Genomic DNA, 57,671 nt, shown 5'->3' with positions numbered 1-57,671 from the left:
ATGGTTGCGGCCATGATCAGAGAATACGGACAGCGCGCCCCTTCGTTTCATCGTACGACCGATGCCGATTGCCCGGTTGAAGGCCTCTGCACCGGTTGGCAACAACATGGTCCGCTACCTACCCGTGAGGCCGCATCGAGCGGTACCTTCCAAGTGTCCAGGGGGGACTTGATCGGGGGGTCGGGTTGAGCAGTGGGCGCATACGCGTGGCCGGGCCCGGGGAACTCGGCGAAGGGGAGAGGGAGCGCTGGCGTGCGCTGCGCGCGGCCTCCGAGGCACCGCGCAACCCCTTCATGGAACCGGAGTTCACCGAAGCCGTCGGCCAGGTCAGGCCGGGTGCCCGGGTGGCCGTGGTGTACGAGGGGCCGGAACCGGCCGGGTTCCTGCCCTACGAGCGTGGCCCGTTGGGGCAGGGCCGGGCGATCGGGCTCGGTGTCTCGGACGCGCAGGGCGCGATCCTGCGGCCGGGCCTGGAGCTGGAGACCGGCAGGCTGCTGAGGGCCTGCTCGGTGTCGAGCTTCGCCTTCGACAATCTGGAGGCCGAGCAGCGGCTGTTCGTCCGGTACGCCGCGGAGGAGCACGCCACCTACGTCGTCGACGTGGAGAAGGGCTACGAGACGTACGAGTCGGTACTGCGTTCGCAGTCGCCGAAGTTCCTGAAGACCACCCTGGCCAAGGAGCGCAGGCTCGGCCGGCAGGGCGGCGAGCTGCGGTTCGTCTTCGACGAGCGCGAACCGGCCGCGCTGCGCACGCTCATGGAGTGGAAGTCCGCGCAGTACCGCAGGACGGGCCGCCGGGACCGATTCGCCCAGGAGTGGATCACCCGGCTCGTCGGGCAGCTGGCCCGGACCCGGGCGCCGGAGTGCAGCGGCACGCTGTCGGTGCTGTACGCCGGTGAGCGGCCCGTCGCCGCGCACTTCGGACTGCGTTCGTCCTCGGTGCTGGCCTGCTGGTTCCCGGCCTACGACCCGGAGTTCGCGAAGTTCTCGCCCGGTCTCGTGCTGCACCTGCGCATGGCCGAGGCGGCGGCCGCCGACGGCATCGGCTTGCTCGACCTGGGGCGGGGGGCGGCCGAGTACAAGGACGCGCTGAAGACGGGCGAACTGCCCGTGTACGAGGGGGCGGTGACCCGGCCGGGGGCCGGCGCGGCACTGCACTGGCTGAGCCGCGAGCCCTCGCGCCGCGCGCACAGCTTCGTCCGCAGCAGGCCGCGGCTCGCGTCGCTGGCCGCGCGGACGCTGAAGGGCGCGGCTCGGCTGCGCCGTACCTGACACACAAGGGGGGTGGGCGCATGGCCCGTTCGGCGCGTGCGCAGGAGGAGATCCGGCGGTTCCTGGACATCGGGGCGGTGCAGGTCGCCGAGCTGGACCTCGACGGTGACGAGGCGGTGCTCAGACCCGGCCCGGGGAGCCCGCCCGTGACGCACGGCGAGGTGTTCGTGCTGGTCAGGCGGGGCGGCCGACCCGTGGGCACGCTGCTCGGGCAGGTGCCCGAGGGGGCGGATCCCAGGGCCGTGCTGGTGGAGCGGGCGCGGGCGGAGTGCGGGCCGGCCGTCTTCGGCGAACCCGGGGAGCCGCCGTTCACGAGTGTCGTCGTCGCCACCCGGGAGCGCGCCGGGCAGCTGGCCCGGGCGCTGGACTCGCTGCTGGCGCAGGACCATCCGCGGTTCGAGATCGTCGTCGTCGACAACGCTCCCGTCACGGACGAGACGCGGGAGCTGATCGAGCGGAAGTACGCCGAGCGCGTGCGGTACGTCTGCGAGCCTGTTCCGGGGCTCGCAGGCGCGCACAACGCCGGGCTGGACGCCGTGCGCGGCGAGGTGGTCGCCTTCACCGACGACGACGTGGTCGCCGACCCGCGCTGGCTGACCGAGCTGAGCGCGCCCTTCGCCGCCGATGCCGGGCTCGGCTGCTGCACCGGGCTGATCCTGCCCGCGCGGCTGACGACCCCGGCCCAAGTGCTGCTGGAGAGCCACGGCGGCTTCGCGAAGGGCTTCACTCCAAGGACGTACGACCCGGCGCGTCCGCCGGGCGACGAGCCGCTGTTCCCATTCACGGCCGGGCGGTTCGGCTCGGGCGCGAACATGGCGTTCCGGACGGCGGTGCTGCGCTCCGTCGGCGGTTTCGACCCGGCCACCGGCGCCGGGACGGCCGCCCGGGGCGGCGACGACCTCTACGGGTTCGTGCGCGTCCTCGCCCAGGGCCACCGGCTGCGCTACACGCCGTACGCCCTGGTCTGGCACCACCACCGGGAGACCTGGCGGGACCTGGAGACCCAGGCGTACGGCTACGGCGCCGGGCTCACGGCGTACCTCACCGCGGTGCTCGTGAACCGGCCCGCGCTGTTGCCGGCGTTCCTCGCGAGACTCCCCCGCGGCCTCGCCCACGCCCGCACGCTGACGGCGGTACGCGAGACGGACGCGGCGGACGGCACCGGCACCGGCACGCCGGGCGACCACGATGTGCGCACCCATCCCTGGCCGCGGCGGCTGTCGCGGTTGCAGCGCAGGGGGATGGTCTACGGGCCTGTCGGCTATCTGCGGGCGCGGTACGCGCTGCGCGCGGCGGTCCGGGAGAAGACGGCTCAGCGGGCGCAGGCCGCTTCAGGGGCGCAGGCCGCTCACGGGGCGCAGACCTCTCAGGGGGCGCAGACCTCTCAGGGGGCGCAGACCTCTCAGGGGGCGAGATGACGACGTCGGCACGTACCCGTGGTGAGGGACCGATATCGCCCTCGGGCACCCCGGCCATCCCCGTCTTCCTCTACCACGCCGTGATGGACGACCCGCCCGAGTGGATCGCCGAGTTCACGGTCACGCCACGGCAGTTCGCGGCACATCTCGACGTCATCGTCGGCAGCGGGCGCACCCCCGTCACGATCAGCGCGATCGCCGATCATCTGGCCGGGCGGGCGCCGCTGCCGCCCCGGCCCGTCCTGCTCACCTTCGACGACGGGTTCGCCGATCTGCCCGGCCCCACCGCCGAGGTCCTGGCCCGACGCGGGCTGCCCGCCACCGCCTACCTCACCACCGGCGCCATCGCCCCGGGCGGCCGCAGCCTGCTGCCGCCCGCCCCCATGATGACCCTGGCCCGGGCGGCGGAGCTGGAACGTTCCGGCATGGAGATCGGCAGCCACACCGTCACGCACGCGCAGCTCGACACCCTGTCCGCCAAGGACCTGGCGTACGAACTGCGCACCTCCAAGGCCGTACTGGAGGACGCCCTCGGGCACGAGATCCGGCACCTCGCCTATCCGCACGGCTACAACAGCCCCCGGGTGCGGGCGATGTCGGCCCGGACCGGCTACGAGACGGCGACCGCCGTGCGGCACGCACTCAGCTCCGACCGCGACGAGCGGTACCGCATCGCCCGGCTCATCGTCCGGCGCACCCACACCGTCGCCGACGTCGAGGGCTGGCTGGCGGGGGCGGGCGCACGGGTCGCGCCGTACCGCGACGGGCCGAAGACGATCGCCTGGCGCTGGTACCGGCGGGCCCGTGCGATGGTGCACGGGCCCCAGTTCGCGGGCTGACCCGAGCGGACAGGGCCTAGCGCAGCGGCTGGTTGAGGTACGGGTCGGAGACCGCCTTGCGCAGGCTGTCCCAGGCCGCGTCGTTGGCCAGCGCCAGGTTGCAGTGCGGCCCGGGGTCGCGGTAGTTCCACTGAAGGGCGGCCTTGACGCCCTCCAAGCCCTTCAGGACCCCGGGCACCTGCGCGTACCACTCGGCCTGCCGCTGCGGGCGGTTCGCGTCCGCGGCGGTGCCGAACTCGGAGAGCATCAGCGGCTTGTCGTCGGAGATGTTCGCGCGGATCCAGTCGTGCGTGGCGTTCTGCGTCTGCGCGAAGGTCAGCCAGCCCGCTTCGTGACAGCGGTAGTAGTTGTACTGGTTGTAGCCGATCCAGTCGACGTAGTCGTCGCCCGGGTACATCTTCTTGATCTCGTCGGCGTGGTCGAGGTACCCGGTGGTGATCCACGTCCACACGACGTTGTCGACGCCCAGTGCGCGGAAGCGGTCGTGGATGTGCCGGTAGGCCTTGACGTAGTCGGCCGGGGTGCCGTTGTCCGGGGTGCGGGTGTCCATCTCCAGGTCGAAGGAGAGGAACACCTTCTTGCCGTAGTCCTTGATGCGCCGGGCCTGGACGTCGATGACCTTGTCGTCCAGCTCGCCGGCGGCGATCTGCTTCCAGGTCGGCTGCTGCCGCTTCGTGCCGCCCCACCACTTGCTCTCCCAGGACAGCAGCAGCAGGTGGTCCTCGCCGACGCGCCGCTCCTCCGGGGTGAGCAGCCGGCCCTCGCGCCGGGTGCCCGAGGCCAGGGACATGTCGTGGTACGTGTACACGATGTCGAGCTCGCGGCCCACGCGCTTCTCGTAAGCGCGCACCTTCTCCGGCAGGTCGTCCCGCTCGTGCGGCACGAACGCCCCGAACCAGGCGCCGCAGGGCGGTTCCAGGAGGGCCGTGGGGCGGCAGTCCGCCTTGGATCCGGCGGCTCCCGGGCCCGATGCGTCCCGCAGGGCGAATGCGGCGACCAGGACGGCGCTGACGACCGTGGCCGACGTGATCAGCAGGCGGCGCCGGCCCGATGCCGACGGGCCGGCGGACTGCTCCTCGTGTGGATCTTTTCGGTGCTGTCCTCCGGTCGTGCCCGGCGCGGGTCGAAAGGGACGGTGGGGGCGGTTGAACCTCACTGAGCGGAACCCTTCGGTGTCCTCGGCGTCGTCCTCGGCGGCGGAGAGGCGCGCAGCGGCGGACAGAACGCGGCGAGTGTGGTCAGCAGCGTCAGCGTCAGCAGCACCCGCTGCGCGCTGAAGGTGTGCGTGGCGATCAGCACGGTGGCGACGACCATCACGGCGCCGATGCTCAGGAACAGCGTCAGCATCAGCCGCTCCAGCAGGTCGGAGTGGCGGGCGAAGTCCGGATCCCGGCGCTCCACGGGCCCCTCGGCGGGTCGCGCCCCCAGGGCGGGGGCGCAGACTCTGACCACGGCCGCGCCCGGGCCCGCCGCCAGGAAGAGCACGACCGCGGCGCCGCGCAGCGGTGATCCGCCGGGCAGGGCGAGCGCGGCCAGCGCCAGCCAGCCGCCGAACGGGGGCAGCATCCGGACCACGAGTTCCTGCGGTGTCATCGCTCCGCTCCCTCTGACTGCTTCAGCACGTAGAGCCATCCGGCGCTGTTCTCCGCCACCAGCCGGAAGCGCGGCGAGGCGTCGACGGACTTCCGGATGCGGTCCAGCTGCGCCTTGTCGAGCTGCCCGTTCATCTCGGAGTTGGCCAGCTGCCCCTGGGTGAGCAGGAAGTAGGCCCGGCCCGGCCGATCCACCCCGGCCATGTCCCGCGCGAGGGTGGCGGCAGGGCTCCTGACGATCCGGTCGACGTGACTGCGGGCGTCGTCGAGGAACCAGTAGTGGTCGACGCTCCAGTAGTCGGCGTACGCGTCCGGGTAGTTGCGGTTGGCGGCCACGACCAGCGAGCCGTCCGGTGCCTGGTCGAAGAGCTGCCGTACGAGGGCCACCTCCTGCGGCGGGAAGTAGTTGATCCGGTCCTTGCCCGAGTAGGCGGGGACGAACGCCAGGGTTCCGCCGAGCAGCGCGGCCAGCGGCACCCAGGTGCCGATGCCCCACCGGCGGGGCCCGGCGGTGCCGGTGGCCTGCCGGTTGCCGGTCTCCTGCGCGGCGGCGTCGGCGGCCAGGGTGCGGACCTTGGGCAGCAGTGCGGCGGCGGCGAAGAAGGCGGCGCCGGGCAGCATGAACAGCAGCACCCGGAAGATCATCTCGCTGCCGTAGCTGCTCGCCGCGAACATCGGCAGCGGGGCCGCCGCGACGAGCAGCAGGGGCCACGCGCGGTGGCGCAGCACCCGCTGGCGCAGCACGCCGACGGCCGCGAGCAGCAGCACGGAGCCGGACAGCAGCCGGGCCGCCCAGGAGGTCGCGATCGCTCCGGTGCCGGTCGGGGTGGCGCCGTAGCCCGTCTCGACGTTGGCGCCGACGTCGCCGATGGAGCGGATCATGTCCGGCATCGCCGCGGACAGGAAGGGCAGCGCGGCCGTGAGGCACCAGGCCAGGAAGATCACCACGGTCGTGACCAGCGGGACCCAGTCGCGGTAGCGGCGGCTCAGGCACAGGGCGAGCAGGCAGACGGCCAGCATGCCCGGGGTGAGCTGATGGGAGATGACGATCGCCACGATCATGACGGTGATCACCACCGTCCACACCGCCTGGCGCGGCCGGCCGCGCCGCACGGCGGACCGGCCGAAGCGGCGCAGGACGACGGCCAGGACGCCCACGTGCAGCGCGTACGCCACGGACTGCGGGGAGAAGTAGTCCTGCCCGACCCAGTTGGCGACGTAGAAGAGCCAGACCGCGGTCCAGATCAGCCGCCGGTCCTCGGTGAAGGTGCGGTAGATCAGCAGCAGCGGGAGCAGCAGCATCAGACTGGAGGCCAAGGGCCACCAGGCCATGAACATCGCCGTCGAATCCACGCCCAGCAGCCGTTGCAGGGCGGCCTGGGCGGCGAAGAAGCCCGGCCACTGGTCGTACACCGCCATGTCGCCGACCTGATCGGCCGTCTGCAGACCGCCGGCCGTCAGCAGATGGTCGATGACCGCCTCGTGCTTCCACGCCCAGGCGTACAGCGGCGTCGGGTAGAGCACGGCCTGCGTGGCCCGCTCCATCACCAGCAGGCCCAGCACGTACGCCGCCGACCAGGCGCCCGGCCGGCGCGCGTCGCGGACCGTGAACCAGAAGCCGGTGGTGAGCACCCCGAGCCCCGCCCAGAAGGCCGGGTGCAGCGCGCTGACCAGCCCGTAGTCGTCGAGCCGCGAGACGTCGGTGTGCCGCACGGCGTATGCCCAGAGCGCGAGGGCGACGAGCAGCGGCACACCCGGCCAGGCCAGTGCGCGGCGTCCGGACCAGGCCGGGGGCAGGTCGGACAGATCCGTCACGGGCTCATGGGCGGGGCTCGACGACTCCGAGGAGGAGGGGCTGGAGGACTGGCTGGCCGTCTCGGGGCCGCTGCCGGGGGTGTTGGCGCCGTCCCGTGCGGGTGTGGGTTCTGGCGTGGATCTCTCCCTCGGTGTGACTGGCGGACGCACGGTGGTTCCCCCCTGGCGGTTGCTCTCTTCGGCTCTGTTCGGCTCTGCTGGCTCTGCTGGTCTGTTCGGCTCTGCTGGCGCGCTATTCGGCTCTGCTTGCGCTATTCGGCTCTGTTCGGCCTCTGTCGGCCCGGAGCCCGGATCGGTCTCGGCTTCGGGTCCGGTCAGTCGCGGGGCGGGCCGCTCGGTGGTTCGTCGGCCGTTCGGTCGGCTAAGGGGCCTGTCGAGGCTGTGGTGCGGGTCCGCGCCCAGGCCGTCACGGCGCGGTGGAGCAGCAGGAGCAGCGTGAGGGCGACGAGCAGGGGCGGGGCGACCGGTGCGAGCGCGTCACGCCACACCCAGCCGCCGACCGCGACGAGATACAGAACCCCCCAGCGCCCCGGCCACGGCAGCCGTCCGCCCGCGCTCGCGAGCAGCAGCCCCAGTGGTACGAGACACAGCAACTGGCAGACCGGCGGCGCCCAGCGCAGCAGCGGTTCGGGCCCGGAGAGCCCCACCGCGTCCGCCAGGAAGCCGGCCGTCTTCTCATACAACGCCCCGTCCACCGGCCGCGGTTCCCGCCCGAGGGCGGCCGGTGCGGCGTACAGGGCGATGAGGGCGGCGCCCAGCGCCGTGCCGGGCAGCCACGGGTCGCGCCGGGTGCTCAGCGTGACGGCGGCGACGAACACCACGAGCAGCAGGCCGCCCGCGGTGAGCGACGGCAGGGGCAGGCCCTCCAGCAGCTGACGGCCTGTCAGGGCCGTTTCGGATGCCCGGTCGAGCCACGGCAGGTCACGCAGCGAGGCCCAGAAGAACACGACGGCGACACCGAGCAGGCTCCACAGGGCGCCTCTCAGCCGCCGCTCCCGCGGCTCCTGGTCCGGCTCCCCGGGGTCGTGGGGCGGTGGCTGCCCGGTCGGCCCCTCCGGCCGCACGATCAGCGCCAGCGTGTCCGCCTGGAGCGCCTCGCGCTCGTAGCCGGGGCGCCCTATGAAGAGCGTGACCGTGTCCTGGTCTCCCTCCTTGGGCTGGTAGGCGGCCCGGCGGGCCCAGGTCGTGCCGTACCCGGCGGTGGCGTTGAGTTTCGCCCAGTGGGTGCCGTAGGAGGGGGCCGCGGGCGGGCGGGCGGCGGGCACGCTGTCGTCCTGGCGCAGGGCCGCGCGCAGCCCGGCCATGGAGACGACGGCGATCAGCGTCATGCTCAGCAGCACCGCCCAGCCCGCACCCGCGATCCCGGACGGCGTGAACAGCACGGCCGCGCTGCCCAGCACCAGGGCGCACATGGCCCCTTGGAGCGCGGCGAGCACACCCGTGCGCCCCTGGACGCGCAGCACGCCGATGTAGAGCTCCACCACCACCCGCGGCAGGGCGCCCAGGGCCAGCAGCCGCAGCACGGTCGAGCCGTGCTCGGCGTAGTCGGGGCTGAAGGGCGTGAGGATGTACGGGGCGAAGACGACCAGCACGGCCACGACCGGGACCAGCAGCAGCGTCATGCGCCGCAGGGCGCCCCGGACGCCGTCGGCGAGCTGGCGGGGGTCGTGCGAGGCGTGCGCGGTGAGCGACGAGGCCATGTTGATGGCCATGAACTCCATCGTGCCGCCGACGGTGTACGCCACGTAGAAGTAGCCGTTCTCAGCGGCGCTGAAGCGGACCGCGACCATCACCGGCAGCAGGTTGATCATCGCCAGGCTGAACAGGGCGCCCAGCGAGTCCCCGGCCAGGAAGCGGCCCATGTCCTTGATCTTCGGGGGTTCCTTGTCGCGGTCGGCCGCCGCCTGCCGCGGGATGAGCCGGCGGAAGATCAGCCAGCCCAGCGGCAGCGTGGAGAAGGCGATCGCCACCGCCCAGGAGACGAAGATGCCGAGCACGGGCAGCATGCTGGCGAAGACGGCCAGGAGGATTAGCTTCCCGACCGAGAACACCGCGTTCCCGGCGGGCACCCATTCCGCCTTGCGCAGTCCGGTGAGCACCCCGTCCTGGAGGGTGAGCAGCGCCCAGGCCACACAGGCCGCGACGAACACCGCTCCCGCCATGGGTGTGCCCAGGGGCGCGTAGGACGCTCCCCACGCATCGAGCGTCAGCAGGAAGACGGCGGCCGCGAGCGCCACGACCAGCGAACTGGCGATGTACGTGCCCGACACCAGGCGCCCGGTCCGGCGTCCCGCGCGGGGGACGAAGCGGACTACGGCACCGATCATCGTCGTCGCCGTGATGCTGGCGAGCAGCCGCATCGCGGCGATCGCGGCGGAGCCCTGGCCGACGGCCTCCTCCGTGTAGTAACGGGCGGCCACCAGCCAGAATCCGAGGCCCAGCACGGCGGAGACGCCGGTGCTGAGCATGAGGAAGTAGGCGTTCTTGAAGAGCGAGTCGTGGGTGTGGTCGCCGTCGGCAGGCTTCGGCCCGCCGCCGTCGCTGCGCGCGGCGGCGGGCTCGTGCACCTGGATCTCAGTCACGGGACTGTCCCAGCCCTCCCGGTGTCGGCCTGTTCCCGGGCAGCTCTCCTTCTCCCGGCGCCCGCACCGGCCGCGCCCCGGACCGCTCCAGCACCTCGGCGACCGCCCGCGCCCGCAGCGGGTCCACGGGCAGCGCGTGCCGGGCGAACCAGCGGGCCGCCTCGGGGGCCGGCGAGGGGTCGGTGAACTCCGCACCGGCGTAGTCGTCGAGGGGCGGGTCGTAGAGGTAGCCGACGACGATGCCCCGTCGCGCCAGAGCCGCCACCGCCGCGTCCCGGTCGGCCACGAACAGCGGCACACGGAACAACGGCTGGGTGCCGTAGGCGTCACGCGGCTTGGCCCAGGGCGTGGAGAGCAGCAGCTCCGTGCCCGCCCGGCAGGCGTCCAGGACGTCGTCCAGCCGGTCGAGCCCCCGCCCGATGCGCCGCAGCCGCAGCCGGCCAGCCTCCAGGCGGTAGTCGTGCATGTCGACGCGCACCCACGGGTGGTGGGCGTCGAGCCCGGGCGTCCGACGGGCGGCGAGGGCGAGTTCGTCCGGGCGCAGCGGCATCCGGATCTCCTCGCGATCCGCCAGCCCCAGCAGCCGGATCGCGGACCAGGCGGCGCGCCGCAGCCGCAGCCCGCGCACGGCGGCCTCCGCGTACGGCCGGATCAGGTAGGCGAGTTCGGCGCTCGTCCGGCGCGGCGCGAGCAGTCCCGCGCAGGTCTTCTCCACCGCCTCACGCAGCCCCGGATCTGCGAGCGAGAGCATGCCTCCGGCCTTGGCCCCGACGTGCTTGGACAGGCTGAACACGGAGGCCTCGCCCCACGCCCCGACCGGTCTGTCCCCCACCCGGCTGCCGATCGCGTGCGCCCCGTCCTCGAAGAGCGGGATCCCCAGCGCGTCGCACTTCTGCCGCAGACGCGGCGCCGGGTCCGGGTTCCCGTACAGGTTCGTGGTGAGGACGGCCGACACCGAGCCCCACACCTCGTCCGGCACGGCATCGATGTCGATGGACGCGTCGAGCGGGTTCAACGGCGCCTGCACCGGGCGCAGTCCGGCCGCGAGCACGACGAAGAAGATCACGTCGTCGTTGACCGGCGACATCAGCACCCGTCCGCCGGGCGGGCACCAGTGGCGCAGCGCCACGTACAGCCCGAAACGGCACGACGGTACGTACACACATTCCCGGCCGAGCCGGACGCGCATGGCCTCTTCCAGCCGTTTCGGCTGTGCGCCATGCCGCACCGAACCCGGACCGGCCTCCCCTATGGCCATCCGCCCCCCAGATGTGCCGTGGGAAAGCCCCCTCCCCGAGGCCTTCCGGCACCCGCCCAGAGTCGCCCCGTTCGCACCGCTCCGTCAAGATTGCGTCGCGTCCTGTGGATAACTTCCGGCACGTACGAATGGGGCGTCCCGTCCGGCCCGCCGGAGTCGCCCCGACCGGCCCCAACCGGGCCCACCTGCCCCGTTCGCCCGTCTCCGCCTCCTCGGACTCTGCCCAGGACCGGCGTGTCACCCGTAACGTGTGGCACGACCACGAACACGTGGCGACGACATGGCACACCCGAAAGCGAGGCAGCACCCGATGCCCCCCTTCGATGTCCCCGAGGGCGACCCCTTCGGCCCGCACAACCTGCCGTACGGCGTGTTCTCCCTCCCCGGCTCGTCCCACCGGACCGTGGGCGTCCGGCTCGGCGACCACGTGCTGGACGCGGGCGCGGCGGCCCACGCGCTCGGCTCGCCGTACGCCTCCCTGCTCGCCCGGCCGACCCTCAACCCGCTGCTGGCCGCCGGGCGCACCACCTGGTCGGACGTGCGCCGGGCGCTGACCGCCTGGGTGACCGTGCCGTCCCACCGCGAGACCGTCGCACCGCTGTTCCACCCCCTGGCGTCGGTGGACCTGCACCTTCCGTTCGAGGTCGCGGACTACGTCGACTTCTACGCCTCCGAGAACCACGCCCGGAACGTCGGGCAGATCTTCCGCCCCGACGCCGAGGACTCCCTCACCCCCAACTGGAAGCACCTGCCGATCGGCTACCACGGCCGCTCCGGCACGGTCGTCGTCTCCGGCACGGAGATCGCACGCCCGTCCGGCCAGCGCAAGGCGCCCACGGACGCCGCGCCCGTCTTCGGCCCGTCCGTCCGCCTGGACATCGAGGCCGAGGTCGGCTTCGTCGTCGGCGTGCCCTCCCGGATGGGCGCGCCGGTGGCCCTCGGCGACTTCCGCGAGCACGTGTTCGGGCTGTGCCTCCTCAACGACTGGTCCGCACGCGACATCCAGGCCTGGGAGTACGTCCCCCTCGGCCCGTTCCTCGGCAAGTCCTTCGCCACGTCGGTGTCGGCCTGGATCACCCCGCTGGACGCCCTGGAGGAGGCGCTCGTGGCGCCTCCGGCCCGGACGCACGGGCTGCTGCCCTACCTGGACGACAGCGACGAGGAACCCGGCGGCTACGACCTGCGGATCAGCGTCGCCGTCAACGGCCACGTCGTCTCCGAACCGCCCTTCTCCACCATGTACTGGACGGCCGCCCAGCAGCTGGCCCACATGACCGTCAACGGCGCCTCCCTGCGCACCGGCGACCTCTACGGCTCCGGCACGGTCAGCGGCCCGGCGGACGGGGAGCGCGGCTCCCTGCTGGAGCTGACCTGGAACGGCCGCGAGCCGCTCGAACTCCCCGACGGCAAGCGCACGTTCCTGGAGGACGGCGACGAGGTGACCCTCTCGGCCTGGGCCCCGGGACCGAACGGCGTACGGGTCGGGCTGAGCGAGGTGACGGGGCGGGTGGTCCAGGGCTGACACGGACCGGCCGGGGAGCCGGCTCCCCGGGCGTCCGACGGCCGCCCCTCCCGTCTCCTCCGTTGCCGTTCAGCTCCTGACGCACACCGCCCGGCCCGTCATACTGGGCGCGGGGCGGTGTGCCCGCACGTACGCCACGCTCGGCGTGGACACCGGTGCGCTCGGCGACCGCCCTCCCCCGCACGACCCGTAGCCGCCCCTCTTCCGACGAGGAACCGGAGCCCGTGGCCATGACCGTCTGCCTGCTCCTGCTGAGCGTCGTCGCCGTGACGGCCGCCGTCCCCGTTCCCCGTGCGCTGACGCGGGCCGCCTGGCCCGAGCGGGAACCGGTGGTCGCGCTGTGGGTCTGGCAGTGCCTGGTGGCCACGGTTCTGCTGTGCTGCGTGACGGCACTCTCCCTGGGCGCCGCGGCCGTCTTCGGTACCGTCCGCGCCCAGCTCTTCGCCCCGGCACCCCCCGCGGTGACCGCGGCGTACGACCTGTCCACCGCCCCGCCCTGGGCCGCCGCCCTCACCCTGCTGCTGGCCTGCGGTGCCGCCTGGACGACGGCGATGCTCGCACGGGAGCTCGTCGAGGCCCGCCGGCGCCGCGCCCAGGCCCGCGCCCACCTGCGCGAGCGCGCCCCCGACCTGCCGGCCGGCCTGCCCGCGGCCCGGGGACCGCTGCTGGTCCTGGAGGACGAGTACCCCGACGCCTGGTGGATGCCGGGCAGCCCGCCCCAGCTGATCGTCACCACGGGCGCCCTGCACCGCCTCACCGGCCACCAGATCGACGCCGTCCTCACCCACGAGCGGGGCCACGCCCGGGCCCGCCACGACTGGCTGCTGCACCTGTCCACGGCCCTGGCCACCGGCTTCCCGCGCATCCCGCTGTTCGCCCACTTCTGCGACCAGACCCACCGCCTGGTCGAACTGGCCGCCGACGACATGGCCTCCCGCCGCTGCGGCCACCTGACCACGGCCCTGGCCCTGATCGAGCTCAACCAGCACCGCGGCGTCCTGTCCTGCGCCTCCAGCCACCGCCTGCTGGGCGAACGGGTCGACCGGCTCCTGGAGCCGCCGCCCCGGCTCGGCCGCCGGCACCGGGCCCTGACCACCACGACGGCGGCACTCGTACCGCTGCTGCCCCTGCTGATCGCGTTCGCTCCGGGACTGACGGCGCTTTCGTAGCCGGGCGGGCCCGGCGGCGGCCGGTGGCTGTCGCAGGTGTGGCGGCCCGGCAGTCGGCGGCTCCCGCGGGCGTACCGGCCCGGCAACCGGCGACTCTCGCGGGCCTCCCGGCCCAGCAGCCGGTGACTCTCACAGGCGTACCGGCCCGGCAGCCGGTGGCGGGTCTCCTCGCGGGGCGGCCGAAGCGCCAGCTCATCCATCGGATCGGTCACACTCCGGGTGGCGCAACATTCCCGCAACACCACTTTTCCTATCGGATAGGTATGGTCCGAGCCATGCCCAGTGACCGCATCCGAGACCACGCCGGACAGGGAGCCGCGACCACCGTCGCCGCCCACCGCGCGCGGCGACGGCTGCGCGCCGACCGGGCCCGGCAACTGGCCGACCTGCTCCGCCGATTGCTGCTCACCGGCGCCTTCCCCGACGGTGTCCTCCCCCACGAGTCGACCCTCGCCGCCGAGTACGGCGCCAGCCGCAACACGGTCCGCGAGGCTCTCGACCTGCTGCGGGCCGAGGGCCTCGTGGAGCGCCAGCCCGGCGTCGGCACCGTGGTCGTGGCCCACAAGTACCCCCACGGCCTCGACCGCCTGATGGGCCTCGCGGAAACCCTCCGCGAACACGGGCAGGTCACCAACGAGGTCCGCACCATGGGCCCCTCCCCGGCACCCGCACCCGTCGCCGACCGCCTCCGGCTCGCGCCCGGCACCGACGTCCTCTACATCGAACGCCTGCGCAGGCTCGGCGGTCTGCCCCTGTCCCTCGACCTCACCTACATCCCCCTCGACATCGGCACCGAACTGCTCGGCGCCGACCTGGAGAACACCGACGTCTTCCGCCTCCTGGAAGCCGTCACCGGCCAGCGCCTCGGCCATGCCGAGATCACCCTGGAAGCGGTCAGCGCGGACACCCACTCGGCCGCCGTGCTCGAGGCCCCGCGCGGCGCCGCCGTTCTCATGCTGGAACGCCTCACCCACCTCGCGGACGGCCGCCCGGTCGACCTGGAGTTCATCCGTTTCCGCGGCGACCGCATCACCATGAGCGGCCTGCTGCACCGGACCCGGTAACCAACCCGCTCGCGCACATCCCTGGAGACAGCCATGCCCTTGGCGCCCCAGCGGGCCGACGTGCCCGTGACCATCGACGAGTCGAAGTGCATCGACGGCTGCACGCTCTGCGTGGACATGTGCCCGCTGGACTCCCTCGCCATCGACGAGCGCAACGGCAAGGCCTACATGCATGTCGACGAGTGCTGGTACTGCGGCCCGTGCGCTGCCCGCTGCCCCACCGGAGCCGTCACGGTCAACATGCCCTATCTGCTCCGGTGAGAGGCCGAAACCGCCATGTCCCGAACCACCATGCAACGCACAGCAGTCGCGATCTCCGCCGTCGTCCTCCTGCTCCCGCTCAGCGCATGCGGCGGTGACGCCGAGGCCGGCAGCGGCTCCACGGTCACCGTCACCGTCGGCTACCAGTCCAGGACGATCAACACCGTCACGGCGGGCACCCTGCTCCGCTCCCTCGGCTCCTTCGAGAAGCAGCTCAACTCCCTGCACGACGGCGTCCGCTACAAGGTGGACTGGCAGGACTACGCCACCGGAGCCCCCATCACCGCCCAGATGACCGCCGGGAAGATCGACATCGGCTCGATGGGCGACTTCCCCCTCCTCATCAACGCGGCCCGCGGCAAGCAGCTGAACAGCCCCACCCGCCTGGTCTCGGTCACCGGCTACAACCTCCGCGGCGGCCTCAACACCATCGTCACCGCGCCCGGCTCCAAGCTGACCTCCCTGAAGGACCTGAAGGGCAAGAAGGTCTCCACGAGCGTCGGCTCGGCCGCCGACGGCACTCTCGTACGGGCTCTCCAGCGCGCCGGCATCGACCCGAACGGCGGCATCGAGAAGCTCAACCAGCAGCCCTCCGTCGGCGCCTCCGCCCTCACGGCGGGCAGCACGGACGCGCTCTCCCAGTTCGTCGCCTGGCCCGGCCTGCTCGCCTTCCAGGGCAAGGCGAAGGCGATCTACGACGGCGCCCGGCTGAACCTGCCCACCTTCCACGGCGTCACCGCCCGCGAGGACTTCGCCGAGGAGCGCCCGGCCGTACTGGAGGCGTTCCTGAAGGCCCAGGCGGAGGCGACCGACTACCTGAACGACCACCCGGTGGACGCCGCCGAGAAGGTCGCGAAGGCGACGGGCCTGCCCGCCGAGGTCGTCTACCTCTACAACGGCGCTCACGGCATCGCCACCTTCGACCCGGCCATCAAGCCCCAGCTCGTCTCCGCGCTGAAGCAGGACGTGTCGGTCCTCAAGTCGGCGAAGCTCACCGGCGACGTGGACGTCGACTCCTTCGTCGACGACCGGTACGTGAAGAAGGCCCTCGGACCGGCGGCGTACGCCAGGCACCTCGCCACGAAGCCCGCACCGGCCGCGAGCGAGGCCTGGCCCAAGGGCGCTTCGAAGACGATCACGTTCAACTCCCCCTCCAAGCTGCTGCGTTACGTCGCCGGGCACCGCGACGACCTGCGCGCCGCCTACGTCCCCGACACCACCACCGGCACCCTCTGGTTCGCCGACGAGGCCGTGTGGGTGGCCGACGGCGACCAGCTGCTGCCCTTCGTCGCCCCCGACACCGCGCAGGCGTACATCGCCGGGCACGGCGGAGCGCGGGTCGTCCCGTACGTTGACGCCCTGGAGCGGGCGTCGTGAAGCGGTACGCGCTTCGCGTGGTGTCGCTTGCCGCCGCGCTGGGGCTGTGGCAGGCGCTGACCAGCCTGAACATCGACCTGTGGCTGCGCTTCTCGCAGTTCCCGACGGTCACCGACGTGGCCCGGACCTTCGCCGCCCGGGTGTCCGGGCCGGACTACTGGACGGACCTCACCGACAGCCTCACCCGGATCCTCACCGGTTTCCTGCTGGCCGCCGTCCTCGGTGTGGCCACGGGCGTGCTCGTGGCGCGCTCGCGTCTCGCCGAGGACCTGCTCGGTCCGGTGCTGGAGGTGATCCGGCCGATCCCGGCCATCGCCCTGGTCCCCGTCGCGATCCTGCTGTTCCCCTCCAACGAGCAGGGCATCGTCTTCATCACCTGCACCGCCGCCTTCTTCCCCGTCCTGGTCTCCACCCGGCACGCGGTGCGCGCCCTGACCCCGGTGTGGGAGGAGGCCGTGCGCACCATGGGCGGCGGCCGGTGGCGGATCCTCGGCTCGGTCGTGCTGCCGGGCGCGCTGCCCGGTGTGTTCGGCGGCCTGTCCGTCGGCATCGGCGTCTCGTGGATCTGTGTGATCTCCGCCGAGATGATCTCCGGCCAGTACGGCGTGGGGTACCGCACCTGGCAGGACTACACGGTCGTCGACTACCCCGGCGTGTTCGTCGGCATGGTCACCATCGGCGTCCTCGGCTGGCTCACCTCCACGGCCGTGGAACTCCTGGGCCGCCGCCTCACCCGTTGGCTGCCCCGCACCGCGTACGTGCCCGGGGCCCGGCCGCCCCGGCACGACCGGTCCGTGACACCGGCACCGGCCGCCCCCGCCGAGGTCCCCGGAGGGGCCCGATCCGAGGAGGCACGCGATGAGCACCTCGTCTGAGACCGTCTCGAACACCCCGTCCGGGGCTGCCCCGGATGCCTCGTCCGGCACCGGCCCGAAAGCCTCGTCCGAGGCCGGCGCCCCCGCCGCCCCCGTGCGCGGCACCCGGCTCACCCTCGCCGGTGCCTCCCTCGGCCGCCCCGGCACGACCGCCCTGGACCAGGTCGACCTGGACATCGCCCCCGGCGAGATCCTCACCGTCGTTGGCCCCTCCGGCTGCGGCAAGTCGACCCTGCTGCGCACCCTGGCCGGCCTGCTGTCGCCGCTCGCCGGTGAGATCGCCCAGGACGGGCACCCGCTGACCGGCCCCTCTGCCGACCGCGCCCTGGTCTTCCAGGAGGACGCCCTGCTCCCCTGGCGCACCCTGCGCGCCAACGTCGAACTCCCCCTCGCCATCCGCGGCATGCCCGGCGCCGAGCGCCGGAGGCAGGCCCAGACCTGGCTGGAGCGGGTCGGACTCGGCTCGCAGGCGCGGCAGTTGCCGCACAGGGTCTCCGGCGGGCAGCGCCAGCGCGTCCAGCTGGCCCGCGCCCTGGCCGGACGCCCGCGGGCCGTCCTGATGGACGAGCCGTTCGGTGCCCTCGACGCGCAGACCCGCGCGGGGATGCAGGACCTGCTGGTGGAGGTGCTCCAGGGCACGGGCGCCACCGTCGTCTTCGTCACCCACGACGTGGACGAGGCGCTGTTCCTCGGCGACCGCGTGGCCCTGCTCGGCGCGGGCGGCCTCGTCGCCGTCCGGGACATCCCCCGCCCGCGCGAGCGCGGCGCATACGAAGCCCCGGCGCGCGTGGCCCTGCGGCGCGACGTCCTCACCTCGCTCGGTACGTGAAAGGCACCCCGGTGACCACCTCCGTGAACCCCCCTGCGGACACCCCCCTGGCCGTCCCGCCTCTCGCCGACGCCGAGGAACTGACCTGCGACGTCCTCGTCATCGGCGGCGGCACCGCCGGCACCATGGCCGCCCTGACCGCCGCCGAGCACGGCGCGGACGTGCTCCTCCTGGAGAAGGCGCACGTCCGTCACTCCGGCGCGCTCGCCATGGGCATGGACGGCGTCAACAACGCGGTCATCCCGGGCCGGGCCGAACCCGACGACTACGTCGCCGAGATCACCCGCGCCAACGACGGCATCGTCGACCAGTCCACCGTCCGCCAGACCGCCACCCGCGGCTTCGGCATGGTGCAGCGGCTGGAGTCCTACGGCGTGAAGTTCGAGAAGGACGAGCACGGCGACTACGCGGTCCGCCAGGTACACCGCTCCGGCTCGTACGTCCTTCCGATGCCGGAGGGCAAGGACGTCAAGAAGGTCCTCTACCGGCAACTGCGGCGGCGCGAGATGCGGGAGAGGATCCGCATCGAGAACCGCGTGATGCCGGTGCGGGTCCTCACGGCGGACGGGCGGGCTGTCGGAGCGGCGGGCTTCAACACCCGCACCGGGCAGTTCGTCCAGGTCCGCGCGGGCGCGGTGATCCTCGCGACCGGAGCCTGCGGCCGTCTCGGCCTGCCCGCCTCCGGCTACCTCTACGGCACCTACGAGAACCCCACCAACGCGGGCGACGGCTACGCCATGGCCTACCACGCGGGCGCCGAACTCACCGGCATCGAGTGCTTCCAGATCAACCCGCTGATCAAGGACTACAACGGCCCGGCCTGCGCCTACGTCGCCAACCCCTTCGGCGGCTACCAGGTCAACCGGCACGGCGAACGCTTCGTCGACTCCGACTACTGGTCGGGCCAGATGATGGCCGAATTCGCGGCGGAGGTCGCCTCCGACCGGGGCCCCGTCTACCTGAAGCTGAGCCATCTCCCCGAGGAGTCGGTATCGGCCCTGGAGACGATCCTGCACTCCACCGAGCGCCCCACCCGCGGCACCTTCCACTCCGGTCGCGGCCACGACTACCGCACCCACGACATCGAGATGCACATCTCCGAGATCGGCCTGTGCGGCGGCCACTCCGCCTCCGGCGTCCGCGTGGACGACCACGCCCGCACGACCGTGCCCCGGCTCTACGCGGCCGGCGACCTGGCCTGCGTGCCGCACAACTACATGATCGGCGCGTTCGTCTTCGGCGACCTCGCGGGCGCGGACGCCTCCCAGTACTCGGCGTACGAAGGGGAGTTGCCGGGTGACCAGCTGCGCGCGGCGCACGAGCTGATCTACCGCCCGCTGCGCAACCCCGACGGCCCGCCGCAGCCCCAGGTCGAGTACAAGCTGCGCCGCTTCGTGAACGACTACGTGGCCCCGCCCAAGTCCGGCGCCCGGCTGTCGCTGGCCCTGGAGTCCTTCGAGCGGATGCACACCGACATCGCCGGGATGGGCGCCCGCACCGCGCACGAGCTGATGCGCTGCGCCGAGGTCACCTTCATCCGCGACTGCGCGGAGATGGCCGCGCGCTCCTCCCTGGCCCGGACGGAGTCCCGCTGGGGTCTCTACCACGACCGCGTCGACCACCCCCGGCGCGACGACGCCTCCTGGTTCCACCATCTCGATCTGCACAAGTCCCCCTCTGGTGCGATGGAGTTCACGGCCCGGCCCGTGGCTCCCTATCTCGTTCCGGTCGACGGCTTCGACCCCGTCGGCGGTCCGTCCCGTGCTCTCGGCGAGGTCCACGCCGAGGACGTGGCGACGGCGGGCTCGCGGGACGTGGCGCCGGTCGCGGCCCCGGCAGGGGCGGCAGAGCCGGAGCGGGCCGGACCGAACCCGACGACCACGTCGCCTGTACCGCAGGTCGCGACCACCGCGCTTACCGGCGAGCAGTCCTCCGCCCGTCTCCTCGAACTCGTCGCCCTCGCCGAGGAGGAGCCCGAACTCGAAGCCCTTCAGCCGTACTTGACCGACCCCGAGGCCACCGTCCGCCGCGAGGCCGTCGGCGTGCTCACCGAGACGCTGCCGCCGGGAACGGGCACCGCCCTGGCCACCGCCTTGCGCGACGCCCACGCCGAGGTGCGTGCCGCCGCTGCCGCGTCACTCCGTGAGCTCGTCGAGACGCTCCCGGCCGAACCGGATCTGCGGGACGGCCTCGCCGCCGCCCTGGCCGAGCCGGACCCGGTGGTCCGCGCCGCGGCCCTGGACGTCCTGCGCGCCCTGCGCCTGGGCGACACCGGCCTGTTCGCGGGCTCCCTGGCCGACTCCGACATCGCCGTCCGCATCGAGGCCGTCCGCGCCCTGGTGTCCGTCGACGCCGCCGGCGAACTGGCCCGGGCGGCGGTCGGCGACCCGTCCCGCGAGGTCCGCGTGGCGATCGCCAAGGGCCTTGCCACAGTGAGTGCCGAGCGGCCGGCCCGTGACATCCCGGCCGCCGCCGATCCCGCTGCCGACGCCATCGAGGCGGCCCTCACCGGCCTCCTCGACGACCCCGACGCCCTGGTGCGGGCAGCGGCCTACGGAGCGCTGGGCACGACCGGCTGCCCGGGGCCTCTCACCGCACGCGCGGTGGCGGCCCTGGCCGAAGCGGCCTGGCAGGTCCGGGCCGGAGCCGCCACGGCCCTGTCCGTCGCCGACCCCGACGTGGCCGTGCCGGCCCTCGCCAAGGCTCTGGCGGACTCCAACGCGGACGTCCGCAAGGCCGCCGTCCTGGCACTGACCCGGCACCGCGCCACCGAGGAGGCCCGGGCGGCCCTCGCCACGGCGACGACGGACTCCGACGCGGATGTCAGGGCGTATGCGGGACGGGCGTTGTGACCGGTCCGGCGGCTCGCCGATCCCTGTGATGGGCCCCTGGGCCAGGCCCTATATCCAGTCGTCGGGCTCCGGCTCCTCGTCCATCTCCGGCCAGTGGTCCGGCTCGCCCGCGTCCTGACCGGCCGGGTGGGCCGCCTCCTGGCCGGGCGCTGTCCGGGCCGGGGGCGGGTCGCCCGCGGGAGCGGAGCCCGCCGGCCCACCCAGCGAGCCGAGCACCTCCAGCACACCCTCGCCGTACGTCGCCAGCTTCTTCTCACCGACCCCGCTGATCCCGCCGAGCTCCCCCACCGACGTCGGCCACACCGAGGCGATCTCCCGCAGCGTGGCGTCGTGGAAGATCACATACGCCGGGACGCCCTGCTCGCGGGCCTGCTCGGCGCGCCAGGCGCGCAGTGCCTCGAAGGCCGGCAGCAGTTCCTCGGGCAGTTCGGCGGCGACAGCCTTGGCCTTGCGCTCGCCCCGCCCGGAGCCGGAGGACGAGGACCCCGACCGAGAGGTCACCGGCTTCTTCGGCTCCTTGCGCAGCGGCACGTCCCGCTCCCGCCGCAGCACCGCCCCGCTCGCCTCGGTCAGCACCAGCGTGCCGTACTCGCCCTCCACCGCGAGCAGCCCCTGGGCGAGCAACTGGCGAATGACACCCCGCCATTCGCCCTCGGTGAGCTCCTCGCCGATGCCGAACACGGACAGCTGGTCGTGGTCGAACTGGATGACCTTGCCGGTGCGCTTCCCCAGCAGGATGTCGACGATCTGCACCGCGCCGAACTTCTGCCCGCGCTCGCGCTGCAGCCGGACCACCGTGGACAGGGCCTTCTGCGCCGCGACGGTGCCGTCCCAGGTCTCCGGCGGGGTCAGGCACGTGTCGCAGTTGCCGCAGCCGGACGGGTCCGGGTCCTGGCCGAAGTAGGCGAGGAGCTGGCCCCGGCGGCACTGGGCCGTCTCGCACAGCGCCAGCATCGAGTCCAGGTGGGCCTGGGCCCGGCGCCGGAAGGCCTCGTCGCCCTCGCCGGACTGGATCAGCTTGCGCTGCTGTATGACGTCGTTCAGCCCGTAGGCCATCCAGGCCGTCGAGGGCAGCCCGTCACGGCCGGCCCGGCCCGTCTCCTGGTAGTAGCCCTCGACCGACTTGGGCAGGTCGAGGTGGGCGACGAAGCGGACGTCCGGCTTGTCGATGCCCATGCCGAAGGCGATGGTCGCCACCACGACCAGTCCGTCCTCCCGCAGGAAGCGGGACTGGTGGGCCGCGCGCGTGCCCGCGTCCAGGCCCGCGTGGTACGGCACCGCCTCGACGCCGTTGCGGCTGAGGAACTCGGCGGTCTTCTCCACCGAGTTGCGCGACAGGCAGTAGACGATGCCCGCGTCGCCCGCGTGCTCCTCGCGCAGGAAGCTCAGCAGCTGCTTCTTCGGGTCGGCCTTGGGCACGATCCGGTACTGGATGTTGGGCCGGTCGAAGCTCGCCACGAAGTGGCGGGCCGTCGGCATGTTCAGCCGCTCGGTGATCTCCTGGTGCGTCGCGTGCGTGGCCGTCGCCGTCAGCGCGATGCGCGGCACGTCCGGCCACCGCTCGCCGAGCATGGACAGCGCCAGGTAGTCGGGCCGGAAGTCGTGGCCCCACTGGGAGACGCAGTGCGCCTCGTCGATCGCGAAGAGGGAGATCTTGCCGCGGGAGAGCAGATCGAGCGTGCTCCCCACCCGCAGCCGCTCCGGGGCGAGGTACAGCAGGTCCAGCTCGCCGGCGAGGAACTCGGCCTCCACCATCCGCCGCTCGTCGAAGTCCTGCGTGGAGTTCATGAACCCGGCGCGCACGCCCAGCGCCCGCAGTGCGTCCACCTGGTCCTGCATCAGGGCGATCAGCGGGGAGACGACCACGCCGGTGCCCGGCCGCACCAGGGACGGGATCTGATAGCACAGCGACTTGCCGCCGCCGGTCGGCATGAGCACGACGGCGTCGCCGCCCGCCACCACATGCTCGATGACCGCTTCCTGCTCGCCGCGGAAGGCGTCGTAGCCGAAGACCCGGTGCAGCGCGGCCAGCGCCTCGCTCGCGTCGGCGCCGAGGGGCCCGGCGGGGCCGCGGCCCGCGCCGGTCCCGGCTCCGGTGCCGGTCATCCCGGTCCCGGTAGCCCCCGTCCCGGTCACCGCGTCCAGTTCCGTCATCACACCCGTCCCGCCCGTCGCGCCCATCGTTGCGTCCCCCGTGCGTCGCGCCTCGACCACTGCGTCCACCATAGGCGCCCGCACCGACAGCCCCGGAGTTATCCACAGGCCCGCCCGGTACAGCTGCGTCAAGGACACGATCGTCGTTCACACGTTCGCGGGAGACTTGCCCGTTTCCGGCGGATAGTCTGAACGCACCGGCGAGACTCCGTCCCATGGGAGCACTGATGAGCGTCGCACCGAAGGCGTCCACGCCCAGCTGGCCGACCCCGCCGGAAGGCGGCTGGACCGCCGACGACCTGGACCGCCTCCCGAATCTCCCTCCGCACACGGAGCTGATCGACGGGAGCCTCGTCTTCGTGAGTCCGCAGACTCTTTTTCACTCACGCGCTGTCGACTTCTTCAATTGGCAGCTGCAGTCGCTGGCCCCCTCGGAATTCGAGGTCATTCGCGAGTTCACCATCGACATCGACCGTCAGAACCGGCCTGAGCCGGATGTGATCGTGGTGCGCGGCGACGTGGTGGAGGACCCGCAGCAGACCCGTTATCCAGCGGATTCCGTCCTGCTCGCCATCGAGGTCGTCTCAGCAGACTCCGTGTCCCGGGACCGCGAGACCAAGCCGCTGAAGTACGCCCGGGCCGGTATCCCGCACTACTGGCGTGTAGAGAACGAGAAGGGCCAGGCCGCAGTGCACGCCTTCGAGCTGGAGCCCACCACCGGCGCGTACACCAGCACCGGGATCTTCCGTGAGCGGATGAAGGTCAGCGGCCCGTTCCCCGTGGACCTGGATCTCACCGGCATCAAAGCGCGCCGCACGAGCGACGGCGAGTAAGCACCACGAAGCACAGGACAGCGGCCCGGCACCCCCTGAGGGGAGCCGGGCCGCTTTCTCACAGCGAGCGGAGCGTCAGCGCACGAACACCCCCGCCTGCCCCGCCAGATCCAGGAAGTACTGCGGTGCCACACCGAGTACCAGCGTGACCGCCACGCCCACCCCGATCGCCGTCGTCGTCAGCGGCGACGGCACGGCCACCGTCGGGCCCTCCGGCCGCGGCTCGCTGAAGAACATCAGCACGATGACGCGGATGTAGAAGAACGCCGCGATCGCCGACGAGATCACACCGACCACGACGAGCGGGGCAGCCCCGCCCTCCGCCGCCGCCTTGAACACGGCGAACTTCCCGGCGAAGCCGGACGTCAGCGGAATGCCCGCGAAGGCCAGCAGGAACACCGCGAACACCGCCGCCACCAGCGGGGACCTGCGCCCGAGCCCCGCCCACTTCGACAGGTGCGTCGCCTCGCCCCCGGCGTCGCGGACGAGCGTGACCACCGCGAAGGCGCCGATCGTCACGAACGAGTACGCCGCGAGGTAGAACAGCACCGACGAGACACCGTCGGGCGTGGTCGCGATGACACCCGCGAGGATGAACCCGGCGTGCGCGATCGACGAGTACGCCAGCAGCCGCTTGATGTCGGTCTGCGTGATCGCGACGATCGCACCGCCCAGCATGGTGACGATGGCCACGGCCCACATGACCGGCCGCCAGTCCCAGCGCAGGCCCGGCAGGACCACGTACAGCAGTCGCAGCAGCGCGCCGAACGCCGCCACCTTCGTCGCCGCCGCCATGAAGCCGGTCACGGGCGTCGGCGCACCCTGGTACACGTCCGGCGTCCACATGTGGAACGGCACCGCGCCCACCTTGAACAGCAGGCCCATGACCAGCAGCGCGGCGCCGATCAGCAGCAGCGCGTCATTGCCCATGGTGTCGGCGAGCGCCGGGTTGACGTCCTGCACGGTGCCGTCGACGACCTGCGCGATCGTCGCGTACGACATCGAGCCCGCGTAGCCGTAGAGCAGGGCGATGCCGAACAGGGTGAACGCGGAGGCGAAGGCGCCGAGCAGGAAGTACTTGACCGCCGCCTCCTGTGACATGAGCCGCTTGCGGCGGGCCAGCGCGCACAGCAGGTACAGCGGCAGGGAGAGGACCTCCAGCGCCACGAACAGCGTCAGCAGGTCGTTGGCCGCCGGGAAGATCAGCATGCCGGCGACGGCGAACATCAGCAGCGGGAACACCTCGGTGGTGGTGAACCCGGCCTTGACCGCGGCCTTCTCGCTCTCACTGCCCGGCACGGACGCGGCCTGGGCGGCGAAGGAGTCGACGCGGTTGCCGTGCACCACCGGGTCGAGGCGCCGCTCGGCGAAGGTGAACAGGCCCACCAGGGCCGCCAGCAGGATCGTGCCCTGGAGGAACAGGGCCGGTCCGTCGACGGCGATCGCGCCCATCGCCGCGATGCGCGCCTTGGTCGTGCCGTACCCGTCGGCCGCGAGTGCCACGACCGCGGCGAAGGCGGCCGCGAGGGCGACGACGGACACGAACATCTGGGCGTAGTAGCGCGATTTCCGCGGGACGAACGCCTCGATGAGGATGCCGATGATCGCCGCGCCGACGACGATCAGGGTCGGCGACAGCTGGCCGTACTCGAACTTGGGTGCGTCGATCTTGGTGATCGGATCGGCCGCTGTTGTCCACAGGCTGTGGACGGCTGTTGCGCTCACTTGGCCGCCTCCACCTCGGGCTGGGGGTCCTTCTTCTGTACGTCGGACATGGTCTGTTTGACCGCCGGGTCGATGATCTGTGTGACGGGCTTCGGGTAGACGCCCAGGAAGATCAGCAGGACGACCAGCGGGGCGACGACCACGAGCTCACGGACCCGGAGGTCCGGCATCGCGGAGACCTCCGGTTTAACCGGGCCCGTCATCGTCCGCTGGTACAGGACGAGGGTGTAGAGCGCGGCGAGGACGATGCCGAAGGTGGCGATGATGCCGATCACCGGGTAGCGCGTGAACGTGCCGACCAGGACCAGGAACTCACTGACGAACGGCGCAAGCCCCGGCAGCGACAGCGTCGCGAGGCTGCCGATCAGGAAGGTGCCGGCGAGCACCGGGGCGACCTTCTGCACTCCGCCGTAGTCGGCGATGAGCCGCGAGCCGCGCCGGGAGATCAGGAAGCCCGCCACCAGCATCAGCGCGGCCGTCGAGATGCCGTGGTTGATCATGTAGAGCGTCGCGCCGGACTGGCCCTGGCTGGTCATCGCGAAGATGCCCATGATGATGAAGCCGAAGTGGGAGATCGACGCGTACGCCACCAGCCGCTTGATGTCCCGCTGGCCGACCGCGAGCAGCGCCCCGTAGATGATGCTGATCAGGGCGAGGACGAGGATCGCGGGCGTGGCCCACTTGCTGGCCTCCGGGAACAGCTGGAGGCAGAAGCGGAGCATCGCGAAGGTGCCGACCTTGTCGACGACCGCCGTGATGAGCACCGCGACCGGGGCGGTGGACTCCTGCATGGCGTTGGGCAGCCAGGTGTGCAGCGGCCACAGCGGCGCCTTCACCGCGAAGGCGAAGAAGAACCCGAGGAACAGCCAGCGTTCGGTGTTGGTCGCCATGTCGAGCGTGCCGTTGGCGCGGGCCTCGGCGATCTCCGTCAGCGAGAAGTTCCCGGCGACCACGTACAGGCCGATCACCGCGGCCAGCATGATCAGACCGCCGACCAGGTTGTAGAGGAGGAACTTGACGGCCGCGTACGAGCGTTGGGTCGCCGCCGCCTTCTCGCCGTGCTCGTGGGCACGGTCCCCGAAGCCGCCGATGAGGAAGTACATCGGGATCAGCATGGCTTCGAAGAAGATGTAGAAGAGGAAGACGTCGGTGGCCTCGAAGGAGAGGATCACCATCGCCTCGACGGCCAGGATCAGGGCGAAGAAGCCCTGCGTGGGCCGCCACCGGCTGCTGCCGGTCTCCAGGGGGTCGGCGTCGTGCCAGCCCGCGAGGATGATGAACGGGATCAGCAGCGCGGTCAGCGCGACCAGCGCCACCCCGATGCCGTCCACACCCAGTTCGTAGCGGACGCCGAAGTCCGCGATCCAGGCGTGGGACTCGGTGAGCTGGTAGCGGTCGCCGCCCGGGTCGAAGCGCACCAGGACGACGATCGCCAGGACGAGCGTGGCGAGCGAGAAGAGCAGCGCCAGCCACTTGGCCGCGGTGCGCTTCGCGGCCGGGACGGCGGCGGTGGCGATCGCCCCGACGGCCGGGAGCGCCGCTGTCACTGTCAGCAGAGGAAAGGACATCGGTATCAGACCGCCCTCATCAGCAGGGTCGCGGCGACGATGACCGCCGCACCCCCGAACATCGAGACCGCGTAGGAGCGGGCGAAGCCGTTCTGCAGCTTGCGCATCCGCCCGGAGAGGCCGCCGACCGAGGCCGCCGTGCCGTTGACGACGCCGTCGACCAGGGTGTGGTCGACATAGACCAGGGAGCGCGTGAGGTGCTCGCCGCCGCGGACCAGGACGACGTGGTTGAAGTCGTCCTGGAGCAGGTCGCGGCGGGCGGCCCGGGTGAGCAGCGAGCCGCGTGGGGCGACGGCCGGGACCGGGCGGCGGCCGTACTGGGCCCAGGCGATGGCCACGCCGATGATCATGCACGCGACGGTCGCGCCGGTGACCACGCCCGCGCTGATCGGCGGGTTGCCGTGGCTGTGCCCGGTGACGGGCTCCAGCCAGTGCATGAACCGGTCGCCGATGCTGAAGAACGCGCCTCCGGCCACCGATCCGACGGCCAGCACGATCATCGGGATCGTCATGATCTTGGGCGACTCGTGCGGGTGCGGCGGTGTGTACTCGCCGCGCGTCTCGGCGGCGGGCTCCACGTCCGGCCGGGCCGGGGACGGCGTCGGGGCGTTGCGCCAGCGCTCCTCACCGAAGAACGTCATCAGCATCACGCGCGTCATGTAGAACGCCGTGATGGCCGCGCCGAGCAGGGCGCAGGCGCCGAGGATCCAGCCCTCGGTGCCGCCCTTGGCGAACGCCGCCTCGATGATCTTGTCCTTGGAGAAGAAGCCGGACAGGCCCGGGAAGCCGATGATGGCCAGGTAGCCGAGGCCGAAGGTGACGAAGGTGACCGGCATGTACTTCCGGAGCCCGCCGTAGCGGCGCATGTCGACCTCGTCGTTCATGCCGTGCATGACCGATCCGGCGCCGAGGAACAGCCCGGCCTTGAAGAAGCCGTGCGTCACCAGGTGCATGATCGCGAAGACGTAGCCGATGGGGCCGAGGCCGGCGGCGAGGATCATGTAGCCGATCTGCGACATGGTCGAGCCGGCCAGGGCCTTCTTGATGTCGTCCTTCGCGCAACCGACGATCGCACCGAACAGCAGCGTGACCGCGCCGACGATGGTGACCACCAGCTGCGCGTCCGGGGCGCCGTTGAAGACGGCCGCGGAGCGGACGATCAGGTAGACGCCCGCCGTCACCATCGTCGCGGCGTGGATGAGGGCCGAGACCGGGGTCGGGCCCTCCATCGCGTCCCCGAGCCAGGACTGCAGCGGCACCTGGGCGGACTTGCCGCAGGCGGCGAGGAGCAGCATCAGCGCGATCGCGGTCAGCTTGTCCTCACCGGCGGCACCGGCGAGCCCGGCCTCACCGTGGTCGCCGAGCACCGGCCCGAAGGCGAAGGTGCCGAACCACAGGAACATGAGCATGATCGCGATGGACAGGCCCATGTCGCCGACGCGGTTGACCAGGAAGGCCTTCTTCGCGGCCGTGGCGGCGCTGGGCTTGTGCTGCCAGAAGCCGATCAGCAGGTAGGAGGCGAGACCGACGCCCTCCCAGCCGACGTACAGCAGCAGGTAGTTGTCGGCGAGGACGAGGATCAGCATCGCCGCGAGGAACAGGTTCAGATAGCCGAAGAAGCGGCGGCGCCGCTCGTCGTGCTCCATGTACCCGATCGAGTACAGGTGGATCAGCGATCCGACGCCCGTGATCAGCAGCACGAACGTCATGGACAGCTGGTCGAGCTGGAAGGCGACGTCCGCCTGGAAGCCCTCGACCGGGATCCAGCTGAACAGGTGCTGGCTCAGGACGCGGCTCTCGGCGTCCCGGCCCAGCATGTCGGTGAACAGCACCAGGCCGAGCACGAAGGAGACGGCCGCGAGCAGGGTGCCGAGCCAGTGGCCGACGGCGTCCAGCCGCCGCCCGCCGCACAGCAGGACCGCCGCTCCGAGCAGGGGCGCCGCCACCAGCAGCGCAATGAGGTTCTCCACGATTCTTCCGACCCCTTACAGCTTCATCAGGCTGGCGTCGTCGACCGAGGCCGAGTGGCGGGCACGGAACAGGGACACGATGATCGCGAGTCCGACCACGACCTCGGCGGCGGCGACGACCATCGTGAAGAAGGCGATGATCTGGCCGTCGAGGTTGCCGTGCATCCGGGAGAAGGCGACGAACGCGAGGTTGCAGGCGTTGAGCATCAGCTCGATGCACATGAACACGATGATCGCGTTGCGCCTGATCAGCACGCCGGTGGCGCCGATCGTGAACAACAGGGCCGCGAGGTACAGGTAGTTGACCGGGTTCACTTCGACGCCTCCTCGGACCGCTGGAACTTCGCCGGCCCGACCGCCCTGCGCTCCAGACGCTCCTCGGACCGCTGCTCCAGGGCCTTGAGGTCGTTGAGCGCCTCCTGCGACACGTCGCGGATCTGGCCGCGCTCGCGCAGGGTCTTGCTGACGGTGAGGTCGGACGGGGTGCCGTCGGGCAGCAGGCCCGCGATGTCGACCGCGTTGTGCCGGGCGTAGACACCGGGCGCCGGCAGCGGCGGCAACTGCTTGCCCTCGCGCACGCGCTCCTCGGCGAGCTCCCGCTGCGTCTTGGCCCGCTCGGTGCGCTCGCGGTGGGTGAGCACCATGGCGCCGACGGCGGCCGTGATGAGCAGGGCGCCGGTGATCTCGAACGCGAAGACGTACTTGGTGAAGAGGAGGGCGGCGAGGCCCTCCACGTTGCCCCCGGCGTTCGCCTGGCCGATGCCGTTGAACTCCGTCAGGGACGCGTTGCCGATCCCGGCGACCAGCAGGACGCCGAAGCCGAGCCCGCACAGCGCGGCCAGCCAGCGCTGGCCCTTGATGGTCTCCTTCAGGGAGTCCGCCGCGGTGACGCCGACGAGCATCACCACGAACAGGAACAGCATCATGATCGCGCCGGTGTAGACGATGATCTGGACGACGCCCAGGAAGTAGGCGCCGTTGGCGAGGTAGAACACCGCCAGGATGATCATGGTCCCGGCGAGGCAGAGCGCGCTGTGCACGGCCCGCTTCATGAGGATGGTGCACAGGGCGCCGATGACCGCGACGGTGCCGAGGATCCAGAACTGGACCGCCTCCGCGGTGGAGGTGGAGTAGGCGGCGAGCTGGGTGGTCATCGGCCGGTCACCTTCCCCGACGCCGGTTCCGTCCCGCCGAAGGTCGAGTCGGCCTCCTGCACGACCTCGCCCTTGGAGTGGGCGACCTGCTGCTCGGTGCCGGGCGCCGCTTCCGTCACCAGGCCCCGGTAGTAGTCCTGTTCGTCCGTGCCGGGGTAGATGGCGTGGGGCGAGTCGACCATGCCCTCCTCCAGACCGGCGAGCAGCTGCTCCTTGGTGTAGATGAGGTTGGCCCGGCTGGAGTCGGCCAGCTCGAACTCGTTGGTCATCGTGAGCGCTCGCGTGGGGCAGGCCTCGATGCACAGGCCGCACAGGATGCAGCGGGCGTAGTTGATCTGGTAGACGCGGCCGTACCGCTCGCCCGGCGAGTAGCGCTCCTCGTCGGTGTTGTCCGCGCCCTCCACGTAGATCGCGTCGGCGGGGCAGGCCCAGGCGCACAGTTCACAGCCGACGCACTTCTCCAGGCCGTCCGGATGGCGGTTGAGCTGGTGCCGTCCATGGAAGCGCGGAGCCGTGGTCTTCTGCTGCTCCGGGTACTGCTCGGTCAGCCGCTTCTTGAACATGGCCTTGAAGGTCACGCCGAAGCCGGCCACGGGGTTCTGGAAACCGGGCTTGGTGTCCTTGGGTTCCTCAGCCTTCGAACGCTCGAGTTCCTCAGCCATCGGACGCCTCCTTTCCATCCGTAGTTCCGCCCAGAGATCCGTCACTCTGAGTATCGGTCCCACCACTGACAATCAGCTCCCGCTCACGGCGCGAGCGGCGGCGCGGGACCGGCGGTAGTTCCTGTCCGGGCAGCGGCGGTACGGGGAATCCGCCCGCCATCGGGTCGAAGGCGGCCGGGGTCTCGGCCGGCTCTTCGGCCTTCTTGGCCTTCTCGCGGAACATGTCGGCGACGAAGGAGAGCAGCAGCAGGGCGAGGACGCCGCCGCCCACGTACAGGGCGATGTCGGCGAAGTCGTAGCCCTCGTTCCGGAAGGCCCGCACGCTCGCGACGAGCATCAGCCACACCAGCGAGACCGGGATGAGGACCTTCCAGCCGAGCTTCATCAGCTGGTCGTAGCGGACGCGCGGGAGGGTGCCGCGGATCCAGATGAACATGAACAGCAGCAGCTGGACCTTGACCGTGAACCACAGCAGCGGCCACCAGCCGTGGTTGGCGCCCTCCCAGAAGGTGCTGACGGGCCAGGGGGCCCGCCAGCCGCCGAGGAACAGCGTGGTGGCGACGGCCGAGACGGTCACCATGTTGACGTACTCGGCGAGCATGAACATCGCGAACTTGATCGACGAGTACTCGGTGTTGAAGCCGCCGACCAGGTCGCCCTCGGACTCCGGCATGTCGAAGGGGGCGCGGTTGGTCTCGCCGACCATCGTGACGATGTAGATGATGAAGGAGACCGGCAGCAGCACGATGTACCAGCGGTCGGCCTGCTGTTCGACGATCGTCGAGGTCGACATCGACCCCGAGTAGAGGAAGACGGAGGCGAAGGCGGCGCCCATCGCGATCTCGTAGGAGATCATCTGCGCGCAGGAGCGCAGACCGCCCAGCAGCGGGTAGGTCGAGCCGGAGCTCCAGCCCGCCAGGACGATGCCGTAGATGCCGACCGAGGCGACCGCGAGGATGTAGAGCATCGCGATCGGCAGGTCGGTGAGCTGCATCGTGGTGCGCTGGCCGAAGATCGAGATCTCGTTGCCGGCCGGGCCGAAGGGGATCACCGCGATCGCCATGAAGGCCGGGATCGCCGCGATCACCGGCGCGAGGACGTACACCACCTTGTCCGCGCGCTTGACGATCACGTCCTCCTTCAGCATCAGCTTGATGCCGTCGGCGAGCGACTGGAGCATGCCCCAGGGACCGTGCCGGTTGGGGCCGATGCGCAGCTGCATCCAGGCCACGACCTTGCGCTCCATGACGATGGAGACCAGCACGGTCACCATCAGGAAGGCGAAGCAGAAGACCGCCTTGATGACGACCAGCCACCAGGGGTCGGTGCCGAACATCGAGAGGTCTTCAGCGGCGAGGAACGGGCTCATGCCGCCGCCTCCTTGGGGGCTCATGCCTCCACCTCCTTGGTGGCCTCGGCGGCGAGCGTCGCCGGTCCGATGCGGACGAGGGAGCCGGGCCGCGCCCCGGTGTCGGAGGCGACGCCGCCGCCGGTGGAGTTGAGCGGCAGCCACACCACCCGGTCGGGCATGTCACTGATGTGGAGCGGAAGTTCCACGACCCCCTGGGGGCCGGTCACCGCGAGCAGGTCGCCGTCCTTGACGCCCGCCTCGGCGGCCGTCGGGGCCGACACGCGCGCGCGTGCGGCGTGCCGGGTCCCGGCGAGCGCCTCGTCGCCCTGCTGGAGGACGCCCTGGTCGAGCAGCAGCCGGTGCCCCGCGAGGACGGCTTCCCCGGCGGCCGGGCGCGGCAGGGCGGCCGCGGTCTCCAGGGGTTCACCGGCCCGCGGGCCGTCCCAGGCGCCGAGCCGGTCGATCTCGCCGCGCACGGTGCGCAGATCCGGCAGTCCGAGGTGGACGTCCATGGCGTCGGCCAGCATCTGCAGCACGCGCGCGTCGGTGGGCGCGGAGCGGCGGGTCATCTGGTCCGGCTTGAGCGCGGCCTCGAAGAAGCGGATGCGGCCTTCCCAGTTGAGGAAGGTGCCGGCCTTCTCGGCGACCGCGGCCACGGGCAGGACGACATCGGCCTTGCGGCTGATCTCGCTCGGCCGCAGCTCCAGCGAGACCAGGAAGCCCACCTCGTCCAGCGCCGCACGCGCGCGTGCCGGGTCGGGCAGATCGGCGATCTCCACGCCCGCCACCAGCAGGGCCTGGAGCTCTCCGGTCGCCGCGGCCTCCACGATCTGGCCGGTGTCACGGCCGTAGCGGTGCGGGAGACCGGCGACGCCCCAGACGGCGGCGACCTCGTCACGCGCGCGCGGGTCGGTGGCCGGACGCCCGCCCGGCAGCAGCGACGGCAGCGCGCCCGCCTCGATCGCACCGCGTTCCCCGGCCCGGCGCGGGATCCACACCAGCCGGGCACCGGTCGCGGAGGCCGTGCGTGCTGCGGCGGTGAGCCCGCCGGCCACGGCGGCCAGCCGCTCGCCGACGACGATCACCGCGCCCTCGGCGCGCAGCGCCTCGGCGGCGAGCGCACCGTCGTCCTCCAGGCCGGCGCCGCTCGCGAGCGCGTCCAGCCACTCGGTCTCGGTGCCGGGGGCGGCCGGCAGCAGCGTGCCGCCGGCCTTCTCCAGACCGCGGGTGGCGTGCGTGGCGAGGGAGAAGGTCTTCTGCCCGTGCTGACGCCAGGCCTTGCGCAGCCGCAGGAAGACGCCGGGCGCCTCCTCCTCCGCCTCGAAGCCGACCAGCAGGACGGCCGGTGCCTTCTCCAGCGCGGTGTACGTGACGCCCGTGCCGTCGAGGTCCCGGCCGCGCCCGGCGATCTGGGCGGCGAGGAAGTCGGCCTCCTCGCTGCTGTGCACCCGCGCGCGGAAGTCGATGTCGTTGGTGTCGAGGGCCACGCGCGCGAACTTGCTGTACGCGTAGGCGTCCTCGACGGTGAGGCGGCCGCCGGTCAGGACACCGGTGCGGCCCCGGGAGGCCAGCAGCCCCTGGGCCGCGATCTGCAGCGCCTCCGGCCAGGAGGCCGGTTCCAGCTCGCCCTCGGCGTTGCGCACCAGCGGCGTGTCGAGCCGGTCGCGCTGCTGCGCGTACCGGAACCCGAACCGCCCCTTGTCGCAGATCCACTCCTCGTTGACCTCGGGGTCGTTCGCCGCGAGCCGCCGCATGACCTTGCCGCGCCGGTGGTCGGTGCGCGTGGCGCAGCCGCCGGAGCAGTGCTCGCACACCGACGGGGAGGAGACCAGGTCGAAGGGGCGGGAGCGGAATCGGTACGCCGCCGAGGTCAGCGCGCCGACCGGGCAGATCTGGATGGTGTTGCCGGAGAAGTACGACTCGAAGGGGTCGCCCTCGCCGGTGCCGACCTGCTGGAGCGCGCCGCGCTCGATCAGCTCGATCATCGGGTCGCCCGCGACCTGGTTGGAGAACCGGGTGCAGCGGGCGCACAGCACGCACCGCTCGCGGTCGAGCAGCACCTGCGTGGAGATCGGGACGGGCTTCTCGTAGGTCCGCTTGCGGCCGTCGAAACGGGAGTCGGCGTCGCCGTGCGACATGGCCTGGTTCTGCAGCGGGCACTCGCCGCCCTTGTCGCAGACCGGGCAGTCCAGCGGGTGGTTGATGAGCAGGAGCTCCATCACACCCTTCTGGGCCTTCTCCGCGACCGGGGAGGTGAGGTGGGTCTTCACCACCATCCCGTCGGTGCAGGTGATGGTGCAGGACGCCATCGGCTTGCGCTGGCCCTCGACCTCGACGATGCACTGGCGGCAGGCGCCGGCCGGGTCGAGCAGGGGGTGGTCGCAGAACCGGGGGATCTCGATGCCGAGCTGCTCGGCGGCCCGGATGACCAGGGTGCCCTTGGGCACGCTGATCTCCGCGCCGTCGATCGTCAGCGACACGAGGTCCTCCGGCGGGACCGCCGCCTCTCCCCCGCCTGAGGGAGAGCTGGTGGTCACGGTCATGCGGTCACCTCCGTGCGGTCGGCCCAGGCCGTCGACTTGGCCGGGTCGAAGGGACAGCCCCGGCCCGAGATGTGCTGCTCGTACTCCTCGCGGAAGTACTTGAGCGAGGAGAAGATCGGCGAGGCGGCGCCGTCGCCGAGGGCGCAGAAGGACTTGCCGTTGATGTTGTCGGCGATGTCGTTCAGCTTGTCGAGGTCGGACATCTGTCCCTTGCCGGCCTCGATGTCGCGCAGCAACTGCACGAGCCAGTAGGTCCCTTCGCGGCAGGGCGTGCACTTGCCGCAGGACTCGTGGGCGTAGAACTCCGTCCAGCGGGTGACGGCACGGACCACGCAGGTCGTCTCGTCGAAGCACTGGAGGGCTTTGGTGCCGAGCATGGAACCCGCGGCGCCCACTCCTTCGTAGTCAAGGGGGACGTCGAGGTGCTCGTCGGTGAACATCGGGGTCGAGGAGCCGCCCGGCGTCCAGAACTTGAGGCGGTGCCCGGGGCGCATGCCGCCGCTCATGTCGAGGAGCTGGCGGAGCGTGATCCCGAGCGGCGCCTCGTACTGGCCGGGGCCGGCGACATGGCCGGAGAGGGAGTAGAGCGTGAAGCCGGGCGACTTCTCGCTCCCCATCGACCGGAACCATTCCTTGCCCCGCTGCAGGATCGCGGGAACCGACGCGATCGATTCGACGTTGTTCACCACAGTCGGGCACGCATAGAGGCCCGCGACGGCAGGGAAGGGGGGACGAAGCCGCGGCTGGCCCCGGCGGCCTTCGAGCGAGTCGAGCAGTGCGGTCTCCTCACCGCAGATGTACGCGCCCGCGCCCGCGTGCACGGTGATGTCGAGGTCGAGTCCGCTGTCCAGGATGTTCTCGCCGAGGAAGCCGGCCTCGTACGCCTCGCGTACGGCGGAGTGCAACCGCCGCAGCACGGGGACCACTTCACCACGCAGATAGATGAAGGCGTGCGACGACCTGATGGCGTAACACGCGATGATCATGCCCTCGATGAGGCTGTGCGGGTTCGCGAAGAGGAGCGGGATGTCCTTGCACGTCCCGGGCTCCGACTCGTCGGCGTTGACAACAAGATAGTGCGGCTTTCCGTCCCCCTGGGGAATGAACTGCCACTTCATCCCGGTGGGGAATCCCGCGCCGCCGCGTCCGCGCAGACCGGAGTCCTTGACGTACGCGATCAGGTCGTCCGGCGACATGGCGAGCGCCTTGCGCAGCCCTTCGTACCCCTCGTGCCGCCGGTACACGTCCAGCGTCCAGGACTTGTCCTCGTCCCAGAAGGCCGACAGCACCGGTGCGAGCAGCTTCTCGGGGCTCGTGTCTTTCAGCTCGGGTGCCAAGGTCATCACTCCCCCTCCTCGGCGGTGGGCCCGGCCGGGTGGGCCGGGTCGGAGGCCGATGTGTCCTGCGGCGCGTCGTGCGAGCTCAGGTGCTCCGTCGGTGACGGGTCGTGGGGTGCCTCGGTCCGGACGGCCTCACCGCGTGGATGCACCACGCGCGCGGGAGCGCTCTCCCCCTTGGCGAGCTTCAGGCCGATCAGGGAGGCGGGTCCCGCGCTCCCCCCGGACTCCACGGCCCCCTCCCGCTCGTCGGGGAAGCCGGCCAGGACCCGGGCGGTCTCCTTGAAGGTGCACATGCGCGCGCCGCGGGTGGGCGTGACCGGCCGTCCCGCGCGCAGGTCGTCGACGAGGCTCTTGGCGCTGGCCGGGGTCTGGTTGTCGAAGAACTCCCAGTTGACCATCACGACCGGCGCGAAGTCGCAGGCCGCGTTGCACTCGATGTGCTCCAGGGTGACCTTGCCGTCGCCGGTGGTCTCGCCGTTGCCGACGCCGAGGTGCTCCTGGAGCTCCTCGAAGATCGCGTCCCCGCCCATGACGGCGCACAGGGTGTTGGTGCACACCCCCACCTGGTAGTCACCGCTCGGGCGGCGGCGGTACATGGTGTAGAAGGTGGCGACGGCGGTGACCTCGGCCGTGGTCAGGCCGAGCACGTCCGCGCAGAACTGCATGCCGGTGCGGGTGACGTGCCCCTCCTCCGCCTGCACGAGGTGCAGCAGCGGCAGCAGGGCGGACCGGGAGTCGGGGTAGCGGGCGATGACCTCGCGCGCGTCCGTCTCCAGACGGGCCCGGACGTCGTCCGGGTAGGCGGGTGCGGGCAGTTGGGGCATGCCCAGGCTGACGCCCCGCTCGGAAGACGATGTGGTCACCGGTCGACGCCTCCCATCACGGGGTCGATGGACGCGACGGCGACGATGACGTCGGCGACCTGGCCGCCCTCGCACATCGCCGCCATGGCCTGAAGGTTGGTGAAGGACGGGTCCCGGAAGTGGACCCGGTAGGGGCGGGTGCCGCCGTCGGAGACGACGTGCACCCCGAGTTCGCCCTTGGGCGACTCGACCGCCGCGTACGCCTGTCCCGGCGGGACGCGGAAGCCCTCGGTGACCAGCTTGAAGTGGTGGATCAGGGCCTCCATGGAGGTGCCCATGATCTTCTTGATGTGGTCGAGGGAGTTGCCGAGCCCGTCGGGGCCCAGGGCGAGCTGGGCCGGCCAGGCGATCTTCTTGTCGGCGACCATGACCGGGCCGGGCTGGAGCCGGTCCAGGCACTGCTCGACGATCCTCAGGGACTGGCGCATCTCCTCCAGCCGGATGAGGAAGCGGCCGTAGGAGTCGCAGGTGTCGGCGGTCGGGATCTCGAAGTCGTAGGTCTCGTAGCCGCAGTAGGGCTGTGCCTTGCGCAGGTCGTGCGGCAGGCCGGTGGAGCGCAGGATCGGGCCCGTCGCGCCGAGGGCCATGCAGCCGGCCAGGTCGAGGTAGCCGACGTCCTGCATGCGCGCCTTGAAGATGGGGTTCCCGGTGGCGAGCTTGTCGTACTCCGGGAGGTTCTTCTTCATCTTCTTCACGAACTCGCGGATCTGGTCCACCGCGCCGGGCGGTAGGTCCTGGGCGAGTCCGCCGGGGCGGATGTACGCGTGGTTCATCCGCAGGCCGGTGATCAGCTCGTAGATATCGAGAATGAGTTCACGATCACGGAATCCGTAGATCATGATCGTGGTCGCGCCCAGCTCCATGCCGCCGGTGGCGATGCACACCAGGTGCGAGGAGAGGCGGTTCAGCTCCATCAGGAGCACGCGGATGATCGAGGCGCGGTCCGGGATCTGGTCCTCGATGCCGAGGAGCTTCTCGACGCCGAGGCAGTACGCCGTCTCGTTGAAGAACGGCGTGAGGTAGTCCATGCGCGTCACGAACGTGGTGCCCTGCGTCCACGTCCGGTATTCGAGGTTCTTCTCGATGCCGGTGTGCAGATAACCGATTCCGCAGCGGGCTTCGGTGACGGTCTCGCCCTCGATCTCCAGGATCAGGCGGAGCACGCCGTGGGTGGACGGGTGCTGCGGGCCCATGTTGACGACGATGCGCTCGTCGTCGGCGCGGGCCGCCGACTCGACGACCTCGTCCCAGTCGCCGCCCGTGACCGTGTACACGGTGCCTTCGGTGGTCTCCCGGGGAGACGCGTGCGATGTGCTCATGAGTACGACCTCCGCTGGTCCGGAGCCGGGATCTGGGCGCCCTTGTACTCGACGGGGATGCCGCCGAGGGGGTAGTCCTTGCGCTGCGGGAAGCCCTGCCAGTCGTCCGGCATCATGATCCGCGTCAGGGCCGGGTGGCCGTCGAAGACGATTCCGAAGAAGTCGTACGTCTCGCGCTCGTGCCAGTCGTTCGTCGGATAGACCGCGACCAGCGACGGGATGTGCGGGTCGCTGTCGGGGGCGCTGACCTCCAGGCGGATCACCCGGTTGTGGGTGATCGAGCGCAGGTGGTAGACGGCGTGCAGCTCGCGGCCCTTGTCGTTCGGGTAGTGCACGCCGCTGACGCCGGTGCACAGTTCGAAGCGCAGGGCCGGGTCGTCGCGCAGGGTGCGGGCGACGAGGACGAGGTGCTCGCGCTCGATGTGGAAGGCCAGCTCGTCGCGGTCGACGACCGTCTTCTCGATGGCGTTGTCCGGGAGCAGGCCCTGCTCCTCCAGCGCGCCTTCGAGTTCGTCGGCGACCTCGTCGAACCAGCCGCCGTAGGGACGGGCCGCCGGTCCCGGGAGCCGGACCGAGCGGACCAGGCCGCCGTAGCCGGAGGTGTCGCCGCCGTTGTTCGCACCGAACATGCCGCGCTGGACGCGGATCTCCTCGCCGCCCTGGCCGCGCTGGCCGGGGAGGTTCTCCGCGGAGAGGTCCTTCTCGGGATTGACACCGTTGCCGTTCGCGTCGCTCATCGCAGCAGCCCCTTCATCTCGATCGTGGGCAGGGCCTTGAGCGCCGCCTCCTCCGCCTCCCGGGCCGCCTCCTCGGCGTTCACGCCGAGCTTGGAGGTCTGGATCTTCTGGTGGAGCTTGAGGATCGCGTCCATCAGCATCTCCGGCCGGGGCGGGCAGCCGGGGAGATAGATGTCGACCGGCACGATGTGGTCGACGCCCTGGACGATGGCGTAGTTGTTGAACATGCCGCCCGAGGAGGCGCAGACCCCCATGGAGATCACCCACTTGGGGTTCGGCATCTGGTCGTAGACCTGCCGGAGCACCGGCGCCATCTTCTGGCTCACCCGGCCGGCGACGATCATCAGGTCCGCCTGGCGCGGTGAGCCGCGGAAGACCTCCATGCCGAAGCGCGCCAGGTCGTAGCGGCCGGCTCCGGTGGTCATCATCTCGATGGCACAACAGGCGAGGCCGAACGTGGCGGGGAAGACCGACGCCTTGCGCACCCAGCCCGCGGCCTGCTCGACGGTGGTCAGCAGGAAGCCGCTCGGCAGCTTTTCTTCGAGTCCCATGACGTGTGGCCCCTCAGTCCCATTCCAGGCCGCCGCGCCGCCATACGTACGCGTACGCGACGAAGACGGTGAGCACGAAGAGCAGCATCTCCACGAGCCCGAAGATCCCCAGGGCGTCGAAGGTGACGGCCCAGGGGTAGAGGAAGACGATCTCGATATCGAAAATGATGAAGAGCATCGCCGTCAGGTAGTACTTGATCGGGAAGCGCCCGCCGCCGGCCGGCGTGGGGGTCGGCTCGATGCCGCACTCGTAGGCCTCGAGCTTGGCCCGGTTGTACCGCTTGGGCCCGATCAACGTGGCCATGACCACGGAGAAGATCGCAAAGCCTGCCCCGAGGGCTCCCAGTACGAGGATGGGCGCATAAGCGTTCACCGCTCCTCGCTCCTCTCAGTCGGCACTGACTGCTGGCGGATTGCATCGGGCTCACATCCGCCCCACCGGTCCCTCGAACCCCGCCCGCCCCGGCGAAGATCGGGAACATGTGAAGCAGGTCACAAGCCCAACCGCGTGCATCTTATGCCCGACGCTCTGTGATCTGCGACACGGGGTATTACTCAACCTTTGTGATCTCCACCACCTGACGATCGATCATGAAGTCGGATGAGCGGTGATCTTCACACGCGAAGCGTCCGTGTGATCACGAGAGGTGACATTTTGGCTCGTCAGTGCAGGCCGGAGGGGTCGTCTCAATATCAAGAGGGTTCTCTTGCATGCAAATTGGCGATGGACTTGATCTCTTGATAGAGGCCCGTTCACACATCAGAGGGCATGGGGGGCGAGGTGTGGACGCGTGCACGCGTTCACGATCTTCGCGAGCCCGTGACCCGGCCGTGATCTACGCACCGGGACGCGACCTCCGGACCAACCGTTCCGTGATCCCCGTCACATGGGTGAGAGATCCATGAGAACGGGGCTTGGCCAATCAACCCAACCGATGGTAGGCGCGGGGCAATTCGGGCGTATTGATCAAACGCCGTGATCACAGCCCGGTCACGGTGCGCCCGCAATGTCCGTTACGGCGTCAATAAAGGGTCTCGTTCGGGGGTTTTGAGGGCCCGATTGAGTAACTGTGGCGCAGCACACGTTTCTTGAAGATATGAAGGAGCCCCTGGTACCGGTTATTCCCATGTCCCACACCGCTCACATACGCAGCCACCGGAAACCCCGCCGCAGCGCGACCTCATCGATCGCCCTGCGCGCCGGCGTTGCCGGTGGCGTTCTCAGCATGGCAGCGGCTGGTGCGTCGGCCTCGGCGAGCGCCGCCGAGCCGGTGACGCAGACCATCGAACTGCCCACCCTGACGGCCGACCTGTCCGCTCAGGTCGCCCAGTCCGCGGCCGCCACCCAGCAGGCCGCCGCGAACTACGAACTGCGCGCCGAGCGTGACGCCGCCGCCGCCAAGGCCGCGACGGAGGCCAAGAAGGACCTCGCCGAGGCGAAGAAGAAGGCGGAGGCCAAGAAGAAGGCCGCCGAGGCCGCCCGCAAGGCCGCCGCCGAGCGCGCCAACCGCAGCACCGAGCGGGCCACCCTGTCCGCCTCCGCCTCCGCGTCCGCCTCCACGTCGGTGTCGGCGCCCTCCAGCGGCAGCGTCGCGACGGTCATCGCGTTCCTCAAGGCCCAGGTGGGCGACGCCTACGTCATGGGCGCCACCGGTCCCAACGCCTGGGACTGCTCCTCCCTCGTGCAGGCCGCGTACAAGCAGGTCGGTGTGGATCTGCCGCGCGTCTCGCAGGACCAGTCGATGGCCGGCACGGACGTCCCGCTGTCCAGCGTCCAGGTCGGCGACATCCTGTACTGGGGCGGCAAGGGCTCCGCGTACCACGTGGGTGTCTACATCGGGAACGGCCAGTACCTGGACGCGGCGAACCCGTCCAAGGGCGTCGTCATCCAGGACCTGTCGGGCTACCCGGCGTCGGGCGCGGTGCGCGTCCTCTGACGTCACGCGCCGTCTGACTCATCCGCTCACACGGGCTCGAGGGCCGCTGCCACCACGAGGCAACGGCCCTCCCGGCCTGTCCGGGGCCGCTCAGGTCCCGATCCCCTCGGCCCTGCCCCGAGGCGCTCCAGGGATCCCTCAGAGCCCTTCCAGGGCCCACCCGGCACTGCGGCCCGCCCCTGCGCGTCCGCCACTCCCCTACCCTGCGCCCGAATTTTCCCGGATTGGCGCGGTGTTGACGCCGACGGCCCCGGGTGGCCGGACTGCTCCTGGGAGCGGCCCGGGTGTTCTGCAGTGCCGCCGAGTGCGGGTGTTCGTGTACGACTGCCCGGCCGACGACGGGGTGCGGCACGTCGGGCACATCGTCAACCCGGTGCTGGATCCGCTCGACGCCTCGCGCAGGAGGCTCCTCGACGAGGCGGAGGGCTGCCTCTCCGTGCCGGGCGCCACCATGGACGTGCCGCGTCCGGACCGGGCCGTGGTGCGCGGCGTCGACCGGGACGGCGAGCCGCTCGTGATCGAGGGCACCGGCTACTTCGCCCGCTGCCTCGCCCACGAGGCCGATCACTGCGACGGACGGCTCTACCTGGGCCGGCTCTCCGCACGCGAGCGGAAGGCCGCGCTGCGGCAGACGGCGGACCGGCGGGAGCCGGTGTACGCCCGCCGGTCCGCCGACATCGCGGCGCTGAACGCCTGATCGGACCGCCGGCAGCCTGCCGGGGCGCCAGTTCGTTCAGGCCTTCGGGGCCACCCTGCTCAGTCCGTTGATGATGCGGTCCATCGCGTCGCCGCCCGTCGGGTCGGTGAGGTTCGCGAGGAGCTTCAGGGTGAACTTCATCAGCATCGGGTGCGTGAGACCGCGCTGGGCGGCGATCTGCATGACCTTCGGGTTGCCGATGAGCTTCACGAAGGCGCGGCCGAGCGTGTAGTAGCCGCCGTAGGTGTCCTTCAGGACGCGCGGGTAGCGCTGGAGGGCCAGTTCGCGGCTCGCGGGGTTCGGCCGGGCGTGGGCCTGGACGATGACGTCGGCGGCGATCTGGCCGGACTCCATGGCGTAGGCGATGCCCTCGCCGTTGAAGGGGTTCACCAGGCCGCCGGCGTCACCGACGAGCAGCAGGCCCTTGGTGTAGTGCGGCTGGCGGTTGAAGGCCATGGGCAGGGCGGCGCCGCGGATCGGGCCGGTCATGTTGTCGGGGGTGTAGCCCCAGTCCTCCGGCATGGACGCGCACCAGGCCTTCAGCACCTCGCGCCAGTCCAGCTCCTTGAAGGAGTCGGAGGTGTTGAGGACGCCGAGGCCGACGTTCGACGTGCCGTCGCCCATGCCGAAGATCCAGCCGTAGCCGGGCAGCAGGCGGTCCTCGGCGCCGCGGCGGTCCCACAGCTCCAGCCAGGACTCCAGGTAGTCGTCCTCGTGGCGCGGGCTGGTGAAGTACGTGCGCACGGCCACGCCCATCGGGCGGTCCTCGCGGCGGTGCAGCCCCATCGCCAGGGACAGCCGCGTGGAGTTGCCGTCGGCGGCCACGACGAGCGGCGCGCGGAAGGTGACCTCGCGCTTCTCCTCACCGAGCTTGGCGTGCACCCCGGTGATGCGGCCCGTGCGCTCGTCCAGGATCGGCGCGCCCACGTTGCACCGCTCGAAGAGCCGGGCACCGGCTTTCTGGGCGTTCCGGGCGAGCTGCTCGTCGAAGTCGTCGCGCTTGCGGACGAGGCCGTAGTCGGGGAAGGAGGCGAGATCCGGCCAGTCGAGCTGGAGCCGCACCCCGCCGCCGATGATGCGCAGGCCCTTGTTGCGCAGCCAGCCGGCCTCTTCCGAGATGTCGATGCCCATCGCCACCAGCTGCTTGACGGCACGCGGGGTGAGGCCGTCGCCGCAGACCTTCTCGCGGGGGAACTCGGTCTTCTCCAGCAGGAGGACGTCGAGTCCGGCCTTGGCGAGGTGGTAGGCGGTGGTGGAGCCGGCCGGCCCCGCGCCCACGACGATCACATCGGCGGTGTTCTCGGAGAGGGGCTCGGTCACGACGGTCACGGCGGGATCTCCCCAAGTTCGTCAATCTTGCGTGCCGACCGGCACTGGACATGGGCAGTCTATGCAGCAGCATTCATCACCCGGCTGAAGGGCTGCTCCGTGAATCGAGTTCTCCCCGCTGTGCGGCTTCGCGTCCCCACCCACGAGGACGCGTTCGCCTGGCACCGGATCTTCGACGACCCGGACGTCATGGAGTACCAGGGCGGCAGGTCCGCCGAACTCTCGGTCTACGAGGAGCTCACCGCCCGCCAGCGCCGGCACGACGCCGAACTGGGCTTCTGCCTGTGGACCGTGCTCGACGGGTCGGGGCAGGTCATCGGCTTCACCGGGGCCCAGCCGTGGGAGCGGGCCTGGGGCCCGGCCGGGGAGATCGAGATCGGCTGGCGGCTGGGCCGGGAGCACTGGGGCAAGGGCTACGTCACCGCGGCCGCGCGGCAGACGCTGGAGCGGATGCGGGCCAGTGGCGTCCCGGGTGTCGTCGCGATGGTCGACGCCCGCAACAGCCGGTCCATCGCGGTGACCCAGCGCCTGGGGATGCGCCTCGCGGAGACGTTCACGACTCCGGCCTCGCAGCGGGCGGGGCACTGCTACCGGCTCGACCTCCGGAACGCTGACGCAGCGTAGTCGACTGTCACAGAAAGACATCTGTCGCTTCCGGTCGGTGCGGGGCGGGAGTTACCCTTCCTGTACCGCTGGGGGTGACATCTGTGCACATATCCCACAAGACACCCGAAGTGCGCGTACCGCGTCTGGTCGGCCTGATGGCCGTGGACGCTCGCGAGACGGCCCGGGCGCAGGGCCTCCTCCTCAGCGCGCCGGACCGGCCCGAGCTCGCTCTCGCCGTCGTCGACTACGTCGTACGCCAGTATCCGCAGCCCGGTGCCGAGGTGCCGCGGGACTCGATGGTCTACGTGTGGTTCGAGTTCGGCCCCGGTGAGGGCGGCGGGGGCGTGCACGAACCGCGGATCCCGCGTCCGCCCCGGGGCGGGCTCCAGCGCGAGCTGGACGAGCCGGGCGACCCGTACATGGTCCTCAGCTCGCCCTAGGGCCGAGAGGTCCCGGCCCGAGGCCGAAGGACCCCGGCCTCACCCGGCCTTGAAGCCCCGGTGCAGGGCGACGATGCCGCCGCTCAGGTTGCGCCAGGCCACCCGCGACCAGCCGGCCTTGCCCAGCCGCTCGGCCAGGGCGGGCTGGTCGGGCCAGGCGCGGATGGACTCGGCGAGGTAGATGTAGGCGTCGGGGCTGGAGGACACGGCGCGGGCGACCGGCGGCAGGGCGCGCATCAGGTACTCGGTGTAGACGGTGCGCAGCGGCGCCCACGTCGGGTGCGAGAACTCGCAGATCACGATCCGCCCGCCGGGCCGGGTCACCCGGAGCATCTCGCGCAGGCCCGCGTCGGTGTCCTGCACGTTGCGCAGCCCGAAGGAGATGGTGACGGCGTCGAAGGTGTCGTCCTTGAAGGGGAGCCGCGTCGCGTCGCCGGCGGTGTAGGGCAGCCAGGGCTGCCGCTGCTTGCCGACCTGGAGCATCCCCTGGGAGAAGTCGCACGGGACGACGTAGGCGCCGGTGCGGGCGAAGGGCAGCGAGGAGGTGCCCGTGCCCGCCGCCAGGTCGAGGATCTTCTGGGCCGGGCGCGCGTCGACGGCCTTGGCTACCTCCTTGCGCCATCGCCGGTCCTGGCCGAGGGACAGCACGTCGTTGGTCAGGTCGTACCGTTCCGCCACGTCGTCGAACATCGAGGCGACTTCGTGCGGCTGCTTGTCCAGGGATGCGCGGGTCACGGGCCCATTCTTGCAGCACCCCCTCCGGGCAGGAGCCGCGGCCGCTTGCGTGCCGCCACGTCCTCCACCCAGCCGCACAGCAGCACGAACACCGCGATCAGCACCCAGCCCACGCCGAACAGGAACCACTGGCTGTCCAGGGGCAGGTACGCCTCGAAGGCGGGCACGTCCCAGAAGCGGTCGATCAGCGGGACGGCGAGGATCAGCGCGATCTCGTGCCAGAGGTAGATCGTCACCGCCCGCGCGTTGAAGACGGTCACGAGCCGGTCCAGCCGCCGCAGCCGGACCAGGTGCGCGAAGTCGGTCCCGAAGCGGGGCCTGGGTGGGGGTGGTCGTGGTCATGGCGCGTCCCCGGTCAGTTGGCGCCGGCGGAGGCGGACGCGGAAGCCGGCGACGAGGTGCTCACGGCTTCCCCGGCCGGGGCCGACGGGACGCCGCTGGGCGGGACTCCCGGACCGCCGGGACCGCCCGGAACCCCCTCCGGCCGGCCGCCGCCGGGCCCCGCACCCGCGAACGGCAGCAACTGCGACGGCGTCAGGGACGTCCCCCAGCCCATGAAGGCCGCGCCGAGGACGGCCGCGTACCCGAGGCAGACGGCCCCCAGGAGGAGGCCGATCCGGCGCAGCAGCCGGGCCCGGCGTCCGGAGTTGTCAACGAACACGGGACCGTCGGCGGACCCGTTGCCGCGTTTGCGGCGGCGACCGCGAGGGGCGCGGTTTCGATGGCAGGCTCGGAATGCATTCCCCGGACAGTAGGGCGCCTTTATGTGCCCTAAACTCGGGTTTTCTTGTGAGAGACCCATGAGGAACGACGGAAGCTGTCCCTCCTCTGAGAATTCCCGGGAATGCCCGCGGAACTCACCGCACGCAACCGGCCTCGTGAGACGTTTGCTGCCGGGAAACGTACTTCCTGTCCTACCCCTGACCTCACGAGAACGGGAGCGCACGTCATGAGGAGTTACCGGAAACCGGCGGCGGCCGGGCTGGGTTGTCTGTTCGCCCTCGCCACCGCCGCATGCTCCGGGCAGGGCGACGCGGCACCTGCGGCCTCAGAGGCCCCCACGCCCGCCGCGTCCGCCACGTCTCCCACAGCGACGGCCGCGGCCGGCACCTCGTACGCCCCGTACCTCAGCGCCACCGAGGCCGCCGGCACCGACTCGGCCGGCTCCCCCACGACGTACAACCTGGCGTTCGTCATAGCCGACGGCGACGACTGCATCCCGCGCTGGAACGGCACCCACGCCATCGGCGACGCGAAGGTCGCCTCGCGCATCGCGAAGCTCACGGCGGACGGCGGCCGGGTCCGGGTCTCCTTCGGCGGCGCCTCCGGCAAGGAACTCGCGGCGAACTGCGGCAGCGCCGCGGAACTGGCGGCGGCCTACGGCAAGGCCCTGGACGCGGCCGGCACCACCCTCGCCGACTTCGACATCGAGGGGGACGAACTCTCCGACTCCGCCTCCGTCGCCCTGCGTTCGAAGGCGATCGCGCAGTTGCAGAAGGAACGGGCCGGTCTGGAGGTCTCGTTCACCCTGCCGGTGATGCCCTCGGGTCTCGACAAGGACGGCCTGGCGCTCCTCGCCTCCGCCAACGACAACGGCGTACAGGTCTCCACCGTCAACCTCATGACGATGAACTACGGCTCCTCGTACGACGGTGACATGGGCGGCTACGCCCGCACGGCGGCGCAGGCCGCGCACACCCAGCTGAAGAAGGTCTTCGGCACCTCGGACGCGGCCGCCTGGCAGGGCATGGCGCTCACCTCGATGATCGGCGTCAACGACGTCGAGAACGAGACCTTCACGCTCGGCGACGCCGCCGAGGTCCGGGCGTTCGCCGAGGAGAAGGGCATCGCCTGGGTGTCGATGTGGTCGACGGCCCGGGACCGGCAGTGCGCGAAAGGCTCCGACTCGGCCAAGGCGGCGACGGATTGCAGCGGGGTGACGCAGGGGTCGGGGGCGTTCGGGAAGGCCCTCGCGGGCTGACGCGGGGGGTGTTCGGGAAGGCCTTCGCGGGCTGACGCGGGGGGGGGTGTGTTCGGGAAGGGACTCGCGGCTGACGCGAGGGTGTTCGGCACGGGGATCGCGGGTGACCCGAGCGCCCGGGGTCAGCGGGCCCGGTACACCAGCCGGCCGGCCAGCACGGTCGCCACACAGGTCCCTGCGCCGCGCTCGCGCAGGGCCGCCTCGTCGGGCACGTCGAACACGGCCAGGTCGGCCCGGCCGCCTATGGTCAGCGGGCCGTGGACCGTGCCCGGGAGGTCGTACCCCTCCGCGAACGGGTCGAGGTCGGGCCGCTCGCCGAGCAGCGTGCCGGGAGCCCCCGTGGTCCCCACGACGGTCAGTCCGGAGCGGGCGACGGCCGTGGCCACCAGGGGATCGCGGAAACGGGCGCCGGGTGAGGCGACCGCCGTCGTGCCGTACCTCAGCATCCGCTGCACTCCGCGCCGCACGCTGCCCGACCAGCGGGTCTCGCTGAGCTCGCCCAGGGCGGTCAGCCGCTCGCCCCACAGGGGCTGTTCGCCCAGCTCGTCGGCTTCGCGCGGGTCGGGGTGGTAGCAGTGGCGCAGCAGCCACAGCGGGTGCCACTGGCGCAGCCCCGGGGTGAGCACGCCGGGCCAGCGCCGCACCCGCGCGCCGGGCGCGTCCTCGGCGACCTCGTCGTAGGGCCCCACGGCCGTGATCCGGTCGCCGTCGACCACGACGGCGCCGTCCACGACGGGTGCGTCCATACCGGGTGCCGCGCCCGCCGGGAGGACCAGCGGGGCGGCGTGGATCGTCAGCACGGTCGGGTCAGTTGGGCGCCAGCAGCTTCAGCTCGGGGTGAGCCGTGCCGCCCTCGATGGCCGTCGAGGAGATGTGCGAGACGACGCGGTCGTCGACCGGGTCGTTCGCCGGGTCGTCGTGGACGACGAGGTGCTCGTAGGTGGTCGCGCGCTGGGCGGGCACCCGGCCCGCCTTCCGGATCAGATCGATGATCTCCATCCGGTTGGACCGGTGCTTGGCACCGGCCGACGACACCACGTTCTCCTCCAGCATGATCGAGCCGAGGTCGTCGGCGCCGTAGTGCAGGGAGAGCTGCCCGACCTCCTTGCCCGTGGTCAGCCAGGAGCCCTGGATGTGGGCGATGTTGTCCATGAACAGCCGCGCGATGGCGATCATCCGCAGGTACTCGAAGAGCGTCGCCTGCGTGCGGCCCTTCAGGTGGTTGTTCTCGGGCTGGTAGGTGTACGGGATGAAGGCGCGGAAGCCGCCCGTACGGTCCTGGACCTCGCGGATCATCCGCAGGTGCTCGATGCGCTCGGCGTTGGTCTCGCCGGTGCCCATCAGCATGGTGGAGGTGGATTCCACGCCCAGGTTGTGCGCGATCTCCATGATCTCCAGCCAGCGCTCGCCGGACTCCTTGAGCGGGGCGATGGCCTTGCGGGGCCGCTCGGGCAGCAGCTCGGCACCGGCACCGGCGAAGGAGTCGAGACCGGCGGCGTGAATGCGCTGGATGGCCTCCTCCACGCTCACCTCGGAGATCCGGGCCATGTGCTCGACCTCGGACGCCCCCAGGCTGTGGATGACCAGCTGCGGGAATTCCTTCTTGATCGCGGCGAAGTGCTTCTCGTAGTACTCGACGCCGTAGTCCGGGTGGTGCCCGCCCTGGAACATGATCTGCGTGCCGCCCAGCTCGACGGTCTCCGCGCAGCGGCGCAGGATGTCGTCCAGGTCGCGCGTCCAGCCCTTGTCCTTGGCCTTCGGCGGGGCGTAGAACGCGCAGAACTTGCACGCCGTGACGCACACGTTCGTGTAGTTGATGTTGCGCTCGATGATGTACGTCGCGATGTGCTCGGTGCCGGCGTACCGGCGGCGGCGTACGGCGTCGGCGGCGGCGCCCAGGGCGTGCAGCGGGGCGTCCCGGTACAGCACGAGTGCCTCGTCCGGGGTGATCCGCCCACCGGCGGCTGCGCGGTCGAGGATGGGCTGAAGGTCGGCCTTCTCGGTCACCGGGCGTCCCTTTCGTAAGGGTTGTGGACGGACCAGCCCAGCGTACGCCAGCGGTTCGCCGGGCCGGACGTCAGGCCGTGCGGGCGGGATGGGCGCGGGGGTCCGGCGGGGTGGTCGGGGCCGAGAGGCGCTGCGGCTTGTGACGTCGGGCGAACCACAGCACGATCGCGGCGTAGAGCAGGTCGGTGACGATGGCGGTGAGGGCCAGCGCCCAGGGCGCGTCGGCCGCGGTCTCGTCCGACGACAGCCCGTCGACGACCGCGGCGGAGGCTCCGAAGGCCAGCAGGTTGTTCAGGACGTGCAGGGCGATGGCCGCTTCCAGTCCGCCGGTGCGGATCGTGAGCAGTCCCGCCACCAGGCCGTTCACCAGCAGACCGAGGAAGCCCCAGCGGGTGCCCCAGCCGTGGGCCGCGGCGAACAGCACGGCCTGCGGGATCACGGCGAACCACGGGGAGCGCACGAACGCCCCGACCGCCTGGAGCAGCCAGCCGCGGAAGACGTACTCCTCGGCCGCGGCCTGCAGCGGGACGAGGAGGGCCAGCACGGCCAGGGCCGTGAGGAAGGAGCGCCAGCCCACCCAGGTGCCGGAATCACCCGAGTCGTCCGGCAGGAGGAAGGACGTCACCGTGAGCAGGAGGATGGGCAGCAGGCCGGCCAGCAGACACCGCCCGAGCCAGCCGATCCGCAGCCGCCCGGTGACCGACGTGACGGTGCCGACGCGCCGTCTCGCCGGCCACAGCGTGGCCAGCAGCACCAGGGGCAGGGCTATGGCGATGGACACGAGGTCCATCGCGGTGTTCCCGAGCGGCCCTAAGTCGGCACCGTCGTCGGGCAGTTCGGGGGCACCGAGCGCCGTCCCGAGCCCGTAGGAGAGGGCCAGCAGCACGAGCAGGATCACGAAGTAGGCGAAGGCAAGCAGCACCGTCCCGGCCAACGGCCGCCACCAGCGGTGACGGCCCGTGGTGCGGTCCAGGCGGTGGTACGGCTGAGGGATGGGGTCCGGGAACGGGCCGACGGGGGGCGCGGTCGGGTAGGCGGGGTGCGCGGACGGGTGGACGGGGTGCGCGGACGGGTGGGCGGGGTAAGGCGATGCGTTTGTCATGATCAGCATCATGGCAGCGCCGGTTGCGCGGATCACAGGCGTTCGGCGGGCTCTCGGCCCGTGTCGGCGTGCCGGACGACCGGGTACGCGCCGGACCCCGCTGTCAGGCCGTGTACGCGCCCACCAGGAGCCCCAGCAACGCCCCCGTGATCAGGAACGGGCCGAACGGGATGGCTGACTTGCGGTCGGCCCGGCGGGTGATGACGAGGGCCGCGCCGTACAGGGCGCCCAGGAGGAAGCCGACGAAGGTGCCGAGCATGACCGTCGGCCAGCCGTACCAGCCGAGGGCGGCGCCCGCGCCGAGGGCGAGTTTGACGTCGCCGAAGCCCATGCCCGCGGGGTTGATGAGGAACAGGACGAAGTAGCCGCCGCCCAGGGCGAGGGAGCCGAGCACGGCGGTGGTCCAGTGGCCCGCGTGTTCGGGGACGAGGGCGGTGAGGCCCAGCAGGACCAGGGCGGCACCGGCGAAGGGCAGGGTGAGCGGGTCGGGCAGGCGCCGTACGCGGAAGTCGACGACCGTCAGCAGGACGCCGGCCGGGGCGAGCAGCAGCCAGACCCCGAGCTCGGGGCGGGTGCCGGTCGCGGCGGCGAGGACGGCGCAGACCAGGGCGGTGGCGATCACCAGGGGCGTCGTACGCGGCCCGTACCCGGGCTCCGCGCACTCTCGGCACGCCGCGCGCCCCAGCCAGCCCCCGAGGGCGTGCCCGCCGGGGCACTCCCCCCGCCAGGCCTCCCCCGAGGGTGCCGAGAACCGGTAGGCCGCCCGCGGCAGCAGCGCTCCGGCCGCCGCACCCCACACCGCGGCGGCGAGGACCAGCGCCCAGGTGCTCATCCCACCGCGGCGATCGCGTCGCGCCACGTCGGCAGCAGCTCGTCGAGCAGTGCCTCGGTGCGCGGCGGCAGCCCACGGGCCCCGCTGCGGCCGATGAGGTCGGTGGCGAGGGCGGTCAGCCGGTCCGTGTCGCCGGTGGCGTGGGTGGCGCGCAGCAGCTCGTGCCACAGCCGCTCGTCGGCCGGAGCGGTGCGCAGGGCCGCCTGCAGCGCCTCGATGGCCTTCTCCGCGCGGTCCTTCTCCATGTGGAACTCGCACAGCGCGAGCCCCGTGTCCGCGACGAGCAGCGGCAGCTGGGCATCCACGATCTCGTGGGTCAGCCACCGGTAACGCCCCTCGGGCCGGTCGGCGAGCAGCGGCCCGCGCACCAGCACCAGCGCGTCCGTGAGCAGCCGCCCGCGCACGGCCCGGCTGTCGACGCCCCTGCCCTGGGTGGCCTCGTGGTACAGGGACCGCAGCACGTCCAGGTCGGAGACGACCGACTTGGCGAGCGTGAGCCGGCCGGAGCCGTCGGTGGCCAGGCGCGGCGTGCCGTCGGGGTCCGTGCCGAGCCAGTCGTGCAGCCGGTCGAGCAGCGCGCTGCGCACGTCGTCGGTGACGCCGCGCGGCCACAGCGCGGAGGACAGCACCCGCGGGTGCACGCCCTCGCGGTGCAGGAGCAGCAGGGCGAGGGCCTCGTGCAGCAGTGCGCTGCGCTCCCCGTCCGGGTTGTCCAGGCCGATGATCTCGTACGGTCCGACCAGTCGGGCGTACACGGCCGGCCGGCCCTGCTCGCTGATGTCGACGAGGAACGGCGGGGTGGAGGCGGGCCCGTCGGTCTCGCGCTCCGGGTCGGCCTCGACGAACAGCTCGACCACGGCCCGCTGCTGGGCCGCCGGCAGCAGCTGCGCGTCGAGTTCGAGCCCGAGGAGCGGTGCGAGCAGCTTGCCCTGGGCGGTGATCTCCATCTCCCAGGCGGCGCCGGGCAGATCGCCGGTCTCGCTGCCGACGAGGTAGCCGATGCCGAGACGGCCGGCGTCGGCGGCGAGTTCGGCGAGCTTGACGGCGTCCTCCGCGGACGGCTGGGCGGCGAGCAGGACGAGGTGCGGGGCCCAACGGGTGTGCTGGGCGGGCCCGGTGCGCCCGGTGAGGACGGAATCGTGCCCGGCGGCACCGAGCGCCCCCCGCCGCTGCCGCGTCTCGGCCTCCATGGTCTCGACGAGCGCCTCGACGTCCTCCAGGTGCCGGATGCGGTTCGGGGCGAGCGGGGTGAGGTCCTCGCCGAAGCCGACGAGCGTGATGGTCATGCGGTCGGACCAGCCGTTGGTCGCCAACTCGGCGGCGACGGAGGCGAACACGGCGGCCCGGTCGGCCTCCCGGCCGCTCAGCGAGACGATGCCGGGCACGGCCTCCAGGTTGAGCAGCAGCCGCGAGTCGTCCATGGTGCCGAGGCTGACCAGGCCCGGGTAGGGCGCGGCCGTGTCGACGTCCTCGTAGCGCTCGGCGTCGGTGCGGGAGAGCATCCAGAACGTCTGGTCCTGGCCCTGCTGCCAGGGGGCCGGGGGCTTCCCGGCGGGCTGGGCGAGCTGGAGGTGCAGGTCGCCGTTGCTGAGCCAGGCCGCGTACACGACCGGCAGCGCGCGCGACTCCTCGGCGAGGGATGCGGCGAGCCCGCGCAGGCTCCGGTCGAGCAGCCGTACGCCCTCGGGGTCGGCGCCGACGAGCAGCGCGTCCTGGACGTCCTGCGCGTCACCGGTCGGCGTGGGCGGCTCCATGCCGCGCCGCCCGCCGACGGACCCGAACGCCGACTGCCACAGCGCCTGCCGGCGCCGCCGTCCCAGGGCGCCGAGGAGACCGGCGGCGAGGAGGGGTGCGGTGAGGAGGGCTTCGGGGAGGCCGAAGGAGCTGTCGGACTCGGCGCCGACGGCCGTGGCCTGCTGGTGCCCGGTGTCGTGGGCGGGCCGCCGCTGTTCGGGGACGGACACCTGGGTGGCGCCGCCACCGTGGGCGTGGCCGCTGCCGCCCTGAGCACCTGCGCCCTGCGCGTGGTCACCGGTCAGGGCGTAGTCGCTGATCTGCTGCTGCACGTCGGGCGACACGTTGGGTGCCTCGTCGGGCATCTCGACGAGGTCGCCGCCGCGGGCGTCGCCCGGCATCTCCATGATCCAGCCGGGCCGGATGAGGCTGGCCTCGGAGAGCTTGGACCCGTCCGGCTGCACGCGGTCCTTGTTGAGCTCGAAGATCTCCTTGTAGCGACGCCCGTCACCGAGGTGCCGTTGGGCTATCTCCCACAGGGAGTCGTGGTGGCGTCCCTCGGGCGGCTGGATCCGGTAGAACTTCGTGTCGCCCTGCTGGGCGGTGCTGCCGCCGGCGTCGGCGTGGGCGGCGGCGTGCGAGGCCTGCTCGGCGAGCGCGGCCGCGGCGCCGGAGGCCTGCTCCTGCTGCTGGGCGAAGAGGCCCGGGGTGGCCTGGGCGGCCGCGACGGTCGGCTTCTGGTTGGCGTCGTAGCTGTTCCCGAGCTGCGACAGCCCGGGCGTGAAGCTGGCGGCGGTGGCGCCGACGAGCAGCAGCGCGGCGACGAGCTGCCGCGCGAGCAACTGGCTCGGCCCGGCGCCGGGCACCCGCCCCGGCACGCCGACACCCGACAGCGCGGCCTTCATCTCCACGAGCACGCACGCCGTGAACTGCGCCCACGCCAGCCACACGATCACGGTGAGGATGTTCAGGAAGGTCTGAACGGTGATCTCTTGCTGCAGCCAGTCGAAACTGGGCACCCCGTCCGGCAGCGGCCACCCGATCTGCGTGGCCAGCGCGCCCGGCACACCGACGAGCAGCACGGCCAGGGCGAGGAAGGCGAAGAACGCCTTCACGAAGTCCCCGAACGACCGACGCCGGATCCGCACGGGCTGCGGTGTCCGGTTCCGCGGCGCGGCCGCGGCCCCCGTCGTCGTTCCCGTCGTGCTTCCCGACGTACTTCCCGTCGAGCTTGACGAGCTTGAGGTGCGGCGTCGCGGCATGGCGGGTGTCCTGGGGTCGTGTGTGGAGTGGCGTGAGGCCGAGCTGTGGGGGGAGGGGTGTGCTGAGCCTACAGAGATCTTATGAACTATTACCGAGGGCGTCGAAGGGCGGATCGGAGGAAGCGCAGGGGAGTCCGATTTGCCCCTGACGTCACGGGAGTTCACTCCGCGGCCGGGTAGCCGGGAACGTCATCTTCGCATGTGCCACGCAAGCCTTTCACGATCCCCACGCAATCAACCACGGGCTTTCAGAGCGGCGTTACCCACCCCTGATAGCTTCGTTCCCTGTCGCGTACACCGAAACTACGGGGGAGACCAACAGTGGCCCGCCGCGCACTGACCACGACTGCCGCCGCGTTCGCCACGGCGGCAGCGTTGCTTCTGACCGCCTGTGGCGGAGGCGACGATTCGCCGTCGGACGACATCAAGGGAGCGGGCAACAGCTCGGGCAGCCCGTCGGCCTCGCCGTCGTCCTCGGCGCCCGGCGTCAAACGCCCGGTGATCAAGATCCCCAGCAGCTTCCAGCTGACGTTCGAGAATTGGACGAGCAGCGATCCGGTCGAGCAGGCGGTGCTGAACGACGGCAAGGAGGAGCTTCGGGCCGGGTACGCGGCGGTCATCGCGAACGACCCCGACAGTGAAGCCGTCGCCTTCTACGACACCGAAGGCGTCCGCGGACAGACCAAGCAGTGGATCAAGTCCTACACGGACAAGGGTTACACCGTCATCGGCAAGCTGCCCGCCTTCAACCCCAAGGTCATCCTGGCCAAAAACGGCAAGGGGGCGGCGCTGACTTACTGCACGGACGAGACCGAGGCGAAGACCAGGCATCGCAAGACCGGCAAGGTCGAGGGCAACCCGGCGGGCACGAATCCCTACGTTCTCTACTCGCTCTCCCTGGCGAAGAACGAGCAGGGCGTGTGGCAGAACTCGTCGGTGCGCGGTGAGCGAGGGAAGTGCTCCCGGTGAAGGCACCGCACCGAGCGATACCCCTGATCATCACGTCCCTGGTCGTGACACTACTGAGTTCGTCGTCGGCGGGCGCCTTCGGAGGCCCCGGCAGCGATGTGCGAGGTGGCGCCAACGACAGCGGTGAACTCTCCGCATCCGCCTCACACTCCCGCATCAAGGTCACCCAGACGAGCGGCCCCACGGGCGGCAAGCAGGGCACCGTCGCGTCGACGGACGTGAACTGGAAGCCACCACCGTGCTGGTACGAACCGGTCTTCACCCCTGAGCAGCTGAAGAACTTCTCGGAGAACGACGGCAGCGGCGACGCCGGTCTGCGCGACGGCTGGTACGGATCGGAGCTCTGGACCGACCACTTCAGGGACGAGAAGGACGCCACCACCATCTTCACGAAGCCGGCGACCGTGAAGGGGTACAAGAACTACAACCTCGGCAAGAAGGGGTACTTCTGGCGCGGGGTCGCGCCCAAGGTGACCGAACTCGACGACACATCGCTGTGCAGCCGGCTGATGTTCTGGCAGGACGCGGGCGAGATCCCCGACGTACCGAAGGCCCCGACCCCCGAGACCCTCGCCGAGTACGCCTACGACAAGGTGAAGGTTCCCGAGACCGAGGTGGAGCTGAAGCCGGCGGCCAGGTCGACGGTCAACCTTCCGACCTGGGTCTGGCTGGACAGGGGCACGTTCAAGGACGTCAAGGTCCGCGCGGAACTCCCGGGGACCGGCCTGTGGGCGGAGACCACCGCCAAGCCGGTCGCCCTCCACCTGGACCCGGGCACCGAGGACGCCGAGGTCTTCCCCTCCTCCGGCGACTGCGCGATCAACGACGACGGCTCCATCGGCACCCCGTACACCAAGGGCAACGCCGACAAGACGCCGCCGTGCGGCATCCGCTACCTCCGCGCGACCGACGGCGCTCCCTACCAGCTGTCCGCCAGCGTCACCTGGAAGATCACCTGGGAGGGCTCCGACGGCTCCGCGGGCGACCTGCCCGACGGCACCTTCGAGACCACCCAGGACATGAACGTCCAGGAGATCCAGTCGATCAACCGCTGAGCGGATTCAGCGGCGCGTGACGGTGAAGGAAGGGCATGATCGAGGAACCCCGGCGCTACCGGGTCGAGTTCGCGAGTGGCACCGCCGCCTCCGTGGCGGAGCGGCGCTCCTTCCGTGACCTCGAACGCAACGACATCGAGCCGGACCTGCCCGGCTGGCCGGCTCAACCGCCCTTCCGGGTCCGGGGTTTCTTCGGCAAGCTCGGCGTGTACGTGCGGTGCGCCACCATCAGGCTCCTGCTGCTGCCCCTCATCATCATCGCCGACGCCCTCGGCAGCCCGGTGTCGCCGGAGAAGCGCGGCGAGCTGGAGGAGCGCGAGAACGAGATCGACGACTTCCCCGTCATGTGGGCGGGCGAGGGCGAGACGGCCCGTACGCTGCCCTGGCAGCTCGACCCCTCCCGGCGGTCCTGGCGCACGATGACCGAGATCGAAGTGGCGGAGCCGGACGGGCTGGTGCGCATCTGGTCGTACGAGGACACGATGCAAGGCAGCCGGCATCTCTCCTGGGGTGGCGGCGGGAAGGTCCCGGGGTCCGAGGCTCTCCTCTGGACGCTGCCGCGGAGCGAGATCGTCGGCGCGGAGATCAAGCGGTTCAGCTTGGACGAGTCGGACTTCAGGGTCTCCTTCCGGGACGGTTCATGGGTACGGCTGACGAGTTCACCCAACGGTGCCCAGAGGGTCGTCGCTCTGCTCGGTCAAGGGATGCCTGTAAGCGATCCCGCACCCGCCCGCCCGTGAACCACCCCGTTCGCCACCGCCACGCCTCACTCCTCGCCTTCCCCATGCGATCCACCACTGCCGCAGCGTTCGCCACGACGGCGAGGAAGCGCTCCAGGTGAGGGCGCCATACCGGCGACACCCTGAGCGCCGCCGACCACTTCAGGGACGTGAAGGACGCTGACGCGCCGCACTCTCGTGCCCGGCGCGCTCAGGCGCTCGTCGTCAGGGCTTCGAGTGCCTGGTCGTAGGCACGGAACGCCGCTTTGCCCTGTTCGGGGGTGCCCGCGTCGGGGCGGAGGAGAGCCGGGAGGTGGGCGACCCGCCACATCCTGAAGACCAGGGCCGGGGCAGTGCGCCCCGTCTCGTCCGCGAGGCCGGACGCGAGCGTGAGGGCATCGACGATCCTGGCCGCCCCCTGCCGGACGTCCCCGCCGGACACGACCGCGGCGGTGATGAGGGCCTGCAGCAAGTACGTCATCTGCAAGTCGGCCGCCATATGACACATGCGCCGTACGACGTCCCGCTGTTCGAGGTCCTCCAGCCGCGGCGGAATCCCTTCGACCGCACCCGACCACAGCAGCAGGGCAGGGGCGGTCACCTCGTGCTCACGCAGGTAGCCGAGTTCGTCCGCGATGGCCATGGTGGCCGGGGAGAAGCCGCCGATGCCGCGAACGAGGTCGAGCAGCCGGCCGACCTCGTCGCGGCGGCGGCTCACCAGTTCGCCGACGGAGGCGGCACCGACGCTCCACGTCCCGGTCGCCGACACCGC

At 71.4% G+C, this 57,671-nt stretch carries 49 protein-coding genes and 2 pseudogenes (2 of these 51 only partly in view); 20 read left to right on the top strand and 31 right to left on the bottom strand.

Features of this window, described 5'->3' with window-relative positions:
- Nucleotides 1–14 carry the start of an HAD family hydrolase gene (locus tag RFN52_RS23900; RefSeq protein ID WP_184848892.1) on the bottom strand. It extends 835 nt beyond the left edge of the window, so the window shows 14 of its 849 coding nt (coding positions 1–14); it begins with the start codon at nt 12–14; the stop codon falls past the left edge of the window.
- A gap of 171 nt (nt 15–185) precedes the next feature.
- Between RFN52_RS23900 and RFN52_RS23895 the strand changes: the two genes are divergently transcribed.
- The 3 genes from RFN52_RS23895 to RFN52_RS23885 are packed head-to-tail and all read left to right on the top strand — an operon-like array spanning nt 186 to nt 3,528.
- On the top strand, nt 186–1,271 hold the full coding sequence (locus tag RFN52_RS23895) for a GNAT family N-acetyltransferase (RefSeq protein ID WP_184848890.1): 1,086 nt from the start codon (nt 186–188) through the stop codon (nt 1,269–1,271).
- A gap of 20 nt (nt 1,272–1,291) precedes the next feature.
- Nucleotides 1,292–2,689, top strand: coding sequence for a glycosyltransferase family 2 protein (locus tag RFN52_RS23890; protein WP_311241041.1), 1,398 nt, complete (start codon nt 1,292–1,294; stop codon nt 2,687–2,689).
- Nucleotides 2,686–3,528 (top strand): polysaccharide deacetylase family protein, encoded by an 843-nt coding sequence (locus RFN52_RS23885; RefSeq protein WP_374050177.1) that lies wholly within the window; start codon nt 2,686–2,688, stop codon nt 3,526–3,528. The genes RFN52_RS23890 and RFN52_RS23885 overlap by 4 nt, the downstream gene beginning before the upstream one ends.
- Nucleotides 3,529–3,544: 16 nt before the next feature.
- On the opposite strand, the gene RFN52_RS23880 is transcribed toward RFN52_RS23885, so the two are convergent.
- The 5 genes from RFN52_RS23880 to RFN52_RS23860 form a co-directional block, all read right to left on the bottom strand.
- Nucleotides 3,545–4,684 (bottom strand): glycosyl hydrolase, encoded by a 1,140-nt coding sequence (locus RFN52_RS23880; protein ID WP_229856481.1) that lies wholly within the window; start codon nt 4,682–4,684, stop codon nt 3,545–3,547.
- Nucleotides 4,681–5,121: a hypothetical protein gene (locus tag RFN52_RS23875; protein ID WP_184848888.1), complete on the bottom strand. Its 441-nt coding sequence runs from the start codon at nt 5,119–5,121 to the stop codon at nt 4,681–4,683. The genes RFN52_RS23880 and RFN52_RS23875 overlap by 4 nt, the downstream gene beginning before the upstream one ends.
- Nucleotides 5,118–6,935 (bottom strand): glycosyltransferase, encoded by a 1,818-nt coding sequence (locus RFN52_RS23870; protein ID WP_184848886.1) that lies wholly within the window; start codon nt 6,933–6,935, stop codon nt 5,118–5,120. Before RFN52_RS23870 ends, RFN52_RS23875 begins: the two co-directional genes overlap by 4 nt.
- A 314-nt stretch (nt 6,936–7,249) precedes the next feature.
- Nucleotides 7,250–9,517, bottom strand: a complete 2,268-nt coding sequence (locus tag RFN52_RS23865) for a lipopolysaccharide biosynthesis protein (RefSeq protein WP_311241040.1) — start codon at nt 9,515–9,517, stop codon at nt 7,250–7,252.
- Complete coding sequence (locus RFN52_RS23860; protein ID WP_184848884.1) at nt 9,510–10,775, bottom strand: DegT/DnrJ/EryC1/StrS family aminotransferase; 1,266 nt, start codon at nt 10,773–10,775, stop codon at nt 9,510–9,512. Before RFN52_RS23860 ends, RFN52_RS23865 begins: the two co-directional genes overlap by 8 nt.
- Before the next feature lie 310 nt (nt 10,776–11,085).
- Here RFN52_RS23860 and fahA point away from each other — a divergent pair, with 310 nt between their 5' ends.
- From fahA to RFN52_RS23820, 8 genes are all read left to right on the top strand, one after another.
- The gene (gene fahA, locus RFN52_RS23855) at nt 11,086–12,297 is read left to right on the top strand and encodes a fumarylacetoacetase (protein WP_184848882.1); all 1,212 of its coding nucleotides are present in this window, start codon (nt 11,086–11,088) and stop codon (nt 12,295–12,297) included.
- Nucleotides 12,298–12,527: 230 nt separating this feature from the next.
- Nucleotides 12,528–13,466: a M56 family metallopeptidase gene (locus RFN52_RS23850; RefSeq protein ID WP_184854009.1), complete on the top strand. Its 939-nt coding sequence runs from the start codon at nt 12,528–12,530 to the stop codon at nt 13,464–13,466.
- Between the two features lie 275 nt (nt 13,467–13,741).
- Complete coding sequence (locus RFN52_RS23845; RefSeq protein ID WP_184848880.1) at nt 13,742–14,530, top strand: GntR family transcriptional regulator; 789 nt, start codon at nt 13,742–13,744, stop codon at nt 14,528–14,530.
- Nucleotides 14,531–14,563: 33 nt separating this feature from the next.
- Nucleotides 14,564–14,791, top strand: a complete 228-nt coding sequence (locus tag RFN52_RS23840) for a 4Fe-4S dicluster domain-containing protein (RefSeq protein WP_003992261.1) — start codon at nt 14,564–14,566, stop codon at nt 14,789–14,791.
- Nucleotides 14,792–14,821: 30 nt separating this feature from the next.
- Nucleotides 14,822–16,168, top strand: coding sequence for an ABC transporter substrate-binding protein (locus tag RFN52_RS23835; protein WP_184848878.1), 1,347 nt, complete (start codon nt 14,822–14,824; stop codon nt 16,166–16,168).
- The gene (locus RFN52_RS23830) at nt 16,165–17,043 is read left to right on the top strand and encodes an ABC transporter permease (protein ID WP_184848876.1); all 879 of its coding nucleotides are present in this window, start codon (nt 16,165–16,167) and stop codon (nt 17,041–17,043) included. The genes RFN52_RS23835 and RFN52_RS23830 overlap by 4 nt, the downstream gene beginning before the upstream one ends.
- Complete coding sequence (locus RFN52_RS23825) at nt 17,027–17,872, top strand: ABC transporter ATP-binding protein (RefSeq protein WP_311241039.1); 846 nt, start codon at nt 17,027–17,029, stop codon at nt 17,870–17,872. The genes RFN52_RS23830 and RFN52_RS23825 overlap by 17 nt, the downstream gene beginning before the upstream one ends.
- Before the next feature lie 11 nt (nt 17,873–17,883).
- Nucleotides 17,884–20,724: a fumarate reductase/succinate dehydrogenase flavoprotein subunit gene (locus RFN52_RS23820; RefSeq protein ID WP_374050176.1), complete on the top strand. Its 2,841-nt coding sequence runs from the start codon at nt 17,884–17,886 to the stop codon at nt 20,722–20,724.
- Between the two features lie 48 nt (nt 20,725–20,772).
- Here the strand turns inward: RFN52_RS23820 and recQ are convergent, their stop codons facing one another.
- On the bottom strand, nt 20,773–22,878 hold the full coding sequence (recQ, locus tag RFN52_RS23815) for a DNA helicase RecQ (protein ID WP_374050219.1): 2,106 nt from the start codon (nt 22,876–22,878) through the stop codon (nt 20,773–20,775).
- A 227-nt stretch (nt 22,879–23,105) separates the two neighbouring features.
- Here recQ and RFN52_RS23810 point away from each other — a divergent pair, with 227 nt between their 5' ends.
- Nucleotides 23,106–23,711: a Uma2 family endonuclease gene (locus tag RFN52_RS23810; protein WP_184848874.1), complete on the top strand. Its 606-nt coding sequence runs from the start codon at nt 23,106–23,108 to the stop codon at nt 23,709–23,711.
- A gap of 75 nt (nt 23,712–23,786) precedes the next feature.
- On the opposite strand, the gene nuoN is transcribed toward RFN52_RS23810, so the two are convergent.
- From nuoN to RFN52_RS23740, 14 genes are read right to left on the bottom strand one after another with little or no spacing between them, the layout of a single operon-like run.
- Nucleotides 23,787–25,436 carry an NADH-quinone oxidoreductase subunit NuoN gene (gene nuoN / locus RFN52_RS23805; RefSeq protein WP_184848872.1) on the bottom strand — a complete coding sequence of 550 codons (1,650 nt, stop codon included), beginning with the start codon at nt 25,434–25,436 and terminating at the stop codon, nt 23,787–23,789.
- On the bottom strand, nt 25,433–27,004 hold the full coding sequence (locus RFN52_RS23800; protein WP_184848870.1) for an NADH-quinone oxidoreductase subunit M: 1,572 nt from the start codon (nt 27,002–27,004) through the stop codon (nt 25,433–25,435). The genes nuoN and RFN52_RS23800 overlap by 4 nt, the downstream gene beginning before the upstream one ends.
- Nucleotides 27,005–27,009: 5 nt before the next feature.
- Nucleotides 27,010–28,974: an NADH-quinone oxidoreductase subunit L gene (nuoL, locus tag RFN52_RS23795; protein WP_184848867.1), complete on the bottom strand. Its 1,965-nt coding sequence runs from the start codon at nt 28,972–28,974 to the stop codon at nt 27,010–27,012.
- Between the two features lie 15 nt (nt 28,975–28,989).
- On the bottom strand, nt 28,990–29,289 hold the full coding sequence (nuoK, locus tag RFN52_RS23790; RefSeq protein WP_142160720.1) for an NADH-quinone oxidoreductase subunit NuoK: 300 nt from the start codon (nt 29,287–29,289) through the stop codon (nt 28,990–28,992).
- Complete coding sequence (locus RFN52_RS23785) at nt 29,286–30,128, bottom strand: NADH-quinone oxidoreductase subunit J (RefSeq protein ID WP_184848865.1); 843 nt, start codon at nt 30,126–30,128, stop codon at nt 29,286–29,288. The genes nuoK and RFN52_RS23785 overlap by 4 nt, the downstream gene beginning before the upstream one ends.
- A complete protein-coding gene (gene nuoI / locus RFN52_RS23780; RefSeq protein ID WP_184848863.1) occupies nt 30,125–30,790 on the bottom strand; it encodes an NADH-quinone oxidoreductase subunit NuoI in 666 nt (221 codons plus the stop codon). Before nuoI ends, RFN52_RS23785 begins: the two co-directional genes overlap by 4 nt.
- A complete protein-coding gene (gene nuoH, locus RFN52_RS23775; protein ID WP_184854005.1) occupies nt 30,783–32,159 on the bottom strand; it encodes an NADH-quinone oxidoreductase subunit NuoH in 1,377 nt (458 codons plus the stop codon). Before nuoH ends, nuoI begins: the two co-directional genes overlap by 8 nt.
- 20 nt (nt 32,160–32,179) lie before the next feature.
- Complete coding sequence (locus tag RFN52_RS23770) at nt 32,180–34,684, bottom strand: NADH-quinone oxidoreductase subunit G (protein WP_184848861.1); 2,505 nt, start codon at nt 34,682–34,684, stop codon at nt 32,180–32,182.
- Complete coding sequence (gene nuoF, locus RFN52_RS23765; RefSeq protein WP_374050175.1) at nt 34,681–36,027, bottom strand: NADH-quinone oxidoreductase subunit NuoF; 1,347 nt, start codon at nt 36,025–36,027, stop codon at nt 34,681–34,683. Before nuoF ends, RFN52_RS23770 begins: the two co-directional genes overlap by 4 nt.
- Complete coding sequence (gene nuoE, locus RFN52_RS23760) at nt 36,027–36,887, bottom strand: NADH-quinone oxidoreductase subunit NuoE (protein WP_184848857.1); 861 nt, start codon at nt 36,885–36,887, stop codon at nt 36,027–36,029. The genes nuoF and nuoE overlap by 1 nt, the downstream gene beginning before the upstream one ends.
- A complete protein-coding gene (locus RFN52_RS23755; RefSeq protein ID WP_107455991.1) occupies nt 36,884–38,206 on the bottom strand; it encodes an NADH-quinone oxidoreductase subunit D in 1,323 nt (440 codons plus the stop codon). The genes nuoE and RFN52_RS23755 overlap by 4 nt, the downstream gene beginning before the upstream one ends.
- The gene (locus RFN52_RS23750; RefSeq protein ID WP_184848855.1) at nt 38,203–38,943 is read right to left on the bottom strand and encodes an NADH-quinone oxidoreductase subunit C; all 741 of its coding nucleotides are present in this window, start codon (nt 38,941–38,943) and stop codon (nt 38,203–38,205) included. The genes RFN52_RS23755 and RFN52_RS23750 overlap by 4 nt, the downstream gene beginning before the upstream one ends.
- Entirely contained in the window at nt 38,940–39,494 is a 555-nt protein-coding gene (locus RFN52_RS23745) for a NuoB/complex I 20 kDa subunit family protein (protein ID WP_003998928.1), read from the bottom strand. Before RFN52_RS23745 ends, RFN52_RS23750 begins: the two co-directional genes overlap by 4 nt.
- A gap of 13 nt (nt 39,495–39,507) precedes the next feature.
- Nucleotides 39,508–39,867 (bottom strand): NADH-quinone oxidoreductase subunit A, encoded by a 360-nt coding sequence (locus tag RFN52_RS23740; RefSeq protein ID WP_003974383.1) that lies wholly within the window; start codon nt 39,865–39,867, stop codon nt 39,508–39,510.
- 724 nt (nt 39,868–40,591) lie between these two features.
- Here RFN52_RS23740 and RFN52_RS23735 point away from each other — a divergent pair.
- Both RFN52_RS23735 and RFN52_RS23730 read left to right on the top strand, forming a co-directional pair.
- Nucleotides 40,592–41,431 carry a C40 family peptidase gene (locus RFN52_RS23735; RefSeq protein ID WP_184854004.1) on the top strand — a complete coding sequence of 280 codons (840 nt, stop codon included), beginning with the start codon at nt 40,592–40,594 and terminating at the stop codon, nt 41,429–41,431.
- Nucleotides 41,432–41,735: 304 nt separating this feature from the next.
- Nucleotides 41,736–42,128 (top strand): annotated as a pseudogene (locus tag RFN52_RS23730) (peptide deformylase); the annotation flags it as partial.
- Between the two features lie 36 nt (nt 42,129–42,164).
- Here RFN52_RS23730 and RFN52_RS23725 read toward each other — a convergent pair.
- Nucleotides 42,165–43,457, bottom strand: a complete 1,293-nt coding sequence (locus RFN52_RS23725; RefSeq protein ID WP_184848853.1) for a geranylgeranyl reductase family protein — start codon at nt 43,455–43,457, stop codon at nt 42,165–42,167.
- Between the two features lie 99 nt (nt 43,458–43,556).
- On the opposite strand from RFN52_RS23725, the gene RFN52_RS23720 reads away from it, so the two are divergent.
- On the top strand, nt 43,557–44,081 hold the full coding sequence (locus tag RFN52_RS23720; RefSeq protein ID WP_184848851.1) for a GNAT family N-acetyltransferase: 525 nt from the start codon (nt 43,557–43,559) through the stop codon (nt 44,079–44,081).
- 110 nt (nt 44,082–44,191) lie between these two features.
- Nucleotides 44,192–44,503: a PASTA domain-containing protein gene (locus RFN52_RS23715; protein ID WP_184848850.1), complete on the top strand. Its 312-nt coding sequence runs from the start codon at nt 44,192–44,194 to the stop codon at nt 44,501–44,503.
- 39 nt (nt 44,504–44,542) lie between these two features.
- Here RFN52_RS23715 and RFN52_RS23710 read toward each other — a convergent pair whose 3' ends face one another.
- From RFN52_RS23710 to RFN52_RS23700, 3 genes and pseudogenes are all read right to left on the bottom strand, one after another.
- Entirely contained in the window at nt 44,543–45,238 is a 696-nt protein-coding gene (locus RFN52_RS23710; RefSeq protein ID WP_184848848.1) for a demethylmenaquinone methyltransferase, read from the bottom strand.
- Nucleotides 45,235–45,546: pseudogene (locus RFN52_RS23705) on the bottom strand (acyltransferase family protein); the annotation flags it as partial. The pseudogene RFN52_RS23705 and the gene RFN52_RS23710, both read right to left, overlap by 4 nt.
- Before the next feature lie 47 nt (nt 45,547–45,593).
- Nucleotides 45,594–45,899, bottom strand: coding sequence for a hypothetical protein (locus RFN52_RS23700; RefSeq protein ID WP_311241038.1), 306 nt, complete (start codon nt 45,897–45,899; stop codon nt 45,594–45,596).
- 288 nt (nt 45,900–46,187) lie between these two features.
- Here RFN52_RS23700 and RFN52_RS23695 point away from each other — a divergent pair, with 288 nt between their 5' ends.
- Entirely contained in the window at nt 46,188–47,219 is a 1,032-nt protein-coding gene (locus RFN52_RS23695) for a chitinase (protein WP_184848846.1), read from the top strand.
- A 122-nt stretch (nt 47,220–47,341) separates the two neighbouring features.
- Here RFN52_RS23695 and RFN52_RS23690 read toward each other — a convergent pair whose 3' ends face one another.
- The 5 genes from RFN52_RS23690 to RFN52_RS23670 form a co-directional block, all read right to left on the bottom strand.
- Nucleotides 47,342–48,019, bottom strand: a complete 678-nt coding sequence (locus RFN52_RS23690) for an imidazolonepropionase-like domain-containing protein (RefSeq protein ID WP_184848844.1) — start codon at nt 48,017–48,019, stop codon at nt 47,342–47,344.
- Nucleotides 48,020–48,026: 7 nt separating this feature from the next.
- On the bottom strand, nt 48,027–49,226 hold the full coding sequence (gene mqnC / locus RFN52_RS23685) for a cyclic dehypoxanthinyl futalosine synthase (RefSeq protein WP_184848842.1): 1,200 nt from the start codon (nt 49,224–49,226) through the stop codon (nt 48,027–48,029).
- A gap of 70 nt (nt 49,227–49,296) precedes the next feature.
- Nucleotides 49,297–50,328 (bottom strand): CPBP family intramembrane glutamic endopeptidase, encoded by a 1,032-nt coding sequence (locus tag RFN52_RS23680; protein WP_311241037.1) that lies wholly within the window; start codon nt 50,326–50,328, stop codon nt 49,297–49,299.
- Nucleotides 50,329–50,431: 103 nt separating this feature from the next.
- A complete protein-coding gene (locus tag RFN52_RS23675) occupies nt 50,432–51,160 on the bottom strand; it encodes a prepilin peptidase (protein WP_184848840.1) in 729 nt (242 codons plus the stop codon).
- Nucleotides 51,157–54,042 carry a BTAD domain-containing putative transcriptional regulator gene (locus tag RFN52_RS23670; RefSeq protein WP_374050174.1) on the bottom strand — a complete coding sequence of 962 codons (2,886 nt, stop codon included), beginning with the start codon at nt 54,040–54,042 and terminating at the stop codon, nt 51,157–51,159. Before RFN52_RS23670 ends, RFN52_RS23675 begins: the two co-directional genes overlap by 4 nt.
- A 435-nt stretch (nt 54,043–54,477) precedes the next feature.
- On the opposite strand from RFN52_RS23670, the gene RFN52_RS23665 reads away from it, so the two are divergent.
- From RFN52_RS23665 to RFN52_RS23655, 3 genes are read left to right on the top strand one after another with little or no spacing between them, the layout of a single operon-like run.
- Nucleotides 54,478–55,125 (top strand): hypothetical protein, encoded by a 648-nt coding sequence (locus RFN52_RS23665; protein WP_184848837.1) that lies wholly within the window; start codon nt 54,478–54,480, stop codon nt 55,123–55,125.
- 44 nt (nt 55,126–55,169) lie between these two features.
- Nucleotides 55,170–56,180 carry a hypothetical protein gene (locus RFN52_RS23660; RefSeq protein ID WP_229856548.1) on the top strand — a complete coding sequence of 337 codons (1,011 nt, stop codon included), beginning with the start codon at nt 55,170–55,172 and terminating at the stop codon, nt 56,178–56,180.
- Nucleotides 56,181–56,215: 35 nt separating this feature from the next.
- Nucleotides 56,216–56,920, top strand: a complete 705-nt coding sequence (locus RFN52_RS23655; protein WP_184848835.1) for a hypothetical protein — start codon at nt 56,216–56,218, stop codon at nt 56,918–56,920.
- A 190-nt stretch (nt 56,921–57,110) separates the two neighbouring features.
- On the opposite strand, the gene RFN52_RS23650 is transcribed toward RFN52_RS23655, so the two are convergent.
- Nucleotides 57,111–57,671 carry the 3' portion of a hypothetical protein gene (locus tag RFN52_RS23650; RefSeq protein ID WP_184848833.1) on the bottom strand. 51 nt of this gene lie beyond the right edge of the window, so 561 of the gene's 612 nt are visible here — the last part of the coding sequence; the start codon falls outside the window, past its right edge; the stop codon is at nt 57,111–57,113.

The sequence above is a fragment of the Streptomyces collinus genome, assembly GCF_031348265.1.
GTDB lineage: Bacteria > Actinomycetota > Actinomycetes > Streptomycetales > Streptomycetaceae > Streptomyces > Streptomyces collinus.
Note: the sequence above shows the minus strand (reverse complement) of the source record. Positions and strands in the feature narration are given on the sequence as shown.

What these genes read in the sequence shown, in the direction of transcription:
- RFN52_RS23890 (WP_311241041.1), top strand. Translation starts at nt 1,292, where the DNA reads ATGGCCCGTTCGGCGCGTGCGCAGGAGGAGATCCGGCGGTTCCTGGAC.
- RFN52_RS23885 (WP_374050177.1), top strand. Translation starts at nt 2,686, where the DNA reads ATGACGACGTCGGCACGTACCCGTGGTGAGGGACCGATATCGCCCTCG.
- RFN52_RS23875 (WP_184848888.1), bottom strand. Translation starts at nt 5,121, where the DNA reads ATGACACCGCAGGAACTCGTGGTCCGGATGCTGCCCCCGTTCGGCGGC.
- RFN52_RS23860 (WP_184848884.1), bottom strand. Translation starts at nt 10,775, where the DNA reads ATGGCCATAGGGGAGGCCGGTCCGGGTTCGGTGCGGCATGGCGCACAG.
- fahA (WP_184848882.1), top strand. Translation starts at nt 11,086, where the DNA reads ATGCCCCCCTTCGATGTCCCCGAGGGCGACCCCTTCGGCCCGCACAAC.
- RFN52_RS23850 (WP_184854009.1), top strand. Translation starts at nt 12,528, where the DNA reads ATGACCGTCTGCCTGCTCCTGCTGAGCGTCGTCGCCGTGACGGCCGCC.
- RFN52_RS23845 (WP_184848880.1), top strand. Translation starts at nt 13,742, where the DNA reads ATGCCCAGTGACCGCATCCGAGACCACGCCGGACAGGGAGCCGCGACC.
- RFN52_RS23840 (WP_003992261.1), top strand. Translation starts at nt 14,564, where the DNA reads ATGCCCTTGGCGCCCCAGCGGGCCGACGTGCCCGTGACCATCGACGAG.
- RFN52_RS23835 (WP_184848878.1), top strand. Translation starts at nt 14,822, where the DNA reads ATGCAACGCACAGCAGTCGCGATCTCCGCCGTCGTCCTCCTGCTCCCG.
- RFN52_RS23825 (WP_311241039.1), top strand. Translation starts at nt 17,027, where the DNA reads ATGAGCACCTCGTCTGAGACCGTCTCGAACACCCCGTCCGGGGCTGCC.
- recQ (WP_374050219.1), bottom strand. Translation starts at nt 22,878, where the DNA reads ATGACGGAACTGGACGCGGTGACCGGGACGGGGGCTACCGGGACCGGG.
- RFN52_RS23810 (WP_184848874.1), top strand. Translation starts at nt 23,106, where the DNA reads ATGAGCGTCGCACCGAAGGCGTCCACGCCCAGCTGGCCGACCCCGCCG.
- RFN52_RS23800 (WP_184848870.1), bottom strand. Translation starts at nt 27,004, where the DNA reads ATGTCCTTTCCTCTGCTGACAGTGACAGCGGCGCTCCCGGCCGTCGGG.
- RFN52_RS23785 (WP_184848865.1), bottom strand. Translation starts at nt 30,128, where the DNA reads ATGACCACCCAGCTCGCCGCCTACTCCACCTCCACCGCGGAGGCGGTC.
- nuoI (WP_184848863.1), bottom strand. Translation starts at nt 30,790, where the DNA reads ATGGCTGAGGAACTCGAGCGTTCGAAGGCTGAGGAACCCAAGGACACC.
- nuoH (WP_184854005.1), bottom strand. Translation starts at nt 32,159, where the DNA reads ATGAGCCCGTTCCTCGCCGCTGAAGACCTCTCGATGTTCGGCACCGAC.
- RFN52_RS23770 (WP_184848861.1), bottom strand. Translation starts at nt 34,684, where the DNA reads ATGACCGTGACCACCAGCTCTCCCTCAGGCGGGGGAGAGGCGGCGGTC.
- nuoF (WP_374050175.1), bottom strand. Translation starts at nt 36,027, where the DNA reads ATGACCTTGGCACCCGAGCTGAAAGACACGAGCCCCGAGAAGCTGCTC.
- RFN52_RS23755 (WP_107455991.1), bottom strand. Translation starts at nt 38,206, where the DNA reads ATGAGCACATCGCACGCGTCTCCCCGGGAGACCACCGAAGGCACCGTG.
- RFN52_RS23750 (WP_184848855.1), bottom strand. Translation starts at nt 38,943, where the DNA reads ATGAGCGACGCGAACGGCAACGGTGTCAATCCCGAGAAGGACCTCTCC.
- RFN52_RS23745 (WP_003998928.1), bottom strand. Translation starts at nt 39,494, where the DNA reads ATGGGACTCGAAGAAAAGCTGCCGAGCGGCTTCCTGCTGACCACCGTC.
- RFN52_RS23735 (WP_184854004.1), top strand. Translation starts at nt 40,592, where the DNA reads ATGAAGGAGCCCCTGGTACCGGTTATTCCCATGTCCCACACCGCTCAC.
- RFN52_RS23695 (WP_184848846.1), top strand. Translation starts at nt 46,188, where the DNA reads ATGAGGAGTTACCGGAAACCGGCGGCGGCCGGGCTGGGTTGTCTGTTC.
- RFN52_RS23680 (WP_311241037.1), bottom strand. Translation starts at nt 50,328, where the DNA reads ATGACAAACGCATCGCCTTACCCCGCCCACCCGTCCGCGCACCCCGTC.
- RFN52_RS23675 (WP_184848840.1), bottom strand. Translation starts at nt 51,160, where the DNA reads ATGAGCACCTGGGCGCTGGTCCTCGCCGCCGCGGTGTGGGGTGCGGCG.
- RFN52_RS23655 (WP_184848835.1), top strand. Translation starts at nt 56,216, where the DNA reads ATGATCGAGGAACCCCGGCGCTACCGGGTCGAGTTCGCGAGTGGCACC.